The organism is Lysinibacillus sp. NPDC048646 (genome assembly GCF_050272295.1).
In the GTDB taxonomy this organism is placed as follows: Bacteria; Bacillota; Bacilli; order Bacillales_A; family Planococcaceae; genus Lysinibacillus.
Window position 1 is genome coordinate 1 of record NZ_JBNNLZ010000009.1, and the last position, 57,671, is coordinate 57,671.

Annotated in this window: 49 protein-coding genes, 1 riboswitch and 1 other annotated feature (1 of these 51 running past the window's edge); of the genes, 14 read left to right on the top strand and 35 right to left on the bottom strand. The window is 38.1% G+C overall.

Annotated features, from left to right (window positions below; all coding sequences use genetic code 11):
- The 12 genes from ACQKII_RS11660 to citZ all read right to left on the bottom strand — a co-directional run.
- Positions 1 to 652: reverse transcriptase domain-containing protein (locus ACQKII_RS11660; protein ID WP_427459384.1), on the bottom strand; the 652-nt coding region annotated here is incomplete at its 3' end.
- 557 nt (positions 653 to 1,209) lie between these two features.
- Positions 1,210 to 1,647: a DNA polymerase I gene (locus tag ACQKII_RS11665; protein ID WP_427459386.1), complete on the bottom strand. Its 438-nt coding sequence runs from the start codon at positions 1,645 to 1,647 to the stop codon at positions 1,210 to 1,212.
- 156 nt (positions 1,648 to 1,803) lie between these two features.
- Positions 1,804 to 2,805, bottom strand: a complete 1,002-nt coding sequence (gene hflC / locus ACQKII_RS11670) for a protease modulator HflC (RefSeq protein WP_427459388.1) — start codon at positions 2,803 to 2,805, stop codon at positions 1,804 to 1,806.
- Entirely contained in the window at positions 2,805 to 3,782 is a 978-nt protein-coding gene (gene hflK, locus ACQKII_RS11675; RefSeq protein WP_427459390.1) for an FtsH protease activity modulator HflK, read from the bottom strand. The genes hflC and hflK overlap by 1 nt, the downstream gene beginning before the upstream one ends.
- Before the next feature lie 120 nt (positions 3,783 to 3,902).
- Positions 3,903 to 4,616, bottom strand: coding sequence for an LrgB family protein (locus ACQKII_RS11680; protein WP_427459392.1), 714 nt, complete (start codon positions 4,614 to 4,616; stop codon positions 3,903 to 3,905).
- A complete protein-coding gene (locus ACQKII_RS11685; RefSeq protein ID WP_427459394.1) occupies positions 4,613 to 4,981 on the bottom strand; it encodes a CidA/LrgA family holin-like protein in 369 nt (122 codons plus the stop codon). Before ACQKII_RS11685 ends, ACQKII_RS11680 begins: the two co-directional genes overlap by 4 nt.
- A gap of 560 nt (positions 4,982 to 5,541) precedes the next feature.
- Positions 5,542 to 7,095: a two-component system histidine kinase PnpS gene (pnpS, locus tag ACQKII_RS11690; RefSeq protein ID WP_427459396.1), complete on the bottom strand. Its 1,554-nt coding sequence runs from the start codon at positions 7,093 to 7,095 to the stop codon at positions 5,542 to 5,544.
- A complete protein-coding gene (locus ACQKII_RS11695) occupies positions 7,092 to 7,808 on the bottom strand; it encodes a response regulator (protein ID WP_427459398.1) in 717 nt (238 codons plus the stop codon). The genes pnpS and ACQKII_RS11695 overlap by 4 nt, the downstream gene beginning before the upstream one ends.
- A gap of 56 nt (positions 7,809 to 7,864) precedes the next feature.
- Positions 7,865 to 8,305, bottom strand: a complete 441-nt coding sequence (locus ACQKII_RS11700; protein WP_427459400.1) for a MaoC/PaaZ C-terminal domain-containing protein — start codon at positions 8,303 to 8,305, stop codon at positions 7,865 to 7,867.
- A gap of 242 nt (positions 8,306 to 8,547) precedes the next feature.
- Complete coding sequence (gene mdh, locus ACQKII_RS11705; protein ID WP_143995770.1) at positions 8,548 to 9,486, bottom strand: malate dehydrogenase; 939 nt, start codon at positions 9,484 to 9,486, stop codon at positions 8,548 to 8,550.
- A gap of 185 nt (positions 9,487 to 9,671) precedes the next feature.
- Complete coding sequence (gene icd, locus ACQKII_RS11710; protein ID WP_427459402.1) at positions 9,672 to 10,934, bottom strand: NADP-dependent isocitrate dehydrogenase; 1,263 nt, start codon at positions 10,932 to 10,934, stop codon at positions 9,672 to 9,674.
- A gap of 80 nt (positions 10,935 to 11,014) precedes the next feature.
- Complete coding sequence (gene citZ, locus ACQKII_RS11715) at positions 11,015 to 12,130, bottom strand: citrate synthase (protein WP_427459404.1); 1,116 nt, start codon at positions 12,128 to 12,130, stop codon at positions 11,015 to 11,017.
- Positions 12,131 to 12,383: 253 nt separating this feature from the next.
- On the opposite strand from citZ, the gene ACQKII_RS11720 reads away from it, so the two are divergent.
- Complete coding sequence (locus tag ACQKII_RS11720; protein ID WP_427459406.1) at positions 12,384 to 13,349, top strand: AI-2E family transporter; 966 nt, start codon at positions 12,384 to 12,386, stop codon at positions 13,347 to 13,349.
- Here ACQKII_RS11720 and ACQKII_RS11725 read toward each other — a convergent pair.
- The 8 genes from ACQKII_RS11725 to ACQKII_RS11760 all read right to left on the bottom strand — a co-directional run bounded on the left by ACQKII_RS11725 (position 13,333) and on the right by ACQKII_RS11760 (position 23,569).
- Positions 13,333 to 13,722 carry an FxsA family protein gene (locus ACQKII_RS11725; RefSeq protein ID WP_143995774.1) on the bottom strand — a complete coding sequence of 130 codons (390 nt, stop codon included), beginning with the start codon at positions 13,720 to 13,722 and terminating at the stop codon, positions 13,333 to 13,335. The genes ACQKII_RS11720 and ACQKII_RS11725 overlap by 17 nt on opposite strands.
- 224 nt (positions 13,723 to 13,946) lie before the next feature.
- Complete coding sequence (gene pyk, locus ACQKII_RS11730) at positions 13,947 to 15,707, bottom strand: pyruvate kinase (RefSeq protein ID WP_427459408.1); 1,761 nt, start codon at positions 15,705 to 15,707, stop codon at positions 13,947 to 13,949.
- Between the two features lie 26 nt (positions 15,708 to 15,733).
- Positions 15,734 to 16,693, bottom strand: coding sequence for a 6-phosphofructokinase (gene pfkA / locus ACQKII_RS11735; protein ID WP_427459410.1), 960 nt, complete (start codon positions 16,691 to 16,693; stop codon positions 15,734 to 15,736).
- A 227-nt stretch (positions 16,694 to 16,920) separates the two neighbouring features.
- Entirely contained in the window at positions 16,921 to 17,877 is a 957-nt protein-coding gene (locus ACQKII_RS11740) for an acetyl-CoA carboxylase carboxyltransferase subunit alpha (RefSeq protein WP_427459412.1), read from the bottom strand.
- Positions 17,870 to 18,727 carry an acetyl-CoA carboxylase, carboxyltransferase subunit beta gene (gene accD / locus ACQKII_RS11745; protein WP_427459414.1) on the bottom strand — a complete coding sequence of 286 codons (858 nt, stop codon included), beginning with the start codon at positions 18,725 to 18,727 and terminating at the stop codon, positions 17,870 to 17,872. Before accD ends, ACQKII_RS11740 begins: the two co-directional genes overlap by 8 nt.
- 30 nt (positions 18,728 to 18,757) lie before the next feature.
- Positions 18,758 to 19,390, bottom strand: coding sequence for a FadR/GntR family transcriptional regulator (locus ACQKII_RS11750; protein ID WP_427459416.1), 633 nt, complete (start codon positions 19,388 to 19,390; stop codon positions 18,758 to 18,760).
- 129 nt (positions 19,391 to 19,519) lie between these two features.
- A complete protein-coding gene (gene dnaE, locus ACQKII_RS11755) occupies positions 19,520 to 22,603 on the bottom strand; it encodes a DNA polymerase III subunit alpha (protein WP_427459418.1) in 3,084 nt (1,027 codons plus the stop codon).
- Positions 22,604 to 22,627: 24 nt separating this feature from the next.
- Entirely contained in the window at positions 22,628 to 23,569 is a 942-nt protein-coding gene (locus ACQKII_RS11760) for a DHH family phosphoesterase (RefSeq protein WP_427459420.1), read from the bottom strand.
- A gap of 90 nt (positions 23,570 to 23,659) precedes the next feature.
- Here ACQKII_RS11760 and ACQKII_RS11765 point away from each other — a divergent pair, with 90 nt between their 5' ends.
- The gene (locus ACQKII_RS11765) at positions 23,660 to 23,965 is read left to right on the top strand and encodes a YtpI family protein (RefSeq protein ID WP_427459422.1); all 306 of its coding nucleotides are present in this window, start codon (positions 23,660 to 23,662) and stop codon (positions 23,963 to 23,965) included.
- 144 nt (positions 23,966 to 24,109) lie between these two features.
- Here the strand turns inward: ACQKII_RS11765 and ACQKII_RS11770 are convergent, their stop codons facing one another.
- Positions 24,110 to 25,417: a DRTGG domain-containing protein gene (locus ACQKII_RS11770; RefSeq protein ID WP_427459424.1), complete on the bottom strand. Its 1,308-nt coding sequence runs from the start codon at positions 25,415 to 25,417 to the stop codon at positions 24,110 to 24,112.
- Positions 25,418 to 25,570: 153 nt separating this feature from the next.
- Complete coding sequence (locus tag ACQKII_RS11775; protein WP_427459426.1) at positions 25,571 to 26,254, bottom strand: metal-dependent hydrolase; 684 nt, start codon at positions 26,252 to 26,254, stop codon at positions 25,571 to 25,573.
- Between the two features lie 128 nt (positions 26,255 to 26,382).
- Here ACQKII_RS11775 and ACQKII_RS11780 point away from each other — a divergent pair, with 128 nt between their 5' ends.
- Positions 26,383 to 27,471: a M24 family metallopeptidase gene (locus tag ACQKII_RS11780; protein ID WP_427459428.1), complete on the top strand. Its 1,089-nt coding sequence runs from the start codon at positions 26,383 to 26,385 to the stop codon at positions 27,469 to 27,471.
- A 212-nt stretch (positions 27,472 to 27,683) separates the two neighbouring features.
- Here the strand turns inward: ACQKII_RS11780 and ald are convergent, their stop codons facing one another.
- On the bottom strand, positions 27,684 to 28,805 hold the full coding sequence (gene ald / locus ACQKII_RS11785; protein WP_427459430.1) for an alanine dehydrogenase: 1,122 nt from the start codon (positions 28,803 to 28,805) through the stop codon (positions 27,684 to 27,686).
- Positions 28,806 to 29,105: 300 nt separating this feature from the next.
- On the opposite strand from ald, the gene ACQKII_RS11790 reads away from it, so the two are divergent.
- Positions 29,106 to 29,555, top strand: coding sequence for a universal stress protein (locus tag ACQKII_RS11790; protein WP_143995798.1), 450 nt, complete (start codon positions 29,106 to 29,108; stop codon positions 29,553 to 29,555).
- A gap of 76 nt (positions 29,556 to 29,631) precedes the next feature.
- Here ACQKII_RS11790 and ACQKII_RS11795 read toward each other — a convergent pair whose 3' ends face one another.
- The 5 genes from ACQKII_RS11795 to mbcS all read right to left on the bottom strand — a co-directional run bounded on the left by ACQKII_RS11795 (position 29,632) and on the right by mbcS (position 34,817).
- Positions 29,632 to 30,561 (bottom strand): class I SAM-dependent methyltransferase, encoded by a 930-nt coding sequence (locus ACQKII_RS11795; protein ID WP_427459432.1) that lies wholly within the window; start codon positions 30,559 to 30,561, stop codon positions 29,632 to 29,634.
- A gap of 89 nt (positions 30,562 to 30,650) precedes the next feature.
- A complete protein-coding gene (gene tpx / locus ACQKII_RS11800) occupies positions 30,651 to 31,154 on the bottom strand; it encodes a thiol peroxidase (RefSeq protein ID WP_427459434.1) in 504 nt (167 codons plus the stop codon).
- Positions 31,155 to 31,411: 257 nt separating this feature from the next.
- Positions 31,412 to 32,023, bottom strand: coding sequence for an RDD family protein (locus tag ACQKII_RS11805; protein WP_427459436.1), 612 nt, complete (start codon positions 32,021 to 32,023; stop codon positions 31,412 to 31,414).
- Between the two features lie 12 nt (positions 32,024 to 32,035).
- The gene (sppA, locus tag ACQKII_RS11810) at positions 32,036 to 33,049 is read right to left on the bottom strand and encodes a signal peptide peptidase SppA (protein WP_427459438.1); all 1,014 of its coding nucleotides are present in this window, start codon (positions 33,047 to 33,049) and stop codon (positions 32,036 to 32,038) included.
- A 181-nt stretch (positions 33,050 to 33,230) separates the two neighbouring features.
- A complete protein-coding gene (gene mbcS / locus ACQKII_RS11815; protein ID WP_427459440.1) occupies positions 33,231 to 34,817 on the bottom strand; it encodes an acyl-CoA synthetase MbcS in 1,587 nt (528 codons plus the stop codon).
- A 190-nt stretch (positions 34,818 to 35,007) separates the two neighbouring features.
- Positions 35,008 to 35,106: riboswitch (TPP riboswitch) on the top strand.
- Positions 35,107 to 35,194: 88 nt separating this feature from the next.
- Between mbcS and thiM the strand changes: the two genes are divergently transcribed.
- From thiM to thiE, 3 genes are read left to right on the top strand one after another with little or no spacing between them, the layout of a single operon-like run.
- On the top strand, positions 35,195 to 35,950 hold the full coding sequence (gene thiM, locus ACQKII_RS11820; protein WP_427459442.1) for a hydroxyethylthiazole kinase: 756 nt from the start codon (positions 35,195 to 35,197) through the stop codon (positions 35,948 to 35,950).
- On the top strand, positions 35,950 to 36,777 hold the full coding sequence (thiD, locus tag ACQKII_RS11825) for a bifunctional hydroxymethylpyrimidine kinase/phosphomethylpyrimidine kinase (RefSeq protein WP_427459444.1): 828 nt from the start codon (positions 35,950 to 35,952) through the stop codon (positions 36,775 to 36,777). Before thiM ends, thiD begins: the two co-directional genes overlap by 1 nt.
- The gene (gene thiE / locus ACQKII_RS11830) at positions 36,764 to 37,399 is read left to right on the top strand and encodes a thiamine phosphate synthase (protein ID WP_427459446.1); all 636 of its coding nucleotides are present in this window, start codon (positions 36,764 to 36,766) and stop codon (positions 37,397 to 37,399) included. Before thiD ends, thiE begins: the two co-directional genes overlap by 14 nt.
- Positions 37,400 to 37,487: 88 nt before the next feature.
- Here thiE and ACQKII_RS11835 read toward each other — a convergent pair whose 3' ends face one another.
- The 5 genes from ACQKII_RS11835 to ezrA all read right to left on the bottom strand — a co-directional run bounded on the left by ACQKII_RS11835 (position 37,488) and on the right by ezrA (position 45,428).
- On the bottom strand, positions 37,488 to 37,706 hold the full coding sequence (locus ACQKII_RS11835; protein ID WP_427459448.1) for a small, acid-soluble spore protein, alpha/beta type: 219 nt from the start codon (positions 37,704 to 37,706) through the stop codon (positions 37,488 to 37,490).
- A 201-nt stretch (positions 37,707 to 37,907) separates the two neighbouring features.
- Positions 37,908 to 39,116 (bottom strand): tRNA uracil 4-sulfurtransferase ThiI, encoded by a 1,209-nt coding sequence (thiI, locus tag ACQKII_RS11840; RefSeq protein ID WP_427459621.1) that lies wholly within the window; start codon positions 39,114 to 39,116, stop codon positions 37,908 to 37,910.
- A complete protein-coding gene (locus tag ACQKII_RS11845) occupies positions 39,116 to 40,279 on the bottom strand; it encodes a cysteine desulfurase family protein (RefSeq protein ID WP_427459450.1) in 1,164 nt (387 codons plus the stop codon). Before ACQKII_RS11845 ends, thiI begins: the two co-directional genes overlap by 1 nt.
- 152 nt (positions 40,280 to 40,431) lie before the next feature.
- Complete coding sequence (locus ACQKII_RS11850) at positions 40,432 to 43,542, bottom strand: ATP-binding protein (RefSeq protein ID WP_427459452.1); 3,111 nt, start codon at positions 43,540 to 43,542, stop codon at positions 40,432 to 40,434.
- Positions 43,543 to 43,727: 185 nt separating this feature from the next.
- On the bottom strand, positions 43,728 to 45,428 hold the full coding sequence (gene ezrA, locus ACQKII_RS11855; protein ID WP_427459454.1) for a septation ring formation regulator EzrA: 1,701 nt from the start codon (positions 45,426 to 45,428) through the stop codon (positions 43,728 to 43,730).
- A gap of 156 nt (positions 45,429 to 45,584) precedes the next feature.
- Here ezrA and hisJ point away from each other — a divergent pair, with 156 nt between their 5' ends.
- Together hisJ and ACQKII_RS11865 are read left to right on the top strand one after the other, a co-directional pair.
- The gene (gene hisJ / locus ACQKII_RS11860; protein WP_427459456.1) at positions 45,585 to 46,379 is read left to right on the top strand and encodes a histidinol-phosphatase HisJ; all 795 of its coding nucleotides are present in this window, start codon (positions 45,585 to 45,587) and stop codon (positions 46,377 to 46,379) included.
- Between the two features lie 24 nt (positions 46,380 to 46,403).
- Positions 46,404 to 46,883, top strand: coding sequence for a GAF domain-containing protein (locus tag ACQKII_RS11865; RefSeq protein ID WP_427459458.1), 480 nt, complete (start codon positions 46,404 to 46,406; stop codon positions 46,881 to 46,883).
- 93 nt (positions 46,884 to 46,976) lie between these two features.
- Here the strand turns inward: ACQKII_RS11865 and ACQKII_RS11870 are convergent, their stop codons facing one another.
- Complete coding sequence (locus ACQKII_RS11870; protein ID WP_427459460.1) at positions 46,977 to 48,860, bottom strand: sensor domain-containing diguanylate cyclase; 1,884 nt, start codon at positions 48,858 to 48,860, stop codon at positions 46,977 to 46,979.
- A gap of 470 nt (positions 48,861 to 49,330) precedes the next feature.
- Between ACQKII_RS11870 and rpsD the strand changes: the two genes are divergently transcribed.
- The 3 genes from rpsD (at position 49,331) to ACQKII_RS11885 (ending at position 52,703) form a co-directional block, all read left to right on the top strand.
- Entirely contained in the window at positions 49,331 to 49,933 is a 603-nt protein-coding gene (gene rpsD, locus ACQKII_RS11875) for a 30S ribosomal protein S4 (RefSeq protein WP_427459462.1), read from the top strand.
- A gap of 626 nt (positions 49,934 to 50,559) precedes the next feature.
- On the top strand, positions 50,560 to 51,765 hold the full coding sequence (locus ACQKII_RS11880; protein ID WP_427459464.1) for an iron-containing alcohol dehydrogenase: 1,206 nt from the start codon (positions 50,560 to 50,562) through the stop codon (positions 51,763 to 51,765).
- A gap of 128 nt (positions 51,766 to 51,893) precedes the next feature.
- Positions 51,894 to 52,703, top strand: coding sequence for a cobalamin-binding protein (locus tag ACQKII_RS11885; RefSeq protein WP_427459466.1), 810 nt, complete (start codon positions 51,894 to 51,896; stop codon positions 52,701 to 52,703).
- Positions 52,704 to 52,759: 56 nt separating this feature from the next.
- Here ACQKII_RS11885 and tyrS read toward each other — a convergent pair whose 3' ends face one another.
- Positions 52,760 to 54,028, bottom strand: coding sequence for a tyrosine--tRNA ligase (gene tyrS / locus ACQKII_RS11890; RefSeq protein WP_427459468.1), 1,269 nt, complete (start codon positions 54,026 to 54,028; stop codon positions 52,760 to 52,762).
- Between the two features lie 68 nt (positions 54,029 to 54,096).
- Positions 54,097 to 54,300 (bottom strand) — a binding site (T-box leader).
- 102 nt (positions 54,301 to 54,402) lie between these two features.
- Here tyrS and ACQKII_RS11895 point away from each other — a divergent pair.
- Together ACQKII_RS11895 and ACQKII_RS11900 are read left to right on the top strand one after the other, a co-directional pair.
- Positions 54,403 to 57,414 carry a transglycosylase domain-containing protein gene (locus tag ACQKII_RS11895; protein ID WP_427459470.1) on the top strand — a complete coding sequence of 1,004 codons (3,012 nt, stop codon included), beginning with the start codon at positions 54,403 to 54,405 and terminating at the stop codon, positions 57,412 to 57,414.
- A 92-nt stretch (positions 57,415 to 57,506) separates the two neighbouring features.
- Positions 57,507 to 57,671, top strand: the 5' portion of a protein-coding gene (locus tag ACQKII_RS11900; RefSeq protein WP_427459472.1) for an NAD-dependent epimerase/dehydratase family protein. Its footprint extends 741 nt past the window's final position; only the first 165 of its 906 coding nucleotides appear in the window; the start codon lies at positions 57,507 to 57,509; its stop codon lies beyond the right edge, outside the window.

A 57,671-nucleotide genomic window follows, 5' to 3' on the forward strand; every position in this document is an offset into this window, starting at 1 on the left:
CTCGTTTTTCAAGCTCTTTATCTAGTTCATGGAGAAGGATATTACTAAGTAGTGGACTCAATGGGCCACCTTGTGGCGTGCCTTCTTGGCTATGTGCTACGATGCCATTTGCCATAGTACCAGCGTTGAGAAACTTACGAATTAACTTTAAAGTTGGCTTATCCTTAATATATCCTGCAACTAGGGACATCAGTTTATCGTGTTGAACACGGTCAAAGAATTTTTCAAGGTCCATGTCGACCACGAATTTGTAGCCTTCGTCCATATAAGATTGCGCTTGTGTAATTGCTTGATGGGCACTTTTATTTGGGCGAAAACCATAACTATAGTCACTGAAAATTGGGTCGATGATTGGTGTTAAGATTTGAACAACTGCTTGTTGAATAACGCGGTCTGTTACAGTTGGAATCCCCAATTTTCTCGTATCACCATTTCCTTTCGGAATTTCTACCCGTCTTACTGGTTGCGGTGTATATTGCCCTGTTTGGATTTGGCGAGTAATCTTTTCTTTATTTTCTTTTAAGTATTGGCGTGTTGCCTCTATATCTTTCGCATCGACCCCGGCAGCACCTTTATTTCTACGTACCTTCTTAAAAGCTTCATTTAGATTATCTCGGTCTGTTATTAAATAAATTAGTCCATTTGAATCCATATGTTCTCATGGTATAGGTATGCATATGGACAGTTCCACTCTTTTCGTTGCGCGATTCACGTTCTGCGTTTCAAGGCAGCGGAAAGTCTTACGATTGGCTGTGTCTTCACTGTCATATAATGTGCCCTTCCATGTTCACTCCTTTCGTTCAGCCCTTCCCATTACTGGTACTATGGCTTCTGCTGACTTCTGATGATTCAGCTATCTATCGCTAAATAGGTTCTGTTTCCAGGTGTTCATCAGATCTCCCGGGGTAAGTCCATCCACTTTCACCTCATCTATCCGCCACATTTATTACACTGACTTCCGTGGATATTTTGGATTTTGATTTGTTTGGCAATCTCGTCCAGTCAGAGCAACCTCGAATGTGATTCGTGTACCTCGGACCAAGGTTTTGCCGCCTGCTTCCTTCAGATTCCGCGTCGCCACGGACACCCTTGCACTTGGCTAGTGGTTCGCATATCCCAACGCCCACAGTGAACTTTCATCACCTAGTTGACGGACATGCCCGGCACACCAAAAAAAGTCAATTGCATATTGCAATCGACTCCTTATCATTATTGACTTACTTCTCTTGCCTTATCTTTGCGATAGAAAATTTCCTCATAAATGACTGTCATCATAAAGGCATTCATAAATGCAACAACTAAAAATAAAGGCATGCCGCCAAGCTCAGGTTGTGTAAGCTCTTTACTAAATACCATGACTGCACCAATTTGCGCGAGGAAGAAAATAAACCCAACCCCCACCTGCCAAATAGGGCGCTGTACTTTACGTTTCTCGTACCAAAACATTTTTTTAAACGCCTTGCGTACATCTTCTGCAATAATTAAACCAAATAAAAACAAAACCACAAAAAATATCGGTATATAATAAACACTTTTCGTCATCCATGCAAAATCTGTTAGTCGGAAGAAAAGTGTAAACAACGATGCCATACTACAAGCTATTCCTAAATTTTGGAGCCACGTGCTAATTTGTAATTTCACAGCCATTACCCCCATTTATCATTTCTAAACATCATAATTTTATCAGAAAATAGCATTATATGAAACACCTAATTATGAATTTCTTAGAACAAAAAAGTGGAAATCTCGTACTTTAATAGTACGTAATTTCCACTTTCACAAATCCCTGCAAGGATTACTTAATTATTGTATATAGCCAGATAATAGTTTTGCATATGGTGAAGTGGATGGCAAAATAATGACCGTATCTTCACCGACAGTTTTCTTATACGATTCTAGCGTACGATACAAGGAATAGAACTCAGGATCTTTCGAGAACGAACTATTATAAATTTTCGCAGCCCCGGCTTCACCCTCCGCTTGAATTAACGATGCTTCTTTATTTGCCGTTGCAAGCATTTCCTGCACTTGACGATCTGTTTGTGCTTCAATTCGGCGTTTTTCAGCATCGCCTTCTGATAGATACTTTTGTGCAATTGATTCACGATCCGAAATCATATTGGTGAACACCGACTGCTCATTTTCAGTTGGTAAATCGATACGACGAATACGTACATCCACTACTTCAATTCCATATTTATCGTTTAAAAGCAACTCATTGACACGTTTAGTTACTTGGTCATTTATACTCCCACGTGAAGAATTTTCATCATTAATAATCTCCGCATAAGTAATCCGTCCAAGCTCTGCACGAATAACAGAATAAATAAATTCTTCCATACGTGATTCAACTTTTTCAATCGTACCAGCATTTGAAATTAATAACTTTGGATCTGTAATACGCCACACTGCATAATTATCAATGATAATTCGCTTTTTATCCTTTGTGTTAATCTCTTCTTCTGAAATTTCATACGTCAATTGGTTTTTGGGTAATTTAGTCACACTTTGAATAAACGGCATTTTCATATTTAATCCAGGCTCACGCTCAAATTTCACCACTTCTCCAAACTGTCGAACAACGGCATATTCAGATTCTTTTACAATATAAATATTCGTAAGCAAAATAATTGCGACTGCAAAAACAACTGTTATTGTGACAGCAATAGATATATATTTTTTGGGGTTCATCGGGCTCTTATTAGACATTTTCACGACATTGTCGCCATCACTAGGAGCGGTATTTTTCGTTTTACCAGATAAAAAACTTAGAAATTTATCAAGGTCCTTATTTTTTTGATCCATTAGTTACCGCTCCCCTCTTTTTTCTCTTTTGTCTCTGTAGTCGTTTGCTTTTCTGTTGGTTGCAACGCTTGTAAAGGTAAATACTTCATTGTACTGCCATCATCATTCATAATATAAAGTTGTGCTTTCGGTAGGACGTTTTCAAGTGTTTCTAATACTAAACGTTCACGTGTAATTTGTTGATTGCCTTTATACTGATCATACATTTTATTGAAGACTGCCACATCTCCTTGGGCCTGCTCAATACGTGCTGTTTTTGTACCTTGGGCCTTTGAAATAATAGCATCTTTTTCACCTTCTGCCTCATTAGTGCGCTTGTTCATATATTTTTCTGCTTCATTTATTTTTGTATTTTTCATCTCACGTGCATCTGTAACTGCAGTAAATGCTGCTCGCACATCTTTGTTAGGTAATTCGACATCCTGTAATTTCACCCCTAAAACACTGATACCAATATCGTATTTTTCAATAAGAGTAACAAGTAAATCTCGAGTGTTTGCTTCGATGTCCGCTTTTCCTTCCGTTAACGCAGCATCAATTGAGGAGCTTCCGATAATTGAACGAATCGCGCTTGATGTAGCGCTATGTAGGATTGCTTCTGGATCTTGTGAGTTGAATAAAAACTTATTCGGTTCTGTAATTTTCCATTGTACAACAAGATCTGTTAAGACAATGTTTTCATCCCCAGTAATCATTTTCGTTTCAGCATCATAGGCCTCTAACTCACCCTCTTTGTTTTGCTTATAACCAAATTGTAAGCTAAATGTTTCTTTCGATAATATTTCAACGGATTGTACGGGCCAAGGTAGTTTAAAGTGTAAACCAGGGTTTGTAACCATATCATCAGCACGACCAAATGTAATAACAACTGCTTGTTCTGATTCATCTACTGTGTACCACGATGTAAATACAGCGATCAGTGCCACAATCCCGAAAATTCCAAGTCCCACCATCATTAGTGTCTTTTTCACACTCATGTCTGTTCCTCCCTTTTACTTAGTACTATTGTATACGAGAAAACTTACAAAAAGTTTCAAGAAAATAATATTTATTGGGCATTTTACACGGTTATCTAAATCAAAATATCCTGTCACCAATTAAGGCAACATGATATTCATAACAAGTTGTTCAAATAGAGGGAAAAACGTTGTTGATAGAATTATGCTCATTAATGCCGCAACAACCATGGCAAGACTCGCAAAAGTACCTTCAAGCTCACCAAACTCAAATGCTTTTGAAGTACCTGTACCATGCGCCCCCATACCAAGCATTAAACCTTTTGCGGACGGTGTTCGAAAATGACTTAAGCGAATGATGATTGGCGCAAGTAAGCTACCAAGAATACCCGTTGTCATAACGAAAACAGCCGTGAGTGTAGGCGAACCACCTATCATATTTGAAATATCCATTGCGATGGGTGTTGTGACAGAACGTGGTACTAAGCTATGCACTAGTTCGTCATTTAATCCAACCACTAATGCGATGAAAAATGATGAGATAATCGCAACAGCCGACCCAACGGCAATACTCAGAAAAATTTCAAATGCATGTTTTTTTAGAAGCGAGAAATTTTTATAAATCGGTACAGCAAAGGCAATTGTCGCCGGTCCAAGTATGTTCGTTAAAATATTGGCACCTGCATTATAGGATTCATAGGAAGTTCCTGTTAGCAGCAAAACAACAATGATGACTATCGGTGTTATAAGCATTGGTGTTAGCCATTCTTTTTTAAATTTTTGATAGAATACTTTGCAAGTGTAAAAAATTGCAATAGTACCTAGTAAACTTATTACTGCAATCAACATACTCATGCAGCATCACCCTTCTTTCGTGGCTCTAACCATTGTGCTGTATAACCCGTCACTAGCATGACGACAATGGCACTCACTACGATCACAAGGACGACCTTCATGCCCTGAATACCAAACAATGCGTCATAATCGATAACACCGATTGCAGATGGAATGAAAAACAATAATAATTCACTCAGTAATAATCCTGCTCCTAACTCAATCCATTCAAGTTTTATGATATGAAACTGTAAAAGTAAAAACAATAATACTAGACCTATTATGCTCCCTGGAATCGGCAAGTGAAGTATACGTGCAATACTATTTCCGACAAATAATAGTATATAAAGATAGCCAATTTGCACGAGACTTTTGGCGATTTTCATGGTTAACCTTCTCTCAATCTTTTTATGCTACTATACTTTACACCTATTTTGCGTAAGAGTAAAACACAAAAAGAATCCATCTCCAAAAAACTTTGGAAATAGATTCTTTTTGTGGTGTAGCAACAACCATAAAGTGAAACTTCAATCAGTGGGGGTTTTCTTCATCCCCCACAATAAATAGAGGAACACAAGCTAAAACCCTCACATCCTGTGAAAAAGTTTGTGTGACCAACATCCTGTTGCTGCCGCTTCGCTTTCGCACATAAAACATCCTGTCGCTGCCGCTGCGCTTTTGCACATAAAACATTTGTTGCCCCGAACCAATCGGGCTTTTACGGTTGATCGAACACCTAGTTGACTCGTTGTCATCTTTCAACTTGAATTGGGCGTCTTGTACCTGACGCTTCGCTTTCGGAACAGATAAATTACTGACCGTTCATGCGGGATAAAACATCTATGCATGCGCATACACGTTTATCAAGCAACTTTTCGTCTTATCAAACTATATGGGGGGGTTTCTACAAATTAGTATAGCCCCTTAATGTGAATCTTAAATATGGCTATTGTAAAGAATTCGTTAATTTTTTAGGAATCATGACAATCATTTTTGTACCGACGCCAACTTCACTTTCCACCTGAATACGCCCATGATGAGCCTCCACTAGATGCTTTACAATAGCAAGTCCTAAGCCTGTTCCGCCAGAATTCCGACTTCGTGCACGATCCACACGATAAAAACGTTCAAAGACACGAGCAATTTCATGCTTTTCAATACCGATACCTTCATCCTCGATTTCAAGAATGCCGTACGTTTCATCTTCCTTCAAACGAATTGTCACAGTTGTATTTTCTGGTGAATACGTTATCGCATTGGTAATTAAATTCATGACAATCTGTATAATACGATTGGCGTCTCCCATTACCTCTACATCTCGAGCAATATCAACGTTAAAGCTCATATTTTTTTCATCCAAACGCGGGCTAGTTAGCTCCGCTCCTCGTATGAGCACATCTTGCAAATTCATTGACATAATATTAACGGTAAAACCATGTTGTTCAATCTTCGATAGCTCTAGTAAATCTTGAATGAGCATTTGGAGACGATTACTTTCTTTGTGAATAATTTCTAAAAAAGACAGCAGCATCTTCTCATCCTTATAAGCACCGTCCAGCAATGTCTCTGAAAAACCTTTAATAGATGTAATGGGCGTACGAAGTTCATGCGATACATTCGCGACAAAGTCTTTACGTATTTGCTCTAAACGTACAAGCTCGGTAATATCATGCATAACAATCACAACACCTAGCCATCGTCCGTGATCGCCAATCACGGGCGCACCATATACTTCTTTATTATATAACTCTAGTTGGACTTCCATCTTAATTTGCTGACGATAGGGCATTTCTGTTAAAAACACATGATCGATAAATTGCTCTAATGATTTCGGCAAGCCAATTGTACGAAAAACCTTTCCTTGTACGTCTTCAAGTTCCATGCCAAAGCGCTCTAAAAATACACGATTGACAATCGAGATATTCCCTTCGCGCCCGATCATCATGAGCGAGCTTCCCATATTTTCAATTAAAGTTTTAAGCCTTTCCTCTTCTACCTCACGTATCGTTGTAATATCCTGCAAATTGCGCGCCAATATATTGATGGAATGACTAAGTGGCATCGTGCGTTCCTGCTCATTTTCATGGGCACGTGCTCGATAATTCCCTTTTGCAAGCTCAAGTGCCGTTTCTGTCACATTATCAATAGGTGCGGTGAAATTGTAAATCATATAGCGACTAACAACTGCTATTAAACTAATGGATATTAAAAATAATATCGCGAGTACTATATAGAGACGCGCATGTAGATAGGATAGTAGCGAATCATTTTTTTCAATTGTTTGGACCGCGAATAACGCCTCTTTGTCGTCAGTAGTTAGTGTTATCTGTCTTTCCTCTAATACTTTAACTGTCGCTTCTTGAATATGTGGTCTCGCCCGTTCATTGTATTGCTCTATATAAACAGGAAAAAGCTGACCTATAACAATAATTAGGACAGCTAGTATTGTTCCGAGCAATAGCATGAATGTCAAGAATAAGCGGTTGCTCATTGATTTCATGATGATTTCGGCTCCTCAAATTTATAGCCAAGACCACGAATCGTTTTAATAAAAATTGGCTTACGGCTATTTTCTTCGATTTTATCGCGCAGGTGACTTATATGCACATCCACAATACGAGTATCGCCTGCAAAATCATATTTCCATACGGCACTTAATAATTGATCACGTGTTAATACGCGGTTTTTGTTTTCAAGTAAATAAATAAGAAGCTCAAATTCCTTTGGTGTAAATTCAAGTGCTTCATCTTGTAAAAATACCTCAAAACGTTCTGGATATACACGGAGTTGACCAAATTCATACATTTTTTCTAGCGGTTCAATTTTATCCTCAGCTACGACATTTTGTGTAAAACGTCGTAATACTGCCTTCACACGTGCTAAAACCTCACGTGGGCTAAAGGGCTTCGTCATATAATCATCCGCACCAAGTTCCAAACCCAACACCTTATCGAATTCATCATCTTTTGCCGTTAGCATAATAATTGGTGTATTCATGCGATGCTGTCTAATGTGCTTACATACTTCCATACCATCTAGCTTTGGAAGCATTAAATCTAATAGCATTAAATCAGGCTGTAGCTCAATAGCCTTATCTAGACCTTCTTGACCATCTGCTGCTGTTTCAACTACATAGCCAGCCTGCTCTAAATTATATTTTAATAATGTTGCAATTGAGAATTCGTCTTCTACAACTAAAATTGTCTTTGTCATGTATAATGCCTCCGTTAGTGATTTGAAACCCCCATTTCAAATCTACAAGACGTTTACTATAACGCAAGTGGCGGCGTTACCAGTAATGTACCTTCAATCACAAGTTGCTTTTGCTCATTATATGAGTTCACTGAAACCGTAATTGTATTTTGTACTTTATTGACTGCTGTTACCTCTAATAACGTATCAAATAATTCATAATGATAGAGTGGACCTAAGTATTTTATATGCTGTTCAATAATTCGTGCACCTGGTCCAGGGATATACTTCGACACAGCTGACGTAATGATGCCATTTAACATACTTGTGGGAACAATGGGCTTTTTAAATGGTGTCATTGCTGCATAATCATGTTGAATATAGAGCGGATTGCTATCATTTGTAAGCCCTAAATAAAGCAATAAATCTTTATCCTCTAATTTTTCAGTAATATGAATTTTCTCGCCAATCGTGATTTCATCTATAGTGAGACCAAGCTTACTGTTCTTTTGAAGCAAAGATACGCCAACCCCTTTTCTATCATACTACCTTCATAGTATCAATTTTATTCTAAAAGTACAATAAAAAGCAGAATAACCATTTCATAAATATGCATACTATGCACTAAGGACTTAAATATAGGTAAAACGAAAAGTATCCCATCAGCAAATAAACCTTAACCATAGACTCTATACTAGTTAATTTACACAATAATAAAATCGAGTAGGAATGATTCCCACCCGATTTCATAAACTTTTTATTAAGCTAAAACTTCCATAACTGCTTTGACAGCTTCTGCAGAGTTATCTAATGCCGCTTTTTCTTTGTCAGTTAACTCAAGTTCATAGATTTTTTCGATACCGTCTGCTCCTAAAAGTGTCGGTACACCTAAGTAAATATCGTTGTAGCCATATTCGCCTTCAAGTAGAGCAATAGATGGAAGAATACGTTTTTGGTCTTTAAGGATCGCCTCAGCCATTTCAATAAGTGCAGCAGCTGGAGCGTAATATGCAGAACCGTTACCCAGTAGGTTTACGATTTCAGCACCACCGTTACGCGTACGGTCAACAATTTCTTCTAAACGTTCAGGAGCGATTAAAGTTTCGAGTGGAATACCACCAGCGAAAGAGTAGCGAGTAAGTGGTACCATTGTATCACCATGTCCGCCTAATACGAATCCAGTGATATCTTTAACAGAAATGTTAAGTTCTTCTGCAATGAACGAACGGAAACGAGCTGTATCTAGTACACCAGATTGACCGATTACACGGTTTTTTGGGAATCCAGTTTCTTTGTACACAGTGTAAGTCATAGCATCAACTGGGTTTGTTAGTACGAGAATAGTTGCATTCGGTGAGTGAGCAGCAATTTCTTTAGAAACAGTTTTCATAACGCCTTGGTTGATTTGAACTAAGTCATCACGGCTCATTCCTGGTTTACGAGCAACACCCGCAGTGATGATTACTACATCAGAATCAGCAGTATCTGCATAGTCAGAAGTACCTTTAACATAAGAATCGAAACCTTGAATTGGAGCAGCTTCCCACATATCTAAAGCTTTACCTTTTGTTGGGTTTTCAGCTTGAGGGATGTCTACTAATACTACATCACCAAGTTCTTTTTGAGCTGCTAAAAATGCTGCAGTAGCGCCAGTGAATCCGCCACCGATTACTGAGATTTTTTTACGTTTCAAAGACATTTGAATACGCTCCTTTGATTTGGGTTTTATGTTAAAAAAAAAGGGAGGAGAATAACTCTCTCTCCCTTGATTAAACAAGTTCGTAAATACTTCATTTAAATAAAGTCGATAGTAATTTACACAAACACATCTCGACAGATTTTACATTCATCACAAATAATTTTTTGCAACTAAAGTCGGGAAAATTATAGGTTTTTGATTAACTCGTCAGCGAACTCAGAACACTTCACTTCTGTAGCGCCATCCATTAGACGTGCGAAGTCATAAGTTACAACTTTAGAAGAGATTGTTTTTTCAACTGATGCTGTAATGCTATCAGCTGCTTCTTGCCATCCTAAGTGTTCAAGCATTAATACGCCTGAAAGTAATACTGAAGATGGGTTTACTTTATCTAAGCCAGCATATTTTGGAGCTGTACCATGAGTAGCTTCGAAGATTGCGTGACCAGTTACGTAGTTAATGTTCGCACCTGGAGCAATACCGATACCACCAACTTGTGCAGCTAATGCATCAGAAATATAGTCACCATTTAAGTTCATTGTAGCTACTACATCAAACTCTTTTGGACGAGTTAAGATTTGTTGTAAGAAGATGTCAGCGATAGAATCTTTAACTAAGATTTTACCAGCTGCTAAAGCATCAGTTTGTGCTTTGTTTGCTGCTTCTTCACCTTGTTCAGCTTTGATTGCATCGTATTGATTCCAAGTGAAAGTGTTATCAGCAAATTCAGTTTCAGCTAATTCATAACCCCATTTTTTGAATCCACCTTCAGTGAATTTCATGATGTTCCCTTTGTGAACTAATGTTACAGATGGGCGGTTATGTTTAATAGCATATTCGATAGCAGAACGTACTAAACGCTCAGTACCTTCTTTAGATACAGGTTTTACACCGATACCAGAAGTTTCTGGGAAGCGGATTTGGTTTACACCAAATTCAGTTTGTAGGAAGTTGATGATTTTTTGAGCTTGTTCAGAGCCTGATTCGAATTCGATACCAGCGTAGATGTCTTCTGTGTTTTCGCGGAAGATAACCATTTCAACGTCTTCTGGACGTTTAACTGGAGAAGGTACTCCGTCAAAGTGACGTACAGGACGTAAGCAAACATATAGATCAAGTTGTTGACGTAATGCAACGTTTAGTGAGCGGATACCGCCACCGATTGGAGTAGTAAGAGGACCTTTGATTGCGATTAGGTATTCGTTAATTTTGTCTAAAGTTTCTTGTGGTAACCATTCACCAGTTTGGTTGAATGCTTTTTCACCTGCTAAAACTTCTAACCATTCGATTTTCTTTTCACCGTTATAAGCTTTTTCAACAGCTGCGTCGATCACGCGAGATGCTGCAGCCCAAATATCTGGACCGATTCCATCACCTTCGATGAATGGGATTACCGGATTGTTTGGTACATTAAGTACGCCATTTTCAACTACAATTTTGTTTGACATTATTGTTGCCTCCTAAATTCATAATCATAGGACTGTGTTAAAAGTAACACAGTCCCAAATATTCTAGCATATTTTCCAAATTAGCGCTCGCTGATTGGAACATATTTTTGCATGCCTGGTCCAACATACTCTGCACGTGGACGGATCAGGCGGTTGTTTGCATACTGTTCAAGAATATGTGCTACCCAACCAGAAGTACGTGATACTGCAAAAATTGGTGTGAATAGGTCATGATCGATGCCTAAAGAATCATACACTGACGCAGAGAAGAAGTCTACGTTTGCAGGTAATTTCTTTTGTTCAACAATCATGTCATGGATTTTAACTGACATTTCATAAAGCTCTGGTTTACCAGTTAGTTCAGTTAATTTTTGTGACATTACACGTAGGTGTGGTGCACGCGGGTCGCCTTTACGGTATACACGGTGACCGAAGCCCATGATTTTTTCTTTGTTATCTAATTTACTTTGAATATAAGATTCAACGTTTTCAAGTGAACCGATTTCAGATAACATTTTCATAACTTGTTCGTTCGCACCACCATGAAGTGGTCCTTTTAATGCGCCAATAGCTGCAGTAACACCTGAATAAACGTCTGATAATGTAGCTACACATACGCGTGCTGTGAATGTAGAAGCATTTAATTCATGATCAGCATGTAATACTAATGCTTTATCGAATGCTTCAACTTCGATTGCTGCTGGATCTTCACCTTTTAACATGTATAAGAAGTTCGCTGCATAACCTAGTTCTGGTTTTGGTGCAACTGGCTCTAAGCCTTTACGAACACGTGCAAACGCAGTTACTACTGTAGCAATTTTAGCTTGTAGACGGATAGCTTTACGGTAGTTAGCTTCTGGATCCATTACATCCGCTTCTTCATCGAATACACCAAGTAAAGATACTGCAGTACGTAGTGCAGCCATTGGATGTACAGTTGAAAGTGGGTATGTTTTGAATTGGTCTACAATTGCTTGTGGAATAGACATGTTGTCTGCTAATTGTTGTTTTAACTCAGCAAGCTCGTCCGCTTTTGGTAAACGAGTATGCCATAGTAGATAAATTACCTCTTCAAATGATGCGTTATCTGCTAAATCATCAATGTTGTAACCAACATATGTAAGTGTGTCATCGATAATTGAACTGATTTTAGATTCCGCTGCTACGATACCTTCTAAACCTTTTGTTGCTGACATAAATTATCGCTCCCTCATACTTTTATTTTTTGTTGTAAATGCATTGTAAATCGTTAGCATTTACGGTTTTTGCTCATATGAACCATTAAGTAAATCGCTTACATTGCTATTATAATCATTTTTGACAGCTTTGTGAATGAAAAACCTTCAAATAAAGAAAAAGGCGCCCGAGCGACTATATAGACGTTCCAAAGAGATTTTTTTGTATTTTTTTACATTATTTTTTTATTTGAATCGGGGTGAATTTGTAAAAATGAGGAATATTAAGTATTTTTCATACGAAAGAACCATAAATGTTCTATTATTTATTTTTTATCTGTTAATTCTTTGGTTCGTATTACCTGTATCACTTGCGATATTTTTATCTTTTTCTACGTATCCTATCATAAAATTTCTCCATTCTTATTGTAAAATCGCATATTGGCTCGCAGCAATGATCGTAGAAATACTAATACTTTCTTGTTTCTTTCTCCTCATAGTTATATCAATTAACAGCATCATACTTATCTTCCCTGAAATAAGAGATACACTTCAAAATTTCCAATTATTCACTGAATATGAGTCCATGTTTATACAAATTGTACAGGAAAAATCATTGACAATTTTTGATTCTATCCTCGTTTACACAGCAAATTTATTGCAATTATTCATGAAGCATGTAATTGAAGTGTTTATTTTCCTTATTGCTTACTATTTTGCGCTACTGGAAACACGTAAATCCCGCTACTGGTTTTTTCAATACGTCCCGAAGAAATTTCGCAACGAGTGGCAGTCACATTTTTCAAAAATCATGCAACTCTTTCATTACTTTATATTTGTAGAATTTCAGTTATTCACCATTACACTCTTCATACTTTGTGCAGGTTTTATGATTTTTCAATTCGAACAAGCCATTATTAAAGCATTTATTGTTGCATTCGCAGATGTGCTACCATTCTTCGGTATTGGAGTCTTCCTTGTACCCATGAGTATTTACTTTTATTTCAATGGCAATACTTTTTTATGTGTAGCGATTTTACTTTTATATTTATTTGTTCAATTAACAAGGCAGCTAGCTGATTCCATGCTCTGGTCCAATACACTTCAATTACGTACATTTCATACTTTTTTCATCAGTGCTGCATCAATTTTATTATTTGGCTTTTACGGAATTTTACTCAGCCCTATATTTTTATTTTTAGCCGTTAAACTTAAAGAAAAATCTATTTTTGAACGATGATAAACTGACCGTTTTTCATTTTTTTACGGATCCAATAAAATACGATTGGCTGGAATAACTTTCTCGAAAAAGGCATAAGTAATAACAAACCAATGACATCAGTTAAAAACCCTGGTAATGCTAACAGCACACCGCCACTAAAATTCAACAACGCATTTATCAAAGCAGGTCCGGGCGCTTCTCCCCGAGCTATCGTATTTTTTACTTTTTGTACAGAATTCATACCTTTATTTTTTGCTACATAAACGCCTATAATACTCGTTGCCACAATGAGCAATAAAGTATTCAACACGCCTATATTTTGACCAATCACTATTATTAACGCCAATTCGGCTAAAGCATACACAATGAAACCAAGAAAAATCTTTCGCATATTTTTCTCCTTTCTATATGAAAAGGCTATACCTTTTATACGTTATTATAGCCCAATAAGTTTCATATAAAAAATAATGAGCCTAAATTTTAAGTAAAAGCTCAAAATATTGTGTAATTTTAGGTAACAGTTGCTATAGGTGTAAACAATATTTACCCCCTATAATTAAACTTGAAACAACAAAGCGCTAGTACAGTTATGTACTAGCGCTTTGTTGTTAGCTATTAAAGAACACTTGCATGCCCCTTATAAATGACACCTGTTTCTGCGTCCATTGTTATTTCTTGATCGTGGCGGATTAATGTTGTTGCTTCTTTAACTCCAACAATAACTGGAATTCCAAGGCTCAACCCAACAACAGCTGCATGACTTGTAAGTCCACCTTCCTCCGTAATAAGGCCGATACAATTTTCAAGTGCCGGCATCATATCACGATCCGAACCAACCGTTACTATAATACAACCTTCCGTATCATAAGCAAGTGCTTCTGCTGCATTTTTTGCAACAACAGTTTTGCCAATTACAGAAGTTTTACCAATACCTTGTCCACGAGCGAGTAAATCGCCAATAATGTGTACTTTCATTAAGTTTGTTGTACCTGCTTCACCCACTGGTACACCAGCTGTAATAACAACTGCATCACCATGCGTTACATAACCATGCTTTAAGCTTTCATCCACAGCAAGCTCTAAAATTTCATCTGTCGTTGTAACACGTTGACATACAACTGGATATACACCCCAAACAAGTGTTAAAGTATTCGCTGTATTTACAGAACCTGTTACTGCTACAATCGGCACACCTGGTCGATATTTTGCAATCATTCGAGCAGTATTACCACTTTCAGTTGGTGCAAGCACTGCTCTTACGCCTAAGTTAATCGAAGTATAAGCAACAGCCTGTGAAATCGCCTCTGTCATATTTGCTTCTTTTTCACGACTTCGTGTGGATACGATTGCCTTATAATCTAATGAATGTTCTGTACGTTCAGCGATTTTATTCATTGTTTGTACAGATTCAACTGGATAAAGCCCCGCAGCCGTTTCACCTGATAGCATAATGGCGTCTGTTCCATCAATAATGGCATTCGCAACATCACTTGCCTCAGCACGTGTTGGGCGTGGGTTACGTTGCATCGAATCTAACATTTGTGTTGCTGTAATGACAGGTTTACCGACTTGGTTACATTTTAAAATTAATTTCTTTTGTACAAGTGGAACTTCTTCAGCAGGAATTTCAACTCCAAGATCACCACGTGCTACCATTAACCCGTCGGATACTAAGATGATTTCGTCGATATTATCGACACCTTCCTGGTTTTCGATTTTCGGGATAATTTGAATATGGCCACCACCGTTTTGCTCAAGCAACTCTCGGATTTCTAAAACATCCTTTGCTCTACGTACGAATGAAGCAGCAATGAAATCGACACCTTGCTTAATGCCGAATAAAATATCTTGTGCGTCTTTTTCGGTAATTCCAGGAAGCTGTACAGAAACGCCTGGAACATTAACACCTTTTTTATTTTTTAAGATACCGGCATTTTCTACAATCGTGTGAATCAGGCCATTTTCTATATCTGTTGCTAATACACGTAATTGGATTAATCCATCATCTAATAAAATAATTGAGTTTTGTTCAACATCTTCAATTAATCGGTCATAAGTAACAGAGAAACTTGCCTCTGTACCTTCAACCTCAGTCATTGAAATATCAATAACTTGACCTGTTTTTAGATGTACTTCGCCATTTTGCATGTTATGCGTACGAATTTCAGGTCCTTTTGTATCGAGTAAAACACCGACCGGTTTTCCTAACTTCTCCGCTACTTCACGTATTAAATTGATGCGCACTTCATGTTCTTCATGTGTGCCATGTGAAAAATTTAAGCGGGCTACGTTCATACCTGCCTCAATCAATTTTTCTAAAGTTTCTGGTGATTCACTTGCTGGTCCAATTGTACATACGATTTTTGTTTTTCTCATTATCTGCCCACTCCGTTTTTGCGAAATTATATTGAAAGTTCTTTCATTAAAGTATATAAACTTACATCTGCCTCATGATCTTTTTCAAAAGCTTCTGGCATATCATAGTCAATCACTTTATGATTGCGAATGCCAACCGCTCGACCAAATTTACCGTCTATTAGCAATTCTACTGCATGTGCCCCAAACTGACTTGCAAGCACACGGTCTCGCGCTGTTGGAGATCCTCCGCGTTGAATATGTCCAAGTACAGAAACACGTGTCTCTTTTCCTGTTTTCTCTTTTAATAGTTTTGCCAACTCATTACCTGACATGACACCTTCTGCAACAATGATAATACTATGCTTTTTACCTCGTGCTTCACCACGCTCTAAACGTGACACGATGTCCTCTAAATTATAATCTTCTTCAGGAATTAAAACCGTTTCCGCACCTGCAGCAAGCCCTGCCCATAATGCGATATCCCCTGCGTCTCGCCCCATTACTTCAACAATGAATGAATTTTCATGAGAAGTCGCTGTGTCACGGATTTTATCAATGGATTCAACAACTGTATTTAATGCAGTATCAAACCCAATTGTATACTCTGTACCTGGCACATCATTATCTATAGTCCCTGGTACGCCCACAACTGGGAATCCTTTTTTCACTAAGTCCATTGCACCACGATAAGAACCGTCACCACCAATAACGACAAGACCATCAATACCAGCTTCCCGCATTTTCTCAATGCCCTGCTGTTGTACAGCATCTTCTTTAAATTCAGGGCAACGTGCTGAAAATAAATTTGTGCCACCTCTTTGAATGATGCCACCTACAGAGCCTAAATCAAGCGGCTCAAAAGTGCCTTTTACCAACCCTTCATAACCATGCTTAATCCCTACAACATCAACTCCATGATAAGCTGCCTTACGAACGACTGCACGAATGGCTGCGTTCATGCCTGGCGCATCTCCACCACTTGTTAAAACGGCAATTTTCTTCATTGTCGAACAACCTCCTGCAGTTATCTATTATTATTCACATTAACACGAAAAAACAAACTATGTAAGGGTTCTGGAACGACAAAAACATAACTTTTACATAAAAAATGAAAAGAATGCGCTTTCACACACTCCTTCCATCCAAAAACATCTAAAATCTACCATTTTCCCAATGATACCTATGTTTTATTGTAGTTTATAGACCTTCAAAACTTAGAACCTAAATCGCGTTATTCTTCAGTATATTGTCCGATTTTTTTAAACTTTTCGTAACGGTCTTCGATCAATTGTTCACCGTTTAAAGAATTTAATGCCTTTAATGTGTCACTTACACATTCTTTTAAATAGAGTGCCTGTTTAGCTACATTGCGATGCGCGCCACCCGTTACTTCTGGAACAATACCGTCAATAACACCAAGTTCTTTTAAATCAGGTGCTGTAATTCGCATTGCTTCAGCGGCTTGCTTCGCAAGGTTACCATCACGCCATAAAATCGACGCAGCCCCCTCAGGAGAAATTACCGAATAGGTTGAGTTTTCTAGCATGAAGACACGGTTTGCTACACCCAATGCAAGTGCACCCCCACTTCCACCTTCCCCGATCACAATGCTGATAACTGGCACTGATAGACCAGCCATTTCCACTAGATTACGAGCAATCGCTTCACTTTGCCCACGTTCTTCGGCTGCCTTACCAGGGTAAGCACCTTTCGTGTCAATAAAACAAATAATTGGACGATTGAATTTCTCTGCCTGTTTCATTAAGCGTAACGCTTTACGATAACCTTCTGGATGAGGCATACCAAAATTGCGACGAATATTTTCCTTCGTGGACTTTCCTCGTTGATGTCCGATAATCGTTACTGGCTGTCCTTCGAAAAGGGCAATACCTCCAAGAATTGCCGCATCGTCGCCGAATGTACGATCTCCGTGTAGCTCAATGAAGTTTTCACACATCGCTTCAATATATTGAAGCGTTGTTGGACGCTCTGGATGACGTGCGACTTGCACACGATCCCATGGTTTCATATTTGCATAAATGGATTGCTCTAACTGCGTTAATCGCGTTTCTAGCTTTTCAATTTCGCCTGTCATATCTACATCTGCTTCAGCAGCTATTGTTTTTAGTTCATCAATTTTTTCTCGTAATTGTACAACTGGTTCCTCAAAGGCTAATGTTTTAGACATGTTGCACGCCACCTTTCGTATGCATTTTCACAAGCACTGCTACTTGATTTCGTAATTCTTTACGATGAAAAATTGCATCAAGCTGTCCATGCTCTAATAAAAATTCTGCCGTTTGGAAATCGCTTGGGAGCTTTTCTCTAACGGTTTCTTCAATTACTCGGCGACCTGCAAAGCCAATCAGTGCTTGTGGCTCAGCAATATTAATATCACCAACAGAGGCAAAACTTGCAGAAACACCGCCTGTTGTTGGATGCGTTAAAATTGAAATAAACAAAAGCCCATGTTCACTATGGCGCTTTAATGCTACACTTGTTTTTGCCATTTGCATCAACGATAGAACACCTTCTTGCATACGTGCACCGCCACTTGCTGTAAAAATGATAAACGGTCTACGTAATTCCGTTGCTTTTTCTACTGCACGTGTAATTTTTTCTCCAACTACAGAACCCATTGAACCCATGCGGAAATGAGAATCCATAATTGCTACAACAATTTCTTCTCCGTCTAGTGTACCTAGACCAGTTAATACGGCCTCATTTAATCCTGTTTTTTGTTGGTCAGCAGTTATTTTCTCAACATAGGCTGGGAAACCAAGTGGATTAGTCGTTTGTAAATGGTCATCCATTGACACAAATGAGCCTTCATCTAAGAAATACGCTACACGTTCCTGTGCAGTCATTTTAAAATGATGCCCACATTTCGTACATACTTTATGATGCTTTTCTAATTCTTTCGTAAGTTGGATATGACGGCACTCTGGACATTTTGTCATGAGTCCTTCTGGAAATCCCTTTTCCTGTCCATCCTGTTTCTTTTTTCGGTTTCCACTAAATAAATCGCGTATTGCCATGTTTGACTCCCCCTCTGTTGTCTAAATGCTTTATACAGTACCCATCCACTGCTCGTAAGCTTGTAATGCCTCTTTTTCATAGCCAAGCTGCATCGATTTCAACATTGTTTGAATGATTATTTTTTCAGCTTCTGTTGAGTTTCGATTTAAACGGTCACCGTCATAAGCCGCTAATTGAAACCAGATTTTTAGCGCAAGGCGATTGCCTGTGGTAATTAATACTTCTCGCAAAACATCCCGACAATTTACTGCACCTTCTATTTCTAGTTTCACAAAAAAACTGTCCCACACTGGTAGTGTTCGCAGAATCTCTGTACAACTTATTACGCGGATAGCTTCCTTTTCATGAATTTGTCGCGTAAATTCGACATCTTTTTTTGATTTTTCATCTTCTAATATAAACATCGACAAGACCTCTACAAGCTGATGCTTATGGGTTGCGGCGAGAAAAGTACCTCCACCATGTCTCGTTTCAATGATTCCAAGCAATTCTAAACTTCGAAGTGCCTCTCTCACAGAGGAACGACCGACACCTAGACGCTCTGAAAGGACTCGTTCAGAAGGTAGCTTCTCTCCAGCTTGAATTTTCTCCAAGCGAATAAGCTGACGCAACTGCTGAACGATTTCTAAAAATACTTTCTTTTGTTCGGTTTGTTTATCCATACGATAACTCCCCTATCAAAAAAGTGGTCTGACCACTTTTTAACGTTGACTCTAGCTTACAAAATAACTGTTTAAAAGTAAAGAAAAAACTGCATAAAAATTATGCAGCTTCTAAAATCTTGTTTAATTTCACATTTTTCTCGTCGTTTGTGCATGTTTTGCTTTCACTTGAGGTTTGCCAAAACGCAGTTCCAGTGATCCTTCAATATAAAGTAATGCATCCTCCAACAACATTTCCTCGACTAACTGAAACACCTGAGGGAACAATGTCACTGACACAGTACCAAATTCATCTTGGAGCTGAACAAAAGCCATTTGCTCCCCTTTTTTTGTGCGGATTTTTTTCACCTCTTCAATCAAGCCAATCAATTTTATATACGTGCCCTCACGCATATTTTTCAGCTCACGGCACGTAGCATTCACATCACGCCAAAATGCTCTTTCCTCAGTGACGGGGTGTGCTGTTATATAAAAACCCAGACTTTCTTTCTCGTGTTGCAGTATTTCCTTTTGTGACATTGCTTGTGCCTCCATATACTTCGGTTTACCGAAGTCAAAAGCTGTAGCTGTTTCAAGATCGATATCCTCCGTTGGGCGCAAAAGCTCTGCTTGCTTAAGAGCCGCCTCTAAAGTCGTCAGCAACACAGCACGATCCTTCCCTAAATAATCGAGTGCTCCAGCAAAAATTAAAGACTCCATCACTTTTGGTTTAAAATGCTGCGCACTTAAAGCAACAGCCATATCAAATAAATTATTAAAGGCACCTTGATTTGTTTTTCGTAAAGCTACTATTTTCTCTATAAACGGTTGTGGCACGCCTTTAACGCCTGATAAACTATAGCGAATACCACCATTTTCAACAGTAAAAAACTTTGTACTTTGCTGTAAAGAAGGAGGGTAAAAGGACATACCTTTTTCCCTTGCTTCCACGACAAGCTGCTGTATTTTATCCGCATTGCCTGTTGCATTCGATAATAACGCAGCATAGAAACTTTGCGGGAAATGCGCCTTTAAATAAGCCATATGATAAGAGATGATACTATAGGCCACCGCGTGACTTTTCGGAAAACCATAGTCCGCAAAGCGCACAATTAACGCATACACCTCTTCTGCAATGTTGCTATCAAAACCTTGCTTATTCGCACCACTGACAAATGCGGCACGTTGCTGCTCTAGTACTTCACGTTTTTTCTTACTAACCGCACGGCGCAACAAATCAGCCTGTCCCATTGTAAATCCAGCCATTACTGAAGCAATGCGCATAATTTGTTCCTGGTAGACAATGACACCAAAGGTCTCTTGCAAAATTGGTTCCAGTATCGGATGTGGCATTATAACAGGTTCTTTACCCGCCTTTCGTCGTGCATAGACCGCTATAAAATCCATCGGACCTGGACGATAAAGTGCATTGACAGCCACAATATCTAAAAAATGGGTCGGATGAATATCTCGTAATGCTTTTTTCATCCCTTCAGATTCTAATTGGAATATCCCCACCGTATCACCAATTTGCAGTAGCTGAAATGTCTTCTCATCTTGCATTGGGATAAGATCGAATTCAATCCAAGGCCCTCCTGATTTATAAATTGACCAACGGATTTGTTCTAATATAGTTAAATTACGTAAGCCTAAAAAGTCCATTTTTACAAGTCCTCTGGCCTCAACATCTCCCATTGGCCACTGTGTTAAATAAATACCGTCATGCCCATTTTCAATCGGTATAGTATTCACTAACGGTGTTGGTGATAGTACAATTCCAGCCGCATGTGTTGAAGAATTTCTCGGTAAACCCTCAAGCTTTAATGCCACTTCATACCAACGACGGTGGTACTCACTTTCAGCTAGCCAACCTTGAAAATTCTGAGACTCTGCTACTGCTCTTTGTATCGTCATCCCTGGTTTATTAGGAATCATTTTTGAGATTTTTTCCTGTACTTCTGCCTCAAAACCAAAAACACGCGCTACATCCCTGGCAACAGCTTTTGCAGACAATGTTCCAAAGGTAATGATTTGCGCTACATTTGCCTTACCATATTTTTGGGCGACGTATTGGATAACTGTTTGCCTTTTGCTATCAACAAAATCGATGTCTATATCAGGTAATGTGACTCGTTCAGGGTTTAAAAAACGTTCAAATAGTAAACCATATTCAAGTGGATCGACATGGGTAATGGATAAACTATAAGCAACAAGTGAGCTTGCAGATGAGCCACGCCCTGGACCTGTTAAAATATGTTTTTCTTTGGCAAAACGCATAAAATCAGCAACAATTAAAAAATAATCCGCGTAGCCCATCGAACAAATAACATCTAATTCATAATGAAGTCGTTCGCGATAGGCTGTCGGTATTTCATCCTGTTGTAGGCGTACAGTAAGTCCTGAAAAAGCTTCTTTTATAAGTAAACTTTCAGCTGTTTCATCCGCTGGTACAGGATATTTCGGCATTTGGACATGAACCTCTGGGATTTTCGCGCTACAGCTTGCAAGCATCATCGAACTTGCTTCAAGCCATTCTGGACGATCTCCAAACCATGCATGCCACTGTTCTCTAGTTGGTACAAAATGCCCTTGTAAATGGGCCGTTAACATTGTATCACCGAGCTTTTCTCCTTGATCAATGGCTCTAGCTACCTCAAAGGCAAAATGATCTTCCGGGCGTAAAAAATAGCTGTCCTGTGTTGCAACAATTTTTATGTTTTTAGCTTCACACCATAATGAAATAGCTGTTTCCTTTTCCGAAACAATACCTACTGGTCTCGCAATACCTACATACAAGTGTTCTGCAAAGACACGATGTAGAGCACTTACAACCACTGTCCATTCATCTATCTCCTTAGAGCTATCTGTACAAAGCATTGCCAAACAGCCCGCCGAATAGCCTTCAAGCCATTTCCATGGTAATACTTCGTTTTCTTTGATTGAAACGGCACTACTAATCTTTAATAGATGTTGGTAGCCTTCTTGTGTTTGTGCATACAAAACAACAGGAATCACAGTTTCCTGCCACTGCACATTCACTGTTAGCCCTAATACAGCATGGATATTCGCCTGCTGCATTGCTTTACAAAAAGGCAAAAGCCCGTACAACTTCGAATTGACGATTGCACAGGCCTGTGTATTTTGCTCTTGTAAAAAAGGGATCAATTGCTCAAGTCGAATCGTACTTTTCAATAAATCCGCGCTCGTATGTATTTGTGTATACACATGTGTCAAAAGAATCCCTTCCTTTCATTATTATTAATATGCCTGACAGATTTCCTGTAAACGTTTTGTAACGCGGTCCGCCTCTGCCCATGAATACGCTGTTGCACCTGAAGCAAGCGGATGTCCACCACCATTAAATTCCTTAGCTAGTGTATTAATAATTGGACCTTTTGAACGTAAACGTACGCGAATTTGATTGTGTTCTTCAATAAAAACTACCCACGCACAAATCCCCTTTACACTTCCAAGACAACCTACTAAAAGTGATGCTTCTGATGGCACCACATTGTATTCAGCAAGCAATTCTTTCGTAAGCTTGACGAAAGCTGCACCGTTTTCATCCATTTGGAAATGCTGATAAATATAGCCCTGTAAATTTAATAGTTTACGTTCCATTTCATACATACCATCGAAGATTTGATTTCGATCAAAATCATAAGTAATGAGCTCGCCAGCGATTTTAAAGGTTTTTACAGTTGTGCTCGGGAATTGGAAACGACCAGTATCACCAACAATTCCACCAAATAATAATCTTGCTGCTGCATCGGATAGAGTCCAGTTGGCTACTTCTTTGCCTTCCTCAAAAAGCTCATAAATCATTTCACTACATGAACTCGCTGTCGTATCAACCCACAGTAAGTCACCATATGCATCGTCATTTGGATGATGATCAATTTTAATGACCATCTTGCCTTTCGTGTAGCGTTGATCATCTACTCGTTCAGTGTTCGCAGTATCCGTCACAATGACTAGTGCATCTTCATAGATATTGTCTTCAATTTGATCTGGCATTGCTAAAAACGACAGGGACGTATCGTGCTCACCTACTGCGTATACTTTCTTTTCAGGATAATTCGCTAAAAGCAGCTCCTTCAAGCCAATTTGCGACCCATATGCATCGGGGTCAGGGCGTACATGTCGATGAATAACGATTGTTTCATATGAAGCAATTGTGTCAATGATTTGTCTTTTCAAAATTGTTTCCCCCAAAATGATAGTAATAACCGTTAGCAATTTTCTTAAATTATCGTTACAATAATGACTAGTTATGCTAGGAGGTTTACTATGCTCAATTTAATTTTTGTGTTTGCGATTATCATATCGTTTGTATTTTATTTTTATTTTAAAACTAGACAGATTCGTTCCACTTTGCCAATTTCTAAAAATTGGTATAAAAGTAAAGCAAACGTAGGACTAGGCGCATTTATCTTATTATTCGCCTTAAACCAAGCGTATTTATTCCCTAGTACGTATACTTTTATTATTGTAACAATTCTTGTCGTTTTAGGCATCTTTGTTATTTTAGAGAATGTTAAAAAGGTTCGTCACTATGGGCAATATGTGAAAGAAGAATTCCGCATTAACCAATAAGTAATCACTTAATCGGACATTAGCCAGAGTCTGATTTCTACTTATTATTCGTGTTAAGATGGACGTTTCAGTATCCGTAGAAACTTGTTGAAGTCATAAAGGGATGACCTAGTAATTGCGCTAGACCATCCCTTTTTTGTATGTTTAACGCTCCAGTAATTGGAACATCATCATTGCTTTACCGACAAGCACTTGATGATTAAATACTTCGAAGTCCATTTTAACGAACTTACGACTCATATCTAATATTCGAGGTTTAACAGTAAGTGTGCTTTCCATTTGCACAGGCTTAATGAAATAAATGGTCATGTTTTCTGCCACTGCATCTCCACGCTTACGACGCTTCAATGCAAATGAACCAACCTCAGCAAGTAGAGTTGTAAATGCTCCGTAAGAAATCGCTCCATATTGGTTTGTCATTTGCGGTGTCACTTTAAACTCCACGATTAAATCCTCATCGCCAAGTACCTTCATCTCATTCTTGACTAAATCATCAATTGTCTCTCCGTGCTGTGGTTGACGTTGTGCAAGTTGTAATGCTTTGAGTACATCTTGGCGACTAATAACTCCTTGTAAAACATTATCATCATTCACAATCGGCAGTAGGTCAATACCTTCCCAAATCATACGGTGTCCTGCTGAAGCAACACTCATTTTCATAGATCCCGCAATTGGATTTTTCGTCATGACCTTTTCAATTAGCTCGTCTTCTTCGCGACCAATAACGTCTTTTACCGTTACCATACCGATCAGCTTATTATTCATTGTTACGACAGGGAATGCACCATGCGTCGTACGCTCGTTCAGCTTATGGAAATGATGTAGTGTTTCATCATTTCGAAGCACAGATGTATCCGTCATAGGAACATAAATGTCTTCAATAAATAATATATCTTTTTTGATTAACTGATCATAAATTGCTCGGTTAATCATTGTCGCTACTGTAAAAGTATCGTAGCTCGTTGAAATGATCGGTAAATCTAATGAATCAGCAAGCTGTTTGTTATCCTCTGTTGTATCAAAACCACCTGTGATTAATACCGCAGCACCTGCTCGTAGTGCATTTTCATGTGCTCTAATACGGTTACCTACGATGAGTAAGCTACCTGCATCCGTATAGCGCATCATATCTTCTAATTGCATCGCACCAATCACAAATTTTGTTAATGTTTTATGTAGACCTGTTTTACCACCTAAGACTTGGCCATCTACAATATTAACAATTTCGGCAAAAGTTAATCGCTCGATGTTTTCTTTCTTTTTCTTTTCGATACGAATCGTACCGACACGTTCAATGGAACTCACTAAACGACGATTTTCCGCTTCTTTAATGGCACGGTAAGCCGTTCCTTCACTCACTTGCATTTCTTTTGCAATTTGACGTACTGAAATTTTATCGCCCACGGGTAGTGACTCGATGTATTGTAAAATCTTCTCATGTTTTGTAGACAAAATATCACCTATTTCTCAAGCAATCAATTCTGCTCTTAGTGTACCATATTTTTTATAAAAATATTGAGTATAATGTGGTGAAATTGTTTCACTTAGCCCATCGCTTCAACTACGCACGTGGTATCAATCTATATAGTACAGTTACGTCTCAGATTAGGAACAGTTTACTTTTTCACCCGCTTTTAAAATTTGAACCTCCGCATTCTGAACTAAATCTGCAAAAATTTGAGGATTCTGTTCGATAGGAGGGAATGTATTATAATGCACTGGTACGACAATTTTCGGCTTTAAAAACGAAACGGCATAAGCCGCATCCTCTGGCCCCATCGTAAAATTGTCACCAATTGGTAAAAACGCTATATCAATAGGATGTCGTTCACCTATTAGTTTCATATCGCTAAATAATGCCGTATCACCCGCGTGATAAATCGTTAGTCCTTCGATAAATAGTAAAATTCCCGCTGGCATACCCATATAAATAATTTCATTATTCTCTGTTGTATATGAGGAGCCATGGAAAGCTTGCGTAAATTTCACTTTACCAAAATCAAAATCTTTAGCACCCCCAATATGCATTGGATGCACTTTTACGCCTTGCCATGAAATCCAGTTTGCCAGCTCATTTGGTGCAATGACAAGTGCATCCTTTTTCTTGGCCAGTTCCACAGTATCACCTACATGGTCATTATGCCCATGTGTAAGTAAAATAATATCCGGTGCCTCTTCAGCTACCTTTAAATCAGTTTGTCCATTTCCATTAATGAAAGGATCAATTAATATCGTCCTGCCATTTGTCTGAATTTTGACAACAGAATGTCCATGATAACTTATTTCCATTTGTCATTCCTCCTTGCATTGCATTTTTTGCTCTATCATTTAATTCGCTACCCATGCGCTTTTTCCCTTTTTTTGATATGCTTGTTTAGGATAAAAACTATATAGCGCACTATGAGGAGGAAATGATTATGTCGAAGGTTGAAGAAATTCAAAGCTATTTACAACAAAATCAAATTGATGCCGCTTTTGTAACGACACCAGATAATGTCTTTTACGTTTCAGGCTTTAAAAGCAATCCCCATGAAAGATTACTAGGTGTGGTGATTTTCAAAGAGTCTGAGCCCTTTTTAATTTGTCCACAAATGGAAATCCCAGATGCAAAGGATGCCGGTTGGCCATATGAAGTGATTGGTCACCAAGACACAGAAAATGCAATGGAAATACTTGCACAGGCTATCAAGGAGCGAAATGAATATCCATCAACATTTGCCATTGAAAAAGCACAGCTCATCGTAGAACGTTTAGAAGCTTTACAGCACTCATTCCCACAGGCAAGCTTTGTTCGCCTTGACGAGAAAATTAATGCGATGCGTGTTATCAAAGATGAAGATGAGTTAAATAAATTACGAAAAGCTGCTGAACTAGCAGATTATGCTATTGAAGTTGGCTGTAAAGAGATAGCTGAAGGCAAAACAGAAATGGAAATTTTAACTGCCATTGAAAGTGCTATTCAAGAAAAAGGTTGTAAGATGTCCTTTGAAACAATGGTGTTAAGTGGTCCCAAAACGGCTTCCCCACACGGTAAACCAGGTGCCCGTAAAGTAGCGAAAGGCGATATGGTATTATTCGACCTTGGTGTTATTTACGAGGGCTATTGCTCTGATATTACACGTACTGTTGCATTTGGCGAGCCTACTGATGCACAGAAAGAAATATATCATGCAGTACTAGCGGCTAATACAAATGCAGTTGCAGCCGTAAAACCAGGTGTTCGTGCTATGGACTTAGATAAAATTGCACGCGACACAATTACTGACGCTGGCTACGGTGAATATTTCACTCATCGCCTCGGTCATGGTCTTGGCATTTCTGTACACGAATTCCCTTCTGTTACAGGTGCAAATGATATGACGATGGAGCCAGGTATGGTTTTCACAATTGAGCCAGGTATTTACAAATCTGATGTCACAGGTGTTCGTATCGAAGATGATGTCGTTGTCACAAATGAGGGAGTAGAGGTACTAACAAAATTCCCAAAAGAATTAATTGTTCTCTAGGTAAAACGTTACCCGCAAGGTCACAAACAATTGTTTGTGCAGAGGTTGCGACAGAACTTAATGTTCTTGATTGCTTTCATCTCCGAATCCAGTTAGTGCAGATTAAACAATAAAAGGAAGCTACCACTTTCTATGGTGCTTCCTTTTTATGCTATACGAACAGTTCTAAATCGGTGAGAGTTGCAAGCCCCCACCGCTTCACTTTTACTTAATTAACTTAATGTCATTAAATCATCAACATGGACGTATGGTAATTCTTGTGCGTCTGCAACTGCTTTATAAACAATATGTCCGTCAAATGTATTTAATCCTTTTTTCAGTGCTGGATTATCGATACATGCCTGCTTATAGCCTTTATTTGCAATTTGCAATGCATATGGAATTGTATTATTTGTTAAAGCAATTGTTGACGTACGAGGTACTGCACCTGGCATATTTGCCACTGCATAGTGAACAACACCATGTTTTATATACGTAGGATCGTCATGTGTCGTTACACGATCAGACGTTGCAAAAATTCCACCTTGGTCAATTGCAATATCAACCACTACAGAACCTAGCTTCATTGAAAGAATCATCTCCTCTGAAACAAGCTTCGGTGCCTTTGCTCCAGGAATTAGGACAGCTCCAATAACTAAATCCGAATTTTTCACTGATTCTGCAATATTATAAGGGTTAGACATTAATGTTTGCACTTCACGACCAAATAGATCTTCTAATTGACGTAGGCGCTCTGGACTTAAATCAATGACAGTTACATCTGCACCCATTCCAACAGCTATTTTTGCTGCATTTGTCCCAGCGATACCGCCACCAATAACCGTTACTTTACCACGTGGCACACCCGATACGCCTCCTAGTAAAATCCCTTTACCGCCATGATTTCTTTCTAAAAATTGTGCACCGATTTGCGTTGCCATCTTCCCTGCAACTTCACTCATTGGTGTTAATAATGGTAAAGAACCATTTGCCAACTGTACTGTTTCATAGGCAATGCCTACAACTTTCTTATCTAAAAGTGCCTGCGTCAGTTCACGCTCAGGCGCTAAATGTAAATAAGTAAATAATATTTGACCTTCATAAAAATAATTGTATTCCGATGCTACAGGCTCTTTTACTTTTAAAATCATTTCCTGTGTCCATGCCTCTTGTGCTGTTGCGACAATGTGAGCACCTGCCGCTAGGTAATCTGCATCTGTAAAGCTAGAGCCTAGACCAGCTCCTGCTTCAATGTACACTTCGTGGCCTGCATGTGTTAATGTTACTACCCCTGCTGGTGTCATTGCTACACGATTTTCATTGTTTTTTATTTCTTTTGGAATACCAATCTTCATCTTTCCTGTCCCCTTCCGTAACCTATGAAATAAGCATCATTTCATCAATTATGCATTAGCGTAATTGATACACCCCTTGTGCACTTCCATCTTACCAAATAAATGCAAAAAATGCTTTAATTAACGCGTTTTCAAGTAAAATTTATAACATTTTCAAAATATAAAATATTAAGATTATTAAAAAGAAATAAGTTTTTCGCAGAAAATGCCTTTAGTTTTTCACAATTTTTCTTTCGCAAAGTATTTCCTTTAGACAATCATTTGGTATAATCAGAATATAAATATAGGGAGGTAATACAAATGGCTAATCATTATAAAAGCATTGTAGTTGCTGTAGACGGTTCAAAGGAAGCTGAATACGCTTTCCGTAAATCAATCGACGTTGCAAAACGTAACGAGGGTGCAGTATTAAATCTAGTAAATGTTATTGACACTCGTTCATTCGCTGCAATCGAAGCATATGACCGTTCAATCGCAGAACGCGCACAAGCATTCTCTGAAGATTTATTAAACGGTTATAAAAAACAAGCAGAAGAAGAAGGCTTAACAAATGTAAACCTTGTAATCGAATACGGTTCTCCAAAAAATATCATCACAAAAGAGCTTTCTAATATCGTAGACGCTGACTTAATCATCTGTGGTGCTACTGGTCTTAACGCTGTAGAACGTTTCCTAATCGGTTCTGTTTCTGAAGCAATCGTACGTTCAGCTAAATGTGACGTACTTGTTATCCGTACACCAGAAGCTTAATCAAGTAATACATAAAAAGGTATCCAGAGACTCTTGGATACCTTTTTTAATCAATTATTTTAGAACTTACTTCTTGTTATTTCCCCTCTTGCCACATCTTTACTTTCTCAAAGAACATAGCTAGCGCTTGTTTATTTTGCATGTTGGGTACCTTCGCAAGTAACACTTCTTTTGGCGCCTTGAAATTTTCACCTTGCTTTTGTAAAATAACAATACTTTTTTCATGTGCTTTATTCGCGAACATTGTATCTGGCAATTGTATAATAGCCTGAATCCATGCATGCTTTTGAATGTACTTATGCAATTGCTTCGATTGCTCAGATTCAAAAAGATGAGTTGGCGCTAGAAAAAATAAATACCCGCCGTCCTTCGTATAATTAACAGACTGCTCAATGAATAAATGGTGTGCATAGCTCATTCCCTCTGGTGCACATACTTCATAATCCAATGCCACATCTTCATTTGGATAATAACCAACTGGTAAATCACAGACAATCGCATCTACAGGATCGACTAATAAATCCTGCAATGCATCTTGTCGGAATAGTGATACGGGTTGCTCTGTTAAATCTGCAGTTGCTGCCGCTAAACGGATGAGTAACTCATCAACCTCTACTCCTGTGGCTTCTATTTTACCATCTAGTAAGTTCATTACCGTCAAGAGTAAATTACCTGTACCAATAGCTGGATCCATTATAGAAATTTTTTCTTTTTCTAAACGTTCAGCAAAAATTTGCTCAACAAAATAGCCGACTAATAAACCAAGGGTATCTGGTGTCATTTGATGATTTGGCTGGGAACCTTTACACATTCCTTTTAAAATGGCAATTTGAATTGCTTTTCGCACATCTTCTTTCGTTGCATCTGCCTGTGAGAAATCGACTTCTCCATCTAGCCATGCCTCTAAACCATCCAGCATGCCCTCTAACAGTGTTTTATTGTGCTCTTTTTCTAGCTTTTCGGCATGCTCATTCAGCATTGCAAATAATTTCTCAATTTTTTCCATACAAAACTTCCTTTCACGCAGAAAGGAGCCATGACAAAAACTTGTCACAGCTCCTTTGTCTAGTATTATCTTAGCCTAAAAGAAGCGGATTATGCTAGTGCTTTTACAGCGGCAATCGCTGATTCATAGTTTGGATGGTCTGTAGCTTCTGGAACGTATTCCACATGCGTTACTTTACCAGCTGCATCCACAACAAATACTGCACGTGTTAGAAGTCGTAATTCTTGAATGTACACACCAAATGCTTCCCCAAATGAAAGATCACGGTGATCAGAAACTGTTTGAACAGCATCAATGCCTGCAGCACCACACCAGCGTTTTTGTGCGAAAGGAAGATCCACAGATACTGTATAAATCACTACATTATCGCCTAAGTTTGCTGCTTCTTCATTAAAACGACGTGTTTGCGCATCGCAAACGCCTGTATCTAATGATGGGACAACACTAAATAAACGAATTTTCCCATCTGAATCCTTTAAAGTAACAGGTGATAAGTTATTCGCTAATACAGTGAAATCTGGTGCTTGGTCTCCAACCTTTACTTCGTTCCCTACTAGTGTTACTGGACCATTTTTAAATGTTACTTGTGCCATATAAACGCCTCCTTCTATCATATGTACATAATATTACTAAATGTAGGGAATTAATTGCAACTGAGACAGCTTAAACTGAACATGATCTTTCTGGAGTGCTAATAACTTTCGATTAGCCCTATTTTTTTGAAGAATTATTGAATAGTTTTATCATATCTTCATTTGAGGTTGTCCAACTTCTCCCCGATATCATCTCTTTTATAGCCTTGTTAACAATTAAAAATGGCTGTCTCACTATTTTTGAGACAGCCCAACCATCAATCTACCATTTTTTCTTCTATCGTTTGTTCCAGCTTTTCAGGCTCTACTACTTTCTCCTGAATAGGTAAAGCTTTAGGCGCTTCTTTTTTTTCTACATACATCTTTTCATGGACAACTGTTGTCTCTGCAAAAAAATCATGTAAGCCTTGATTGTCTGGCAAAATAGCAACAAAAATATACAGTGGCATAAAGATATTGCTAATAAAACGCCCAATCCAATCTCGGAAAAGTACATCCGACCACGTTAACTTGTCATGTTTTAATGACACAACACGTAAACCGCAAGCCATCTTCCCTAAAGTTTGCCCCAAAAATTTCGTCATCAACACGAAATAGCCATAATAGATAATGGCTGAAATAATAGAAATTGGTGCATACCATACCGTTTCCGATAACGACCAATCCATTAAGTAAAAAATCGGGTTAATAAGTATTCCCACAATAGCTGATATAATTAAGCTATCTAATAAAAATGCCCAAAAACGTACCCAAAAGCCAGCTGTTTTTAATGCATAGTGTTTAGTTGCTAATAACGTTTCTACCTTATCACGTGGAGGCTCCGTTTCAAAAGAGGGTTGCCCTTGTATAACGAATTCATTATTTGTCATGGTACACCCTCCTTAGTATTCGCCGTATAAGTACATCATTTTGGGCGCTCTATAGTCAGCCATAATCTTCATTAGCATTTTTTCCTCAGCAGACGGACCAAACATTGAACCAATCTTCATACCAACGTAAGACTGCCAGCCACCCATATCATATGAGTATTCAAATAGTGCTGCATCTTCTAAACCATAATCTGCACGTAAAGCCGCGATTGTTGCTTCCACATCACCTATTTCATCGATTAAGCCTGCTTCAAGTGCCTTTGTTCCTCCGAGAATTCGACCATCCGCTACCTTCTTCACATCGGCTTCAGACATATTACGACCTTTTTCAACAATATCAACGAACTCTTCATAGGTTTCATTAATCATATCTTGCATCATTGCTCGTTCTTCTTCGGTAACATCACGCATCGGGCTTAGCATATCCTTATGTTCACCTGATTTAAATGTCTGAAATTTCACGCCTACTTTTTCAGCTAGCTCTTGGTAATTGATTGACTGCATAATGACACCAATAGAGCCTGTTATCGTATCGCGATGAGCGAAAATTTTATCTGCAGGTGCGGCAATATAATAACCGCCTGAAGCTGCCATTGAGTCCATTGATACATAAATTGGAATTTGGCGCTCTTCTTTAATTTCTAAAAGCTTTTTATAGATCTCTGCTGATTCTTTTACACCACCACCTGGTGAATTCACACTTAAAACAACCGCCTGTACTGTTTCATCATATAAAATATTGTCTAATTGCTCTAAAAAAAACTGGTGATCATATGCCACTGGCTGCCATAATGAACTAGAGCCAATATCTTGGATCGTACCATCCACTTTTAAATACGCGATCCGTTTATTATAATCTTCTCCTTCAATCACCGTTTCAAATACTTCCAAGTTATTTCCAGCCATCAGACTGTCAAAACTACCAAAAAAGTCTGATTTAAATATTGCAAATACGGTGTTAATACCTAGTGAAACTACTAATAATACACCTGCAATAATTAAGGCTACCCACCTTTTAACATTCATGTCTTTCCGCCTCCTCAAGACGTTATACGTCCCAATGTCTAAAATGTTTCACTTTTTTGCAATATTATGCAAAAGTTTTATCTTATACAGTTTCCCATAAAAAATGTCCTTTACACATAAAAAAAATCAAAGTTCATAAATTTGGCATGAACTTTGATTTTCGACATTATTTCCTAGGAAATTATTTTTGAGTAAACTGGACCTTTTCTTGTTGACGTAGTTCGACACGACGAATTTTACCCGAAGCCGTTTTTGGTAGCTCCTCTACAAATTCAATCGCACGTGGATATTTGTAAGGTGCTGTTAACGTTTTTACATGGTCTTGAAGTTCTTGAACAAGTGATTCAATGCCTAGTTTTCCATCATGTAAAACCACAAATGCCTTTACAATATTCCCTCTTACTTCGTCTGGACTCGCTACCACTGCAACTTCTTTCACCGCTGGATGCTTCATTAACGCATCTTCAACCTCGAATGGTCCAATCGTGTAACCTGAGGAAATAATCACATCATCACCGCGCCCCTCAAACCAAAAATAACCATCTTTATCTTTATATGCACGGTCACCAGTGATATACCAATCACCTCGAAATTGTAAACTTGTGCGTTCCGGATCTTTAAAATACTTTTTAAATAAGGCCGGTGTTTTACGATGAACCGCTATATCACCAACGACACCTTCGGAAACTAGCGTACCAAAATCGTCAATAATTTCTACGGTATTTCCTGGTGTTGGTTTCCCCATGGAGCCAACACGCGCCTCCATACCTACCATTGTTCCGACAAGTAATGTATTTTCCGTTTGTCCATAGCCATCACGTACCTGTAGTGTAAAGTTTTGTAAGAATATTTTCATAACCTCACTATTCAGCGGTTCGCCTGCTGATACAGCTTGGCGGATTTCACTCAAATTATAGTCATGTAAATTTTCAAGTGCTGCCATAAAACGATACTCAGTTGGCGTACAGCACAGCACGTTGATTTTAAATTTTTCAAGTAATGTTAAGTAAGTAGCTGCATTAAATTTTCCCTTGTATACAAAAGCTGTCGCGCCGCTTCCTAAGGTCGCAAGGAATGGACTCCATATCCATTTTTGCCACCCTGGTGCTGCAGTAGCCCATACGATATCATTTTCCTGAACACCTAACCAATTTGGTGCAGTTGTCCGTAAATGTGCGTAACCCCAGCTATGTGTATGAACAGCAGCCTTCGGATTACCTGTTGTCCCACTTGTATAAGCAAGAAATGCGATATCAGTACTCTTCGTTGGCGTAGAACTTGTATACGTGGTTGGTTGATTTTTCATTTGTTCTAACAGTGGTTGCCATGGTTCATGTGCATGACCGATGACAAACTGCTGTACACCTTCCAAATTTTCAACCTCATCAAATTGCTCAATATAAGGCTCATAGGCAATAACTGCCTTTGCATCAGCATGTGTGATTCGATAGTCGATATCTTTTGCACGTAACATCTCAGAGCTTGGAATAATCGTTAAGCCCGCCTTTAATGCTGCAATATAAACAATGTATGCCTCAACTGATCTCGGCACCATCACTAAAAGCACATCTCCTTTGACTAATCCTTTAGCTGTTAATATATGTGCTGCCTGATTTGCCTTTTCAAGTAAACTTGCATATGTAATGTATTGAATTTCTTCGTTTTCGTTATAAACAATTAAAGCATTTTTAGTTGGATGCTGTGCATACTTTTCAATTTCCTGTGCAATGTTATACCACTCTGGTGCGAGTAAATCTTGTCTTTTCATGGCATATGCCCCCTTTGCTATGCTCATTATAAAACTCATTTTTCATGATTTTCAATGGAAGAACCCTTATTTTTGAAAAGTCATGACAACTATCATACTTCTCTATATGGCATCAGTCACTGCTTTTACTAAAATGAGAAATCTCTATTGAACACAAAGAAAAAGTATGATACATTTTGGTCAACTAAAATCATGATTGCAGGGGGACTCATCCTGAGTTGAGAAGGTAAAACCTGACCCTTTGAACCTGTTAGTTAATACTGACGTAGGGAGCAATACATCTTGTTATTGATGAAAAGCTCTTTTTACGTGTATTCTCTTCACGAAAAAGAGCTTTTTTTGCATGCTTACGTCCATCCAAAAAAGGAGGGCTTAAAATGATTTTCCAAACTATCCGTAAACAACAGCCACTTATTCACTGTATAACAAACTATGTAGTGGCAAATTTTCAAGCAAATGGCTTATTGGCAATTGGCGCTTCTCCTGTAATGGCCGATGAAGTCGATGAAGTCGAAGAAATGGTCAGAATCGCTTCCGCTCTATTATTAAATACTGGTACGATTAATGAACGTACAAAGGAATCTATGTTACGAGCAGGGAAAATGGCCAATACACTTGGCATTCCGATAATTTTAGATCCTGTTGGTGCAGGAGCAACTACTTTTCGAAAAAATACGGTTCACCAGCTATTAACACATGTAAAATTCGCTGTTATTCGTTGCAATATTGGTGAACTTGCTGCTATTGCCAATGTGAGTTGGCAACAAAAAGGCATCGACAGTGGTAACGGCTCGATTTGTATTGAGGATGAAGCAAAGAAAATTGCCCAACGCTTTGACTGTATCGTTATTGTGACCGGTGAAAAAGATTTTATAACCGATGGTGAACAGATGCATTGGGTTGTTGGTGGGCATCATCAGATGACCGAAGTCACAGGGACAGGCTGCCTATTAAGTGCAATTTGTGCCGCAGCATATGTTGCACAAATCGAGCCATTTAAACAATTAGTAAACACTTTATTAGCTTATAAAAAACTAGCTGAATTTGCTGCTTCCTCTACGCAAAATATTGGTGATTTTCAAATAGCTGTCTTAAATGAGTTACATCGCCTTTCGAAGGACGGTGAAAAATAATGCATATCGTGACTACAATTGCGGGCTCAGATAGTGGTGGTGGTGCAGGTATTCAAGCAGATTTAAAAACATTTCAAGAATTAAAGGTATTTGGCACTTCCGTTATTACAGCATTAACTGCACAAAATACACTAGGTGTGTCAGAGGTTTTACCGATTGATACCAAATTTATTGAAAAACAATTTCAGGCACTATTAGAGGATTTTTCGATTAGTGCGCTCAAAACAGGCATGCTTTTTTCCTCTGAAATTATTCAGACAATCGCCAATATCATGGCTGATTTTGATATACCACTTATCATTGATCCAGTAATGATTGCTAAAGGGGGCGAAAGTTTATTGCAACAACAAGCAATTGAGACAATGCGATGTTATTTATTGCCGTTAGCAGCAGTCATTACGCCAAATATCCCTGAAGCAGAAGTGTTAACAGGAAAAAAAATAGATGATATTGCATCCATAAAGCAGGCTGCTCAAACACTTTTACAACTAGGTACACGTTGTGTGGTCATTAAAGGTGGGCATTTAACTGACGAAAATTTTGCGACTGACTATGTATTTTTTAAAGATGGTCGTGCTTTTTCCATGCAAACTACACGTATAGCAACAAAAAACACTCATGGTACAGGTTGCACATTTTCTGCTGCATTAGCAGCTTTTATAGGGCGAGAATTACCTATAGATTCAGCTATAGTAGAAGCAAAAAAGTTTATTCAGTTAGCAATTACACATGATCTATCTATTGGCAATGGGCACGGTCCGACGAATCATTTCGCCTACCAAAAATACAAAGATTCTTGCGAGGTGACCATTCATGAATTGTCATGATTTAAGGCTTTATTTTATTATGGGTTCGACAAACGTTAAAAATCGCTCTCCCTTAGAAGTGCTTGAAGAAGCACTGCAATCTGGCATTACTATGTTTCAATTTCGTGAAAAGGGTCCAGATGCATTGACTGGCCAAGCTTATGAAAATTTTGCTCGAAGTTGTCAAAAGCTTTGCAAACAGTATCATATTCCGTTTATCGTCAATGATGATCTAGAGCTTGCCTTAAAACTTGATGCGCATGGCATCCATATTGGGCAAGATGATTTCCCTGTTGCTGTTATTCGAGAAAAAATCGGAAATATGTTACTTGGTGTTTCTGTTCATACAAAAGATGAATTGCAAATTGCCTTACAGCACGAAGCTGATTATGTAGGCATCGGTCCTATTTTTGCAACCACTTCAAAAAGAGATGCCAAACAACCGAGTGGTACTGAATTTTTACAGCAAGCCTGTACTGATTATCCTGAATTGCCGATAGTGGCAATTGGCGGTATTGATGAATTCAATGCACAGACAGTATTAAAAGCTGGTGCGAATGGTATTGCTGTTATCTCTGCTATTTGTGAAAGTGTAAATATAAAAAATACTGTGTCGACTTTAACATCATTTCAATCACGTTAGTACGGGATAAAAACAGTAAATTTAAACAAACTAAAACCAGTGCCTTTTACGGTCACTGGTTTTAAGTTTATAAATGCTTATTCTGCATTTATTGGTTGTTGTTTGGCATACCTTTTAATTGAGATTCTGCCATTTGTACAAGACGTTTAGTGATTTCACCACCAACGGAACCGTTGGCACGAGCTGAAGCGTCAGCTCCTAATTGAACACCAAATTCTTGTGCAATTTCGTATTTCATTTGATCTAGTGCTTGTTGTACACCAGGTACTGCAAGCTGGTTTGAACTGCGGTTGTTGTTGTTTGTCATGTTTCTCACCTCCTTGTGAATATAGAATGTGCGTTATTTGTTTTTTAATACAAAAATTTTATAGGTAAAATGTAACTGCAAAGGAAACCTATTTACAATCAAATAAAAACCGTCTCATAATAGAATTTTGAGACGGTTTCTTTCCTATATATATATAACGAATCGAGTTTGCTTAATAGCAGAACAAATTAAAATTTACTTCTATAAAAGATCTGCAAATTTATCAGCAGGCTGTTCTTTTTTGGGGAAAATATAGACCTCACGATTTTTCACAGCTCGATCGATTAGTTCATCGAAATCAGAAAAGCTTTCATAATGCTCAACTTTTTCAAGTTTTGGTTTCGTTTTTGGACTAGCCGGCGTAAAAATTGTACAGCAATCTTCAAATGGTTGAATTGACGTTTCATATGTGCCAATTTTCTCAGCGATTTCAATTATCTCTAATTTATCACTTGAAATTAGTGGACGTAAAATCGGTGTGTTTGTCACAGCATTGATTGCTGTTAAGCTTTCAAGCGTTTGGCTTGCTACTTGCCCAAGACTTTCACCAGTAACAATCGCTAATGCATCAATTTCTTCACGCACTTTGTCAGCAACTTTTAACATCATACGACGAGTTGTTGTCATAGACACATTAGATGGCACTTTTTCTTTAATAAGAACTTGGATTTCAGTAAAAGGAATAACATGTAGTCGAATATTCGCGCCAAATTTCGTTAATTCATTGGCAAGTACTTTTACTTTTTCCAATGAATTTTGACTTGTATATGGTGGACTAAAGAAATGAATTGCTTCTAAGCGAACTCCTCGTTTCATCATTAAATATCCTGCAACTGGGCTATCGATACCACCTGAGAGCATTAGTAATGATTTACCGTTGGAGCCAACTGGCATGCCACCAGCACCCGGAATAACTTGTGCCATCATATAAGTAGCATCATGGCGTACTTCAACACGAAGCTCTACATCTGGTTTTTTCACTTTTACTGATAAATTTTGATACTGTGGTAATACATGTCCACCGATTTCACGCTGTATAGCATGCGAATCTAAAGGGAATGTTTTATCTGTACGCTTAACTTCTACTTTAAAAGTCAATTGTTCATGTTTAAACGTATCCATAATTGTAATCGCCAGTGATTTCATCGCCTCAATGTCTTTGTCACAAGCGGCAACTGGACTGAATGATTGAATCCCAAAAATTTTCGGTAATCTATTTAGTAAAATGTCCATTTGTGCCTGATCTTGAATAGCGATAAACATACGATCACGCTCTGTACGAATGTGTAAATGACCTAACTCTGCAAATGCATGGCGAATATTTTCACGCAAGCGACGGATAAAATCCATCTTATTGCGCCCTTTTGTAGATAGCTCACCATATCGAATTAAAATTTCTTTCCAAATCATCATAGATGTTCTCCTTTAAGTTCCGTTAGTACTTCATTCAATATTTGTATAAATAATACAATATCTTCGTCTGTTACATGGGCACCAAAGCTTACACGGATAATACCCTTTTTAAAATGCTCATCAATATTTAAAGCTTCTACAACATGACTTGTTTTCGTTTGCTTGGAGGAACACGCACTCGATGTTGACACAATAACTCTACGTTTCTGTAGTGCATTTATAATGACCTCACCTTTTAAATCACGCACACTAAATGATAAAATATGCGACGCACCCTGTGATGTCGATATTATTTGCACAGCCTCACCAAATTCTTTTAACGCCGTACATATTTCATCCTGCCATGTACGATATTTTTTCGTACGTTCACTCATTGTTTCGATTGCCATACGGGCTGCTTTTGATAGCGCTACCGCTTGTGGGACAGCCACAGTGCCACTACGTAAGCCAAATTCCTGTCCTCCACCATGTGCATATGGCTGCCATTGCATTTTTTTACGAAATGCTAATATACCTGAACCTTTAAAACCATGAATTTTATGACCTGATATGGAAATACAGTCTGGTCCTTCATCTTCATTAAAAGTTATTGGCAGTTTTCCAAAGCTTTGCACTGCATCCACATGAAATGCGGCACGACTTGCTTCATGGACAATTTTTGCCGCTTCAAAAATCGGCTGAATGGCACCCATTTCGTTATTAACATGCATCATACTAACTAAAATAGTATCCCTGCGAACTTTTTTTCGTAGCTCATCTAACGACACTACACCCTTTTTATCGACCTGTAGATATTCTATTTCAAAGCCTTCTTTTTCAAGTTGCTTCACCGATTCTAACACAGATGGATGTTCGATTTCCGTAGTCAAAATATGGTTACCTTTATGAGTATTACCATGCGCTAAACCGAAAATAGCCGTATTATTGGATTCAGTACCTCCTGAAGTAAACAGTACATTTCTTGCCTCAGTATGCAAAATGTCTGCTACTTGTCCACGAGCACGCATTAATAAATCATTTGATTCTACACCCATTGCATGAATCGATGCAGGGTTGGCGTAATACTGCTCATTTACTGCCATAAATGCTTGCATCACTTCTTTATAAGGTTTAGTTGTTGCGCTGTTATCTAGATAGATTGTATTTTCTTTCATTGTCATTCACACACTTTCAAAACGTTAATTTAACGGTATTTATTATAGTTCAAACTTACTTATAAAACCATTAACTATTATTACGTGATAAAAACTTTCAGAATTTCACTCTAAGTTTTTTCCTGTTTAAGATGTCTCATCAATGCAATTGTTGTACGTTATTTATTTTTTAAGACGATAAACGATACTGTTGTACCGTAATCCTGCTTACTATTAATTTGAAGTCCTTTACCATAGTGCTGTTTTAATCGGAGATCAGTGTTTAACAGGCCAACTCCAGATTTATCAGCTGTTTGTCTTACAAGTATGCGTTGCATCATCGCCTCGTCCATTCCGACACCATCGTCTGTAACGATTATTTCAACGTAATCAACATAGTCTAAAACCTGAATTTGAATATTTCCACCTTGTACTTGCTTCATAATACCGTGTCTTACGGCATTTTCAACTAGTGGTTGAATGGTAAGTGCTGGAATCATCATTTCTATATCTTCTGCTATCTCCCAAGAAACATGCAAGCGATCTCCAAATCGTTCCTTCTCGATAAAAAGATAAGATCGAACAAGATTTAACTCTTCCTCAATTGGAATAAACTCGTCAATATTTTGAAACTTAAATGATTCCCTCAAATAGTCACTAAACGCTTCTAGTAAATTGCGCATTCGATTCATATCAATTTCACTTAATGCTAAAATTGCATTCAATGTGTTGAAGAAGAAATGAGGCTGTATTTGCGCCTGTAGCCACGCCGCCTCCATTCGTAGTCGCTCACGAACAGATTGTTTAACTTCAGTTAACGCCTTCGCTCGTGATCTTATTTCCAAGGCATCCACAGGCTTTACAACATAATCGTTGGCACCTGCTAAAAATCCGTTTTCAATGTCCTGTGGCTGACTCCTCGCAGTAAGGAGGAGGATTGGCAGTTCTGTGATGGTGAATCGTTGACGAATTCTTCGTGTCAGCTCATAACCAGACATTTGTGGCATCATCACATCTGAAATAATTAAATCCCATTCTTTAGCATCTAAAATAGCTAACGCTTTTTTACCGCTTGTCACTGTCACTATATCAAATTTTTCTACTGTAAGAATCGTTTCAATGACTCTTAGATTAATCGGATCGTCGTCTACAACTAATACACGTGGGCGATTTTCTACAATCTTTGGTTGCTGTTCAGATATACTATCGAATTGTTTAGAAGTCATGGACATTGTTGACTCTGCTACATTAAACGAAGAAAGAATTGTATTCACTGTTTCTTGTTGTTCACTTGTGTCATTGGATAGCTGTAAAGTAAAGCTGAATTCCGAACCTTGTCCTAGGACAGATTTTGCCTGTAACGTACCTCCATGTAATTCAACCAATTGTTTGCTAATGCTCAGACCAAGGCCAAATCCACCTTCAATCATCGTATTCCCATGATAAGCTTGCTCATATGGTTCAAATATCCGTATCATCGTTTCCTCATCTATTCCAACGCCAGTATCAGAAATTACAATTTGTGCACGTCCTTCTTTTACAAAACTATGTATTGAAATTGTACCTTCATTTGTATATTTAACCGCATTGTGTAGAACATTAAAAATGATTTGTATGACCCTATTTTCATCGGCAAATACTTTCGGGAAGTCAGCAGGAATATCGTTTATTAACCGTATCGGCTTGCCCTCCGTCATAAATTGAAGCATGTCTAATACACCTGTTACAATTGTATGAATAGAAAAGGTTTGTAAATTCAACCTGTGTGTATGTTCTTTTAGACTCATCGTATCAAGTAAATCGTTTAACATTAGTGACATCCGGCGTCCGACAGAAAGAACTGTCTCCAAATCATTAATACTTTTCTGATTCAATGTTGGCTGTTCTCTTTCTAATACTGCTTTTGAAATATTTAATATACCGTGAAGTGGGTTTCGTAGCTCATGAGATGTATTCGCTAGAAATTCATCCTTTAACTTATCGCTTCTTTGTAGCTTGATTGTCAGCTGATTGGCTTCGGCATGAATCTTAAAATAACCTCTAAACCAAAACGAAGCGAAACAGGCTATCGCGATGATCAAATCAAATGGATAATAGATACTTTTGATACCCGTTATAAGAAATATTCCCCACCAAATTAAATTATTACCAAATGCGGTGATGGCTAAAAGTAATAAAGTATTATCCATAATTTCCTTAATGGATGTAAGAAACATAGATATAATTGTTAAACCAATCGAAATACCCAACAGAATTGTGTATAAGGGCTGTAGCATTATAACATAATGCGCAGGTAAAAGTAGTGACAATAAAATAGCTAATCCGCAAAGAGCAATGAAATATGGAAAGAATTTACGCCAACTAGTCGGGAACTGTGGTTTCACACATTGAAATAATGCATATGCAAGGCTAACCATAGAAAGATGGACTAACTTAAATCCCCATTCATAATTTATCGGAAACCAATAAGACAATAATTTCTCATCGCTTCCGAGTAAATTGATGAACATCGCACTAATAGTCAATAGTGAAAAATAAAGTAATCTTTTTTCTCTATGTCCAACAAAAAATAAAATAAGTGCGTACACCCCATGCATCAAAAATACGATGGCCACCATTTGTTGCATAGTAATAGAAAATTGTGTCTCACGAGTAATCGACTCAACTTCCCCAAATTTTATGGACCGGACAATTCCGCTATTTCTGGGATCCTTGAAATTTGCAACTTGAACAACTATCTCGATTACGTTGCTACCATTTGTTGGGAAGGATACAGAGTAAGGTATATTATATGCCATTGTTTCTTCCGCTGTTTTCCCTGGCTGACCTGACTTGCTTAACAATCGACCATTTACATATAACTCAGATGAACTTCGAACGCTAGGAATTCGAATACTGTAGGTTTTTTCGTCATTTGGATTGACTAGAATTCGTAAGCGATAAGAACCGTAGCCATATGGAGAATTATCTGCAGATACATAATCGTTCCACCTGCCTGGGACTTGAATAAATTGAGCTCTTTCCTCAATAGAACTTTCTCCCATCAGCCAAACGTGTGGATAAAATTCCCACTGTCCATCCAAAGTAATCGTACGACCGTCATTAGCATCCCATTCCTGTAAATCCAGTTGTCCATTGATAGCATGGGGTTGATCTAAATTATGAAACGTAACAATCCACAGAATTCGTGTCCCTGTAAGAATAATTAAAAATAAACTTACTAAAATATAAATTTTTCCTGTTCTCTTTAAAAAACCTGGCGAAAAGCCTGATTCCCTAAACTTATCCATTTTTCAACATCATACCTCCTTCTTTCTCGAATTTTTCGCCAATAACTTGCATGATAAAATCCAAGCTAATAAAATTTTCTCTCCTCGAAATCCTAATTCTCATAAGAAAACCACCAACTTCTATCCAGTGTGGTGGTTACTCTTTTCTAATATTATAATTTATCATCTACTTGTATTTTTTGGTATTAACGTAAAACTAGATCCTCGGCGACAATTTCCTGAATACGTTTTAAGGCACCTGGCTCCATTTCTTCAACAGCTGTTCCAGCTTCCTCAAGTGCTTTTGTATAACGGAATTGGTGGAATGCTTCTTCTGCTTCTTTTAAACGCACATTTAATTTTGGATTTGTTGCACGATGACGATTGCCATATTGAATAATTCGTTCAATCAACATGACATTCTCAATTAATTCATGTGCCTTCGAATGAACATCCTCAACACAAAGCGTTGCTGCATTTAAGTTATTATGGACTGTTCCCATGTTAAGTGGTACCTCTTGTAAACTTTGCATCACAACATAAATGTGCTCAGCTGCCTCATCTAAACGTGCATCCATCTCTTCAGGAATACCCGGAATATTCGCCTTGTTTAACAGACGGTCCGTGTCCTGCAACGTTTTTTTTAGATTTTCAACTTGTGCACAAGCCTTATTTTCGTCAATGCGAAGCTTTTTCATCGTATTCGATAAACGATCTTGCTCCTCATGAATACGTTCAAGCTCCTCACTTATTTCAATCAATTCTTCCTGCAAACTTGAATAAGCCGATTTTTCTTCTGCAACACGCATCGCTAGTAAATCATAACGACGTTGGAGTGCTTCTAATTGCTTTAAAGCCGCTTTTGGGATTTCAGCATCCTTTTCATTTAGATGATAGCTTTGTTGTACAAAAGTTGCTTCATCACTTACTAATCGAGTAGAGTTAATGACATTTGTGATTGATCCTAATAATCGGTCACAATTAAGATCTACATAATTTTTTGAAATAACCTCTTTTTCAAGAAGGTCATAGAAATGGTCGATTTCTTCATTTATTTCAACGACTCGTGGCTTGACTGCAGATAAATGAAGTTGAGCCAATTCATTTTTTAATGCGGTAAACTCCGTCTCAAGCATGTCCAGTGCCTGTGTCAGTTCTAAATGATGTAAATAATAAGATTTTTCTTCCATTTCTCGTTGACCATTGCGCAATTCTTGAACAGCACCTGGTAATTTCACTTGTAGTTCTGTCAAAATAGTTGGTACATCGTTAATGTATTCAAAAGTCTCTTGTGATTCATGATTTAAGCCAATAACAATTTCACGCGCCTGCAAATAATTACCATCACGAGTAAGCTCATCGAATTCTTCAAACTTCTGAACAAATACTTCAAGCTTTTGCTCAAGTGCTGGTAAAGCTATCCCAAATGAGTGTTGGTGGGCAAGCAAAGTTTTACGCGCTGATCGATAATATTCTTTTAGTTGTTCAATTTCAATACGATTTTTTTCTTCGCTGCCAATTAATTCATTTAATTCTTCTAAAATTTTATCTTTATCTTGTTCACACTTGCGAACATAATCCTCAATTTCACGTTCAATCAACGTTGCTTTTTTAAAACGAAGATGATTTACTTGGTCCTCCGCATCGAATAGGAGTGAATCAATTTTTGTCATATGTACATCGATGACTTCATCCCAACTATTACGCCACCGTTCAAACATTTCTTCCGTTTCACCATTCATGTTTAATGATTTAACTTTAGAAATTTCCTCATTTATGGGATTATTTTGTATTTGTAATTTTTCATTTTCAAGTTGAGCAATAATTGCTGTATGTTTTCGTCGCATCATAAATCCTACTATGGCTAAAATTAATAGTAGGATAATCGGAATGATGATATACTCCATCGTAAGCCCCCTATTCTACAATAAACGAATTGGCTAGTTGTATTTATTATATACTATGTTTTCCCCTTTTGTACTAAAATTTAAGTGTTTTTCAGAAAAGTGCGTACGGCGTTAATATCTAGACATCATTCAAATAGCCAAAGGAGTGTAAACTTTATGAAAAGAGACGGGCATATTCATAGCCCCTATTGTCCACACGGTACAACCGATACATTTACGCAATATATCGAAAAAGCAATTGCTGAAAATTTTAGGGATATTACGTTTACAGAGCATGCCCCATTACCGCCAGGCTTCGTTGACCCTACACCTGGTAAGGACAGCGGCATGAATCCAGACTATTTAATACCCTATTTTGAAGATTTACAGCGATTACAAAATCAGTACGCACAAGACATTCGGATTCGTATCGGGCTTGAAATTGACTACATTTTAGGCTTTGAGCAGGAAACACGTAATTTCCTTGATACATATGGTCATTTATTAGATGATGCTATTTTGTCCGTTCATTTTTTAAAATGGCAGGATAACTTTGTATGTATCGACTATTCAGCAGAAACCTTTATAGATTTTTCAAATAAAATGGGCTCCGTAGAACATGTCTATGATTTATATTACGATACCGTCCTACAATCAATTCAAGCTGGTTTAGGAAAACACAAACCTAAACGTATTGGACATCCATCTCTCATTCATAAATTTCAATTAGCACACAATGTAAAAATTGATGATACAGCCCGGATTCGAGAGATCCTAGATGTAATGAGGCAAGAAGGGTACGAGCTAGACTTGAATAGTGCAGGTTTAAGTAAAGCACATTGTCAAGAACCCTATCCACCATTTTCCTTAATTGACTATAGCAAGTCAATTGGGTTGCCTTTTGTTTTTGGCTCTGATGCTCATGCCGCAGTTGATTTACATCAACATTATAATGTTATATTTCCAAAATGAATAACTTTTAAACGAGGTGCTAGTATGTTTACACAAATAAATTACGAAGGTCCTATTGCTGACCAATATAATGCATTAGCAAAACAATTAGATGCGCTACTCACAGGAGAAACTGACCGCATCGCTAATTTAAGCAACGCTTCCGCATTACTAAACCAATTTCTATCAAATATTAACTGGGTTGGGTTTTATATACTACAAGGTGAGGAACTTATTTTAGGTCCATTCCAAGGTTTACCTGCATGCGTTAGGATCCCAATTGGTCGTGGTGTTTGCGGTGCAGCTGTGGCTAAAAAAGAAACAATTTTAGCAAAAGATGTCTATTTATTTCCAGGGCATATAGCCTGCGATGCTGCCTCACAATCTGAAATTGTGATTCCTCTTATCAAGCAAGATAAAATAATAGGTGTGCTTGATATAGATAGCCCGATTACAAATCGCTTCTCCATCGAAGATCAAGTTGGCTTAGAGCAATTTGTAAAAACATTGCTTCTCCATCTATAAAAACTATTTGCTCATTCGTACGTTAACATTAAAATTGCCCTGAAATGTTGATTTTTCACATATCATTTCGGGGCAAATCTATATTTCATTCTTTTAGGCATTGGTTTGGAGGTAACGATCATGAATACAAAAACGATTTTTCCCACTGTTTTTTGCTTCGTACAAAGCTGTATCAGCATGTAGGAAAACCGATTGAAATGCTGGTTGATAATTTTGATCCCATGTAATGAGCCCTGCTGAAATTGTTACTTGTGGATCTGTGGCGTCTGGAATCATTGTAACTATGGTCGTGGTCAGTTCGAATGATTCTTTTTCATCAATATTTGGCACATAGACTGACATTTCCTCTCCACCCCAACGCGCACAAATACCCCGAGTACCAATCGTTTCATTTAACTTCATCGCAATTTGCACGAGAATCTTATCGCCAATTTGATGACCGTAGGTATCGTTGATGCGCTTAAAATTATCAATATCAATAAGTAAAAACATACCTGATTGATCTTTCTTTAGGGATTTTTCTACATACTGATCTAAATAACTTCTTGCATAAAGCTTTGTTAAATGGTCTCTATCTACCATTTCCTGTAGCTGATTTCGTAAAATGGAGTTTGCAATCGCTAAAGACGAGTGATGGATTAAAGACTGCATTAACTTAAAGCTATCAAATGAAAAGAAATACGGCTCTTTGTGTAGTACGATACTAAAACCGTTTATTTTCTCCTCCATTAAAATTGGAATCGCCATAATCGAACGATATTCTATTTTATTAGGCGTTAATCGGTTAAAGTCGGCAATGAATAACGGATCATTCGTATGTTCAAAATGTTGTTCAACATGTTTAATATACGTTTTACCCTCTTCCGATTTAAATAAAGTTGTACTGGCATCCGTCACTTCAAAGGTATCATCATTTTTAAAAGCAAAACAAACTTCCATTGGTTGAAAAGATTTCATTAATTGTTTCTGTAGGAAAAGCAACATTTCATGAATGTCTATCCGCATATTTAAACGATGCGATGTCTCATTAATAAGTTGCAAGTCGCTTACGAGGCGATGCGATTGATGATATAATTTTGCATTTTCTAGTGCATTTCCTGATGCTTGCGCGAGCATTCGTACAAAGTCCTTTTCAGTCGTTGAGAAAAGATAAGTTGGTGGCGCACTTACTTGCAAAATACCGTAAATAGCTTGTCTTCCTTTTATTGGTGCATTTAATAAACGACAATTTAAGTCACTTGCCAATTCAGTTGTCAAGTCTCCTGAGACAAAAGCTTCAATAGTAGTTGGTCTTTCAGATAAATAATCAAAAAGTTTAATATCGATGGTCGTATGGCGGTCTTGATCATTCGATAGTATAAGTTCAACATTAAATTCTGGGAAATTATCCCTAATATTTTTTAGAACATTTTCTAAAATTAAATCTATGTCCATTGTTGAATGAAATAAATCTGTCATATTATACAATTTTCTATATTGGTCTTCATTCGATTTCACTTCTAAATTTTCACGCAAAATCTGCAAAACCTTCATAAGCGTTTCTACACATTCTTCACCGTAATCAGAAGCCATAAAATTCGTCCAAGCATCTGTTGCTTCCACAAGTAATACTCCAAGGAGATCTTTGCCCTCCGGTTGGAAAAGGACCATATCTGTCATCATGTTATAGGCTTCTTTTTCTTTCAATATATAAGGTAGCTTGACTATTTTTTGTTGATAAAAGCTAGTTTCAATCATCGGCCATGACACAGCATTTAGTTTTGTTTCTATTGTTAACGTAGCTAATTCTTCTACAGGTATTAAACTATTACTTTCATAGCTGAGAAAAGCAGCATTTACAATTTTCAAGTGCTTCTTTAGACACTGCTTTAATGAATCAAAATACTCATTAAAACTGGTCAGTTCTCCATTCGAACTCACCCAAAAGCTCAAAACATCTGATTTTATATATTTTAGCGTTTGTAAATGGTCTGTCATGAAATCACCTTTTCTATATAACGTACAAATCAATTACTATTAACTTATGATATATTATACATAATTTGTGTCATTTTGACTATGTTATTCTGTTTTACTTTTATATTTTACATTTACTACCGTATCTTTAACTATTTCGAAATAGTGAGAAATGTATAAAAAGGAATTTCCTACTATTGTCCCTTTTCAAAAATAGCTATACTAATAATTGACGTCTATGAAATAAGCAGTTACAATGAAGTTTGTGTAAAATAAACGCAGCAGTGGTATAAGCTTAATATTGTATTTTATTCCTCTATTTTAAAGAGTATTACTTAACCATTACTCTCTTACTTGAAAATAGATGGTGTATTGCGTAACCTAATGGCTGCATAGGCGAAAATACATGAAAATAAAATGCGTATAAGAATGGGTACTACTGGTTTTTGTTTTACAACAAAAAAACCAAATTTAAAGGAGGAGACAACAATATGTCTCGTTATACAGGTCCATCTTGGAAATTATCACGTCGTCTTGGTATCTCATTAAGCGGTACTGGTAAAGAAATCGAAAAACGCCCTTACGCACCAGGTCAACACGGCCCGAACCAACGTAAAAAATTATCAGAATACGGTTTACAATTACAAGAGAAACAAAAACTTCGTCATATGTATGGTATGACTGAACGTCAATTCCGTACTGTATTTGACCGCGCTGGTAAAATGAAAGGTGTTCACGGTGAAAACTTCATGATCCTTCTTGAAACTCGCCTTGACAACTTAGTTTACCGCTTAGGTTTAGCTCGCACTCGTCGTGGAGCTCGTCAATTAGTAAACCACGGTCACGTTATGGTAGACGGTAAACGCGTTGATATTCCATCATACAGCGTTAAACCAGGTCAATCGATTTCTCTTCGTGAAAAATCTCAAAACCTATCTGTAGTTGGCGAAGCGATCGAAGTAAATAACTTCGTACCTGACTACTTAGCTTTTGATGCAGACAAAAAAGAAGGTACATTCACTCGCCTTCCAGAACGTTCTGAACTATCTGCTGAAATCAACGAAGCATTCATCGTAGAGTTCTACTCTCGATAAGAGAATCTTTTCGTTAATTGTAAAAATAAAAAACCTACAAACCATGGTATATCAATGGTTTGTAGGTTTTTTTATTTTATATCATCTCTTTGAGGGCTTCCTGATTTTTAACAGACTACGAAGCTTGTGACTGGTATTTAAACCCTATTTCAATTTGCACTCATTAGAGCAAAAGATTTCTGGGGACAATGCAATAATCTATGCATTCCCTACAGTACATTCAATTTTTAGAGAAAACTAATTTACCTAAAAGGTCGTTTTTTTTACATTAAAATAGCAATTCCCTACTTTTTAATCAACATAATCACTACCTATATATTTAATACTAAATATCACTTTTTTACTATTCAACCAGTCTCTAAAATAGAACGAATTTCCAAAATATATATATTACTTTCACAAGAAAGTATTTTCCAAACTATATATACATCAACAATCCTACATAATTAAAGCTTCCACCCTACCATAAATTTATTTAACATTTTTGTAAGATAATAACACGTTAAATATTAACATTTTTAATAAAAATACGAGTTGAATTTTTACAAAAAATAGAATAACATGAATTTCGGAAGGTGGTTCGCCATCATTCAAGCAATAACAATTATTTTAAAGGGGTTGGAAATATGTCAGACGTTCTAAAGCAATTTGTAATGCCGAAAACAAACTTATTTGGACCTGGAGCAATTCAAGAAGTTGGTAAACGCTTAAATGATTTAGAAGTGAAAAAGACATTGATCGTAACAGATGAGGGCTTACACAAATTAGGTCTCTCAGAACAAATTGCTAACATCATTACAGCTGCTGGAATCGATGTTGCAATTTTCCCGAAAGCAGAACCAAATCCAACAGATCAAAACATTGAAGACGGTATCGCAGTATATCATGCTGAGAACTGTGATTCGATAGTATCACTTGGTGGCGGTAGTGCACATGATGCAGCGAAAGGTATCGGAATTATTGCTTCGAATGGTGGACGCATTCATGATTATGAAGGCGTTGACAAATCAGAAAACCCATTAGTGCCATTAATCGCTATTAACACGACAGCTGGTACAGCAAGCGAAATGACACGCTTTACGATTATTACAGATACGGCTCGTAAAGTGAAGATGGCGATCGTTGACAAGCACGTAACACCGCTTGTATCGATTAACGATCCAGAGTTAATGATAGGCTTACCGCCAGCTCTAACAGCTGCAACTGGTTTGGATGCGTTAGCACACGCAATCGAATCATTTGTATCGACAGATGCAACACCAATTACAGATGCTTGTGGTGAAAAGGTACTTCAGCTAGTTCCTGAATACTTACCACGTGCATATGCAAACGGCGCAGATTTAGAAGCACGGGAGCAAATGGTATACGCACAATTTTTAGCAGGTATGGCGTTCAATAATGCGTCACTTGGCTATGTACATGCAATTGCTCACCAATTGGGTGGTTTCTATAATCTTCCACACGGTGTATGTAACGCGATTTTACTACCTCATGTTTGTCGCTTCAACTTAACGGCACGTACAGAGCGTTTTGCAAGAATTGCAGAATTACTAGGACAAAATGTAGAGGGCTTATGCAAGCGTGATGCTGCTGAAAAAGCAATTACTGCCATTGAAAGCTTATCGAAAGACTTAAATATCCCTAGTGGCTTCCGTGAATTAGGCGCGAAGGATGAGGATATTGAAACTTTAGCGAAAAATGCCATGCTAGACGTGTGTGCTGCAACAAACCCACGTAAAGCAACATTAGAAGACATTAAGCAAATTATTACAAATGCAATGGGACCTGTAGTGAAAACAGCAGAGCCGCTTGAAGCTGTTGCACTTTCATAAAATATAAAGAAATGGCGTGTCTCATATTTTGAGGCACGTCTTTTTCTATGAGACAATGAAAACCCAATCATTGTATACAAGGGCTACACCAGCTATACTTTTCTTAAAAGTAAAGGGGGGAAATAAATATGCGTTTAATCTCAATTTGTCCTAGTAATACCGAACTCGTCGCCTATTTAGGTTTGACAGATCAGCTTGTCGGTGTCGATGATTTTTCTGATTGGCCTGCAGCTGTAAATGTACTGCCCAAGCTAGGTCCTGATTTATCAATTAACATAAAGGCATTAGAAGCATTGCAGCCCGATCTTGTACTTGCTTCCTTGAGTGTGCCGGGTATGGAGAAGAATATAGAGGCATTACAAGCAAGAAATATTCCCCATCTTGTCTTTAACGCTAATTCTCTACAAGAGATTGCACATGATCTCCTAACACTTGGTGTAGCCTGTGGTGTTAAGGACCGTGCAAAACAAATTGCTGAAGATTACTTGAACTTTATTGAACAACTTCGTACGATTGCGCAAACAATTCAGGAAAAGCCAACGCTGTATTGGGAATGGTGGCCAAATCCTATTTTTACTCCCGGAAAAATAAATTGGCTCACAGAAATTAGTGCCATCGCAGGAGGCTATAATCTATTTCAAGATGTGGCGTTAGCAAGCGTGCAAACTGACTGGACTGACGTAGTACGACGGAATCCAGATTATATTATGATGGCTTGGGTAGGTGTTGCATTTGAGCGCATTCAGCCAACCAATTTATTGAAGCGTCCACAAGCTCATGAGCTACATGCTGTCCAGTTGAAACAACTCCATGTAATGGAGGAATGGCTTTACTGCCGTCCGTCTCCTCGTTTAGTAGAGGGAGCATACAAGCTAGCGAAACTACTTCATCCCGAAAGTTACCAGCATCTAAATCTTCCTAGCTTTTTAAAATGCTAAAAGGACAACATCCCTCCAATCTACTCGGGGGATGTTGTCCTTTGCAAGTCTAAATTCTAAACAAATTTTACCATATGATATTTTTTCTTACCACGACGGACAATGCTAAACGCGTCTTCTAAACGATCTTTTGCATCGATACTATATTCTAAGTCAGTCACCTTTTCACCATTTACACTAATTGCACCATTTGTAACATCTTCACGCGCTTGACGTTTTGATGATGAAATACCAGCTTCAACTAGTAAGTCCACGATGTTTTTATCCTCTTTTGCCATTTCAATAGAAGGAACATCTTTAAAGGCATCCTTCATTTCTCCAGCTGAAAGTGTTTTTAAATCACCTGAGAATAATGCAGCGGTAATACGAAGTGCTTGGTCTAATGCAGCTTGACCGTGAATTAAGCGAGTCATTTCTTCTGCTAACGTTTTTTGCGCTTTCCGTAGATGTGGCTCTTCTTCAACAGCTATAGCTAATGCTTCGATTTCTTCACGTGTTAGGAACGTAAAGATTTTTAAGTATTTTATAACATCTGCATCCGCTGCGTTAATCCAGAATTGGTAGAATTCGTATGGAGAAGTTTTTGTACCATCTAACCAGACAGCACCACCAGCCGTTTTACCAAATTTTGTGCCATCTGCTTTTGTTACTAATGGAATTGTGAAACCGAATGCTTTTGTTTCTTCTTCATGCGTTTTACGAATCACTTCAAGACCTGTTGTAATATTACCCCACTGGTCAGAACCTCCGATTTGAATACGGCAGTTGTAGTTATTGTATAAGTGATTGTAATCAATCCCTTGAATTAATGTGTAGGCAAATTCAGTAAATGAAATCCCTGTATCAAGGCGTGACGCGATTGTATCCTTAGCTAACATGTAGTTGACATTGATTAATTTTCCGTAGTCACGTAAAAATTCGATTGTATCAATCTTGCTAATCCAATTATGGTTGTTCACTAGTTGTGCACCATTTCCATCTTCAGCAAAATCAAAAATACGTTCTAATTGACCACGAATGCCTTGCACGTTTTTATCGATTTGCTCAACAGTTTGCAATTGACGCTCTTCAGAACGACCAGATGGATCTCCAATCATCCCCGTTGCTCCACCAACAAGTAAAATTGGACGATGACCAGCTTTTTGGAAACGACGCAGTGTCAATAATGGTACGATGTGGCCGATGTGCATAGAATCAGCCGTTGGGTCTACACCACAGTACAAAGAAACAGATTGTTCCTCTAATAGCTTTGCCATACCTTCAGCATCTGTCTGTTGGTAGAGTAGACCGCGCCATTCTAAATCTTGTAATAAGTCGTTTGTCATTGTTCTTCCTCCTAATTTGTATTCTCGCGTGCAGAAACAAAAAAGTCCCTACACGCAAATTAATTGCATGCAGGGACGTTAATAACTAACGCGGTACCACCCAGCTTGAAGATGTCATCCATCTTCCTCTTCATTCAATCGCCTTTATCGCAGGCGCGCACGTCTAAGCTCCAAGCACGTAATTCATCTCTACACTATGACCAGCTTTCACCAACCGCTGGCTCTCTATACAGGGAATATAGACACTACTGCAAACTCTTCATCACTAGAAAACTATAAGCACTATTCTATACGATTCTTTTTCAATGTCAATAACTATGTTCGAGTCAATTCAATATATGCTATAATAGACAAGATTTTAGGAGGTCGATACCTTGAAAGATTGGATTGAGAAAATCAATGCAAAGATCGATGAGTTACTCGAACAAAAATGGATGAAGACATTACGTATTTCAGGCAGTGTTACCTGGAACTTATTTTTACTATTTTTAGTCTTTGCATTGGTAGGCACTGTATTTGTCGGTTCAGTTGGCGCCGGCTATTTCGCCTCACTTGTAAAAGAAGAACCACTACGCTCAAACAAAGAATTACGCGAGCATATTTTCAACTATGAGGAAACAAGTGAAATTTATTTTGCCAACGATATTTATATTGGGAAATTACGCACGGACTTAGATCGTCGTGAAACGTCACTAAGCGCTGTGGCACCAGATGTTATTAATGCCGTACTAGCAACAGAAGATGAATATTTCCGCGAACATAACGGCATTGTTCCTAAAGCTGTAATCCGTGGTCTACTACAGGACGTGACAAATTCCGCAACGCAAACAGGTGGCTCTACATTAACACAGCAGCTTATTAAAAACCAAGTGTTAACAAATGAAGTATCCTATGAACGTAAAGCAAAAGAAATCCTACTCGCTATGCGTTTAGAGCATTTTATGACAAAGGAAGAAATTTTAGAAGCCTATTTAAATATTATTCCGTATGGTCGTAATGCCTCAGGTCGTAATATTGCAGGGATTGAAACAGCAGCTAATGGTATTTTCGGTGTAAATGCGAAAGATCTAACACTTCCGCAAGCCGCATACATTGCTGGTATTCCGCAAGCTCCTTATGCCTATACGCCGTTTACGAATACAGGTGTACTAAAAAGTGAAGAGGCTCTTAAGCCCGGTATTGATCGTATGAAAACGGTTCTTTACCGCATGAAAGAAGCAGGCTATATTGACGGTGCGCAGTACAAAGAAGCACTAAAATATGATATTACGGCAGACTTCCGTTCACCAGAAGTAGCGCCAGAAGATCGCTACCCTTGGTTAACATATGAGCTTGAAAATCGTGCGAAAGAAATTATAGCTGAAAAGCTAGCTAAAGAAGATGGCGTTGACCCTGAACGCTTGAAATCAGAAAAAAAATTAAACGAGAAGTATACGATTTTAGCAGACCGTGACGTCCGTTCAAAGGGCTATCGTATTTATTCAACTATTAACAAAGATATGTACGATGCGATGCAACAAGCCGCTGATAACTTTAAATACTATGGCCATACCTATACAGGTAAAGGCAAAGATCCTGTAACAGGGGAAGAAATAGATATTCAAATGCCTGTACAGGTGGGAAGTATCTTAATCGAAAATAACACAGGCCGCATTTTAAGCTTCCTAGGTGGTCGAGATTTTAAAACTACTGAGTTAAATCATGCGACGCAAGCTTTTCGACCAAATGGTTCAACGATGAAGCCATTACTTGTCTATGCACCAGCAGTAGAATACGGTGTAATTGGTGCAGGTAGCCCGCTAGTAGACGTAAAATTCTCAATCGGCTCTTGGAGTCCCAATAACTATATTACTAGTGATGAGCGTGGACTTATTCCTGCACGTGAAGCATTAGCTGATTCACAAAACTTATCAGCATTACGTTTATATAATGACATCATTAATAGACGTCCTGCTGAGTATTTAGCAAAAATGGGCTTCACAAAGCTACAGCCTGAAGACTATACAAACCTTTCAACGGGTATTGGAGCTTTAGAAGTGGGAACGACTGTTGAAGAAAATACAAATGCGTTTGCAACCTTTGCAAATGGCGGTCAATTCATTGACTCCTATATGATTGAAAAAATTGAAGATTTAGATGGCAATATCATTTATCAGCATGAAGTTGAACCTGTACAAGTATTTAGCCCTGAAACATCGTATATTGTAACAGACATGATGCGTGATGTTTTAACAAAGGGAACAGGAACAACAGCAAGAAATACCCTGAAGTTCTCTTCTGATTTCGCTGCCAAAACTGGTACTTCACAAGAGTACAAAGATGTTTGGTTTGTTGGCTATAACCCGAATGTATCACTCGGCGTATGGATGGGCTATGATAAGCAACGTTCATTATATGCATTTAATAATACGTATTTGCAACCAAGTGTCCGTATTAACAAGCTATGGGGAACTTTAATGAATGCTATGTACGATGTGGATCCAAAATTGATTGATGCCCCTACGAACTTTAAGGCACCAAAGAATGTTGTGACCGCTTCATTCTGTGGTATTTCTGGCTTAGCACCTTCTGCGGCATGTTCAAATGCTGGACTAGTACGCTCGGATTTATTTAATGCGAAAGTATTTTTACCATCACAGCCAGATGATAGCTTAGCATCATCAAGTGTAGTAACGATTAAAGGAAAAACGTACAATGCACATCCAAATACTCCATCCGAGTTTGTAAAATCAGGTGGTGCTGGTATTAATCAAGCCTTTATTAAACGTATGTTAGGCAGACTAGGTGGTAACCCTGGAAGCTTACTTCCTAAAAATTCATCGTTGTCGAACTCGTCCGTATCAGCGGTTGATTTCCCAGCAGATGGAAGCCCACCAGCAACTGTAACAGCAGCGATTAATGGCAACACCCTATCTTGGTCTGGCTCTTCCACCGATGTTGTCGGCTATCGTATATATAACGTGACAAATGGTGGTAATACCCTAGTCAATTCAGTACTCGAAGCGACACAAAGTATGTCAGTCGCAAGTGGACAAGCTTATGTAATTGTTGCTGTCGATATTACAGGTTTGACCTCTGCAAAATCGAATGTCGTTTCTACCGGCGGCAGCGAAAGCGAACCTGATCCGGAAGAAAATCAAGAGCAAACACCTACTCCACCTACAAATGGAAATGAAGGTTCGGGTAATGAAAATGGTTCGAACAACAGCAATGGTTCTGGGAATAATGGCAATGGCTCTGACCCTAACAACGGAAATGGCAATGGCAGTTCAGATGGCTCCAACAATGGCAACGGCAATGAATCTAATGGATCTAACAATGGCAATGGCTCCAATGGAGAAAATAACGGTGGCGCCACACCACCTCCTGAAAATCCAAGCCAATAATAATCAGGCTTACTACATTCAAATTTGAATTGTAGTGAGCCTGTTTTTTTGTCATGATAGAGAAGACAACTAAACGAAGGGATGGTTAAAGTATGAAAATTTTAATTTTAGGGGGCACACGTTTTTTTGGCAGAAAATTAGTGGAGCTTTGCCTTCAAAATAACCATGACGTGACAATATTAACACGTGGTCTAAGTGGGAATCCTTTTGGATCTCATGTAAAGCAACTGATTGCTGATCGAGATGATGAAAATTCA

Excerpts from the sequence above, each read along its gene's own strand:
- thiI (WP_427459621.1), bottom strand. The coding sequence starts at position 39,116 with ATGATTTGGAAAGAAATTTTAATTCGATATGGTGAGCTATCTACAAAA.
- ACQKII_RS11685 (WP_427459394.1), bottom strand. The coding sequence starts at position 4,981 with ATGAAAATCGCCAAAAGTCTCGTGCAAATTGGCTATCTTTATATACTA.
- ACQKII_RS11835 (WP_427459448.1), bottom strand. The coding sequence starts at position 37,706 with ATGACAAACAACAACAACCGCAGTTCAAACCAGCTTGCAGTACCTGGT.
- ACQKII_RS11885 (WP_427459466.1), top strand. The coding sequence starts at position 51,894 with ATGCGTTTAATCTCAATTTGTCCTAGTAATACCGAACTCGTCGCCTAT.
- ACQKII_RS11850 (WP_427459452.1), bottom strand. The coding sequence starts at position 43,542 with ATGGATAAGTTTAGGGAATCAGGCTTTTCGCCAGGTTTTTTAAAGAGA.
- sppA (WP_427459438.1), bottom strand. The coding sequence starts at position 33,049 with ATGAATGTTAAAAGGTGGGTAGCCTTAATTATTGCAGGTGTATTATTA.
- pnpS (WP_427459396.1), bottom strand. The coding sequence starts at position 7,095 with ATGAAATCAATGAGCAACCGCTTATTCTTGACATTCATGCTATTGCTC.
- thiM (WP_427459442.1), top strand. The coding sequence starts at position 35,195 with ATGATTTTCCAAACTATCCGTAAACAACAGCCACTTATTCACTGTATA.
- ACQKII_RS11750 (WP_427459416.1), bottom strand. The coding sequence starts at position 19,390 with ATGGATAAACAAACCGAACAAAAGAAAGTATTTTTAGAAATCGTTCAG.
- ACQKII_RS11680 (WP_427459392.1), bottom strand. The coding sequence starts at position 4,616 with ATGAGTATGTTGATTGCAGTAATAAGTTTACTAGGTACTATTGCAATT.
- icd (WP_427459402.1), bottom strand. The coding sequence starts at position 10,934 with ATGTCAAACAAAATTGTAGTTGAAAATGGCGTACTTAATGTACCAAAC.
- ACQKII_RS11865 (WP_427459458.1), top strand. The coding sequence starts at position 46,404 with ATGTTTACACAAATAAATTACGAAGGTCCTATTGCTGACCAATATAAT.
- ACQKII_RS11725 (WP_143995774.1), bottom strand. The coding sequence starts at position 13,722 with ATGCGAAAGATTTTTCTTGGTTTCATTGTGTATGCTTTAGCCGAATTG.
- hflK (WP_427459390.1), bottom strand. The coding sequence starts at position 3,782 with ATGAGTGTGAAAAAGACACTAATGATGGTGGGACTTGGAATTTTCGGG.
- ACQKII_RS11665 (WP_427459386.1), bottom strand. The coding sequence starts at position 1,647 with ATGGCTGTGAAATTACAAATTAGCACGTGGCTCCAAAATTTAGGAATA.
- citZ (WP_427459404.1), bottom strand. The coding sequence starts at position 12,130 with ATGTCAGCAACAAAAGGTTTAGAAGGTATCGTAGCAGCGGAATCTAAA.
- pyk (WP_427459408.1), bottom strand. The coding sequence starts at position 15,707 with ATGAGAAAAACAAAAATCGTATGTACAATTGGACCAGCAAGTGAATCA.
- ACQKII_RS11765 (WP_427459422.1), top strand. The coding sequence starts at position 23,660 with ATGCTCAATTTAATTTTTGTGTTTGCGATTATCATATCGTTTGTATTT.
- thiE (WP_427459446.1), top strand. The coding sequence starts at position 36,764 with ATGAATTGTCATGATTTAAGGCTTTATTTTATTATGGGTTCGACAAAC.
- ACQKII_RS11845 (WP_427459450.1), bottom strand. The coding sequence starts at position 40,279 with ATGACAATGAAAGAAAATACAATCTATCTAGATAACAGCGCAACAACT.
- ACQKII_RS11870 (WP_427459460.1), bottom strand. The coding sequence starts at position 48,860 with ATGACAGACCATTTACAAACGCTAAAATATATAAAATCAGATGTTTTG.
- ACQKII_RS11795 (WP_427459432.1), bottom strand. The coding sequence starts at position 30,561 with ATGGAAAAAATTGAGAAATTATTTGCAATGCTGAATGAGCATGCCGAA.
- mbcS (WP_427459440.1), bottom strand. The coding sequence starts at position 34,817 with ATGAAAAGACAAGATTTACTCGCACCAGAGTGGTATAACATTGCACAG.
- rpsD (WP_427459462.1), top strand. The coding sequence starts at position 49,331 with ATGTCTCGTTATACAGGTCCATCTTGGAAATTATCACGTCGTCTTGGT.
- pfkA (WP_427459410.1), bottom strand. The coding sequence starts at position 16,693 with ATGAAGAAAATTGCCGTTTTAACAAGTGGTGGAGATGCGCCAGGCATG.
- tpx (WP_427459434.1), bottom strand. The coding sequence starts at position 31,154 with ATGGCACAAGTAACATTTAAAAATGGTCCAGTAACACTAGTAGGGAAC.
- ezrA (WP_427459454.1), bottom strand. The coding sequence starts at position 45,428 with ATGGAGTATATCATCATTCCGATTATCCTACTATTAATTTTAGCCATA.
- mdh (WP_143995770.1), bottom strand. The coding sequence starts at position 9,486 with ATGTCTTTGAAACGTAAAAAAATCTCAGTAATCGGTGGCGGATTCACT.
- accD (WP_427459414.1), bottom strand. The coding sequence starts at position 18,727 with ATGGCAATACGCGATTTATTTAGTGGAAACCGAAAAAAGAAACAGGAT.
- ACQKII_RS11775 (WP_427459426.1), bottom strand. The coding sequence starts at position 26,254 with ATGGAAATAAGTTATCATGGACATTCTGTTGTCAAAATTCAGACAAAT.
- ACQKII_RS11880 (WP_427459464.1), top strand. The coding sequence starts at position 50,560 with ATGTCAGACGTTCTAAAGCAATTTGTAATGCCGAAAACAAACTTATTT.
- tyrS (WP_427459468.1), bottom strand. The coding sequence starts at position 54,028 with ATGACAAACGACTTATTACAAGATTTAGAATGGCGCGGTCTACTCTAC.
- ald (WP_427459430.1), bottom strand. The coding sequence starts at position 28,805 with ATGAAGATTGGTATTCCAAAAGAAATAAAAAACAATGAAAATCGTGTA.
- hisJ (WP_427459456.1), top strand. The coding sequence starts at position 45,585 with ATGAAAAGAGACGGGCATATTCATAGCCCCTATTGTCCACACGGTACA.
- ACQKII_RS11720 (WP_427459406.1), top strand. The coding sequence starts at position 12,384 with ATGAGGAATATTAAGTATTTTTCATACGAAAGAACCATAAATGTTCTA.
- ACQKII_RS11780 (WP_427459428.1), top strand. The coding sequence starts at position 26,383 with ATGTCGAAGGTTGAAGAAATTCAAAGCTATTTACAACAAAATCAAATT.
- hflC (WP_427459388.1), bottom strand. The coding sequence starts at position 2,805 with ATGGATCAAAAAAATAAGGACCTTGATAAATTTCTAAGTTTTTTATCT.
- thiD (WP_427459444.1), top strand. The coding sequence starts at position 35,950 with ATGCATATCGTGACTACAATTGCGGGCTCAGATAGTGGTGGTGGTGCA.
- ACQKII_RS11805 (WP_427459436.1), bottom strand. The coding sequence starts at position 32,023 with ATGACAAATAATGAATTCGTTATACAAGGGCAACCCTCTTTTGAAACG.
- ACQKII_RS11740 (WP_427459412.1), bottom strand. The coding sequence starts at position 17,877 with ATGTCTAAAACATTAGCCTTTGAGGAACCAGTTGTACAATTACGAGAA.
- ACQKII_RS11695 (WP_427459398.1), bottom strand. The coding sequence starts at position 7,808 with ATGACAAAGACAATTTTAGTTGTAGAAGACGAATTCTCAATTGCAACA.
- ACQKII_RS11790 (WP_143995798.1), top strand. The coding sequence starts at position 29,106 with ATGGCTAATCATTATAAAAGCATTGTAGTTGCTGTAGACGGTTCAAAG.